47 protein-coding genes (2 of these 47 only partly in view) are annotated in these 57,315 nt (G+C 71.9%); 16 read left to right on the plus strand and 31 right to left on the minus strand.

The annotated features are described in order from the left end of the window. From pulA to R2B67_RS27420, 3 genes are all read left to right on the plus strand, one after another. Window positions 1–4,238 carry the 3' portion of a pullulanase-type alpha-1,6-glucosidase gene (gene pulA / locus R2B67_RS27410; RefSeq protein WP_317821785.1) on the plus strand. The gene continues 1,081 nt to the left of window position 1, outside the view, so the window shows 4,238 of its 5,319 coding nt (coding positions 1,082–5,319); its start codon lies beyond the left edge, outside the window; it ends in the stop codon at window positions 4,236–4,238. A 185-nt stretch (window positions 4,239–4,423) separates the two neighbouring features. Continuing rightward, on the plus strand, window positions 4,424–6,730 hold the full coding sequence (locus tag R2B67_RS27415) for an ATP-binding protein (RefSeq protein ID WP_317824968.1): 2,307 nt from the start codon (window positions 4,424–4,426) through the stop codon (window positions 6,728–6,730). Between the two features lie 127 nt (window positions 6,731–6,857). Then, a complete protein-coding gene (locus R2B67_RS27420; protein WP_237325490.1) occupies window positions 6,858–7,562 on the plus strand; it encodes a DUF2470 domain-containing protein in 705 nt (234 codons plus the stop codon). A 13-nt stretch (window positions 7,563–7,575) separates the two neighbouring features. On the opposite strand, the gene R2B67_RS27425 is transcribed toward R2B67_RS27420, so the two are convergent. From R2B67_RS27425 to R2B67_RS27435, 3 genes are read right to left on the minus strand one after another with little or no spacing between them, the layout of a single operon-like run. After that, entirely contained in the window at window positions 7,576–8,313 is a 738-nt protein-coding gene (locus R2B67_RS27425) for a TetR/AcrR family transcriptional regulator (protein ID WP_317821787.1), read from the minus strand. Window positions 8,314–8,348: 35 nt separating this feature from the next. Next, window positions 8,349–9,428 carry a PDR/VanB family oxidoreductase gene (locus R2B67_RS27430; protein ID WP_317821789.1) on the minus strand — a complete coding sequence of 360 codons (1,080 nt, stop codon included), beginning with the start codon at window positions 9,426–9,428 and terminating at the stop codon, window positions 8,349–8,351. A 3-nt stretch (window positions 9,429–9,431) separates the two neighbouring features. Next, window positions 9,432–10,337, minus strand: coding sequence for a metal-dependent hydrolase (locus R2B67_RS27435; RefSeq protein ID WP_317821790.1), 906 nt, complete (start codon window positions 10,335–10,337; stop codon window positions 9,432–9,434). Between the two features lie 95 nt (window positions 10,338–10,432). On the opposite strand from R2B67_RS27435, the gene R2B67_RS27440 reads away from it, so the two are divergent. After that, a complete protein-coding gene (locus tag R2B67_RS27440; protein ID WP_317821792.1) occupies window positions 10,433–11,203 on the plus strand; it encodes a class I SAM-dependent methyltransferase in 771 nt (256 codons plus the stop codon). Window positions 11,204–11,230: 27 nt separating this feature from the next. After that, window positions 11,231–11,728, plus strand: coding sequence for a hypothetical protein (locus tag R2B67_RS27445; protein WP_317821793.1), 498 nt, complete (start codon window positions 11,231–11,233; stop codon window positions 11,726–11,728). A 105-nt stretch (window positions 11,729–11,833) separates the two neighbouring features. Here R2B67_RS27445 and R2B67_RS27450 read toward each other — a convergent pair whose 3' ends face one another. Beyond that, on the minus strand, window positions 11,834–13,450 hold the full coding sequence (locus tag R2B67_RS27450) for a DUF1996 domain-containing protein (RefSeq protein WP_317821795.1): 1,617 nt from the start codon (window positions 13,448–13,450) through the stop codon (window positions 11,834–11,836). Window positions 13,451–13,571: 121 nt separating this feature from the next. Continuing rightward, window positions 13,572–14,114 carry a carboxymuconolactone decarboxylase family protein gene (locus R2B67_RS27455; RefSeq protein ID WP_317821797.1) on the minus strand — a complete coding sequence of 181 codons (543 nt, stop codon included), beginning with the start codon at window positions 14,112–14,114 and terminating at the stop codon, window positions 13,572–13,574. Window positions 14,115–14,146: 32 nt separating this feature from the next. Here R2B67_RS27455 and R2B67_RS27460 point away from each other — a divergent pair, with 32 nt between their 5' ends. After that, on the plus strand, window positions 14,147–14,641 hold the full coding sequence (locus tag R2B67_RS27460) for a MarR family winged helix-turn-helix transcriptional regulator (protein ID WP_026241457.1): 495 nt from the start codon (window positions 14,147–14,149) through the stop codon (window positions 14,639–14,641). A gap of 37 nt (window positions 14,642–14,678) precedes the next feature. On the opposite strand, the gene R2B67_RS27465 is transcribed toward R2B67_RS27460, so the two are convergent. Together R2B67_RS27465 and R2B67_RS27470 are read right to left on the minus strand one after the other, a co-directional pair. Then, entirely contained in the window at window positions 14,679–15,326 is a 648-nt protein-coding gene (locus R2B67_RS27465) for a LuxR C-terminal-related transcriptional regulator (protein ID WP_164237470.1), read from the minus strand. Beyond that, window positions 15,311–16,582, minus strand: a complete 1,272-nt coding sequence (locus tag R2B67_RS27470; protein WP_317821799.1) for a sensor histidine kinase — start codon at window positions 16,580–16,582, stop codon at window positions 15,311–15,313. Before R2B67_RS27470 ends, R2B67_RS27465 begins: the two co-directional genes overlap by 16 nt. A gap of 245 nt (window positions 16,583–16,827) precedes the next feature. Here R2B67_RS27470 and R2B67_RS27475 point away from each other — a divergent pair, with 245 nt between their 5' ends. After that, a complete protein-coding gene (locus R2B67_RS27475; RefSeq protein WP_317821800.1) occupies window positions 16,828–18,957 on the plus strand; it encodes an MMPL family transporter in 2,130 nt (709 codons plus the stop codon). A 69-nt stretch (window positions 18,958–19,026) separates the two neighbouring features. Here R2B67_RS27475 and R2B67_RS27480 read toward each other — a convergent pair whose 3' ends face one another. The 4 genes from R2B67_RS27480 to R2B67_RS27495 form a co-directional block, all read right to left on the minus strand. Beyond that, window positions 19,027–19,728 (minus strand): winged helix-turn-helix domain-containing protein, encoded by a 702-nt coding sequence (locus R2B67_RS27480; RefSeq protein ID WP_317821802.1) that lies wholly within the window; start codon window positions 19,726–19,728, stop codon window positions 19,027–19,029. Window positions 19,729–20,166: 438 nt separating this feature from the next. After that, entirely contained in the window at window positions 20,167–21,201 is a 1,035-nt protein-coding gene (gene glnII / locus R2B67_RS27485) for a glutamine synthetase (RefSeq protein ID WP_202590700.1), read from the minus strand. Window positions 21,202–21,357: 156 nt separating this feature from the next. Continuing rightward, window positions 21,358–22,500: an ARPP-2 domain-containing protein gene (locus tag R2B67_RS27490; protein WP_317821804.1), complete on the minus strand. Its 1,143-nt coding sequence runs from the start codon at window positions 22,498–22,500 to the stop codon at window positions 21,358–21,360. Further along, entirely contained in the window at window positions 22,497–23,996 is a 1,500-nt protein-coding gene (locus R2B67_RS27495) for a hypothetical protein (RefSeq protein ID WP_317821805.1), read from the minus strand. Before R2B67_RS27495 ends, R2B67_RS27490 begins: the two co-directional genes overlap by 4 nt. Before the next feature lie 201 nt (window positions 23,997–24,197). On the opposite strand from R2B67_RS27495, the gene R2B67_RS27500 reads away from it, so the two are divergent. Continuing rightward, window positions 24,198–25,124, plus strand: a complete 927-nt coding sequence (locus tag R2B67_RS27500; RefSeq protein ID WP_317821807.1) for a Gfo/Idh/MocA family protein — start codon at window positions 24,198–24,200, stop codon at window positions 25,122–25,124. A gap of 10 nt (window positions 25,125–25,134) precedes the next feature. Here R2B67_RS27500 and pdxR read toward each other — a convergent pair whose 3' ends face one another. Then, window positions 25,135–26,556 carry a MocR-like pyridoxine biosynthesis transcription factor PdxR gene (gene pdxR, locus R2B67_RS27505; protein ID WP_317821809.1) on the minus strand — a complete coding sequence of 474 codons (1,422 nt, stop codon included), beginning with the start codon at window positions 26,554–26,556 and terminating at the stop codon, window positions 25,135–25,137. A gap of 47 nt (window positions 26,557–26,603) precedes the next feature. Between pdxR and R2B67_RS27510 the strand changes: the two genes are divergently transcribed. After that, window positions 26,604–27,101: a carboxymuconolactone decarboxylase family protein gene (locus R2B67_RS27510; RefSeq protein WP_317821810.1), complete on the plus strand. Its 498-nt coding sequence runs from the start codon at window positions 26,604–26,606 to the stop codon at window positions 27,099–27,101. 17 nt (window positions 27,102–27,118) lie between these two features. Here the strand turns inward: R2B67_RS27510 and R2B67_RS27515 are convergent, their stop codons facing one another. Then, on the minus strand, window positions 27,119–27,481 hold the full coding sequence (locus R2B67_RS27515) for an arsenate reductase family protein (RefSeq protein WP_317821812.1): 363 nt from the start codon (window positions 27,479–27,481) through the stop codon (window positions 27,119–27,121). Between the two features lie 119 nt (window positions 27,482–27,600). Between R2B67_RS27515 and R2B67_RS27520 the strand changes: the two genes are divergently transcribed. The 3 genes from R2B67_RS27520 to R2B67_RS27530 all read left to right on the plus strand — a co-directional run bounded on the left by R2B67_RS27520 (window position 27,601) and on the right by R2B67_RS27530 (window position 29,182). Further along, window positions 27,601–27,906, plus strand: coding sequence for a hypothetical protein (locus R2B67_RS27520; protein ID WP_018511887.1), 306 nt, complete (start codon window positions 27,601–27,603; stop codon window positions 27,904–27,906). Between the two features lie 133 nt (window positions 27,907–28,039). Then, window positions 28,040–28,513, plus strand: coding sequence for a hypothetical protein (locus R2B67_RS27525; RefSeq protein ID WP_317821814.1), 474 nt, complete (start codon window positions 28,040–28,042; stop codon window positions 28,511–28,513). Between the two features lie 102 nt (window positions 28,514–28,615). After that, on the plus strand, window positions 28,616–29,182 hold the full coding sequence (locus R2B67_RS27530) for a GNAT family N-acetyltransferase (RefSeq protein ID WP_317821815.1): 567 nt from the start codon (window positions 28,616–28,618) through the stop codon (window positions 29,180–29,182). A gap of 71 nt (window positions 29,183–29,253) precedes the next feature. On the opposite strand, the gene R2B67_RS27535 is transcribed toward R2B67_RS27530, so the two are convergent. The 3 genes from R2B67_RS27535 to R2B67_RS27545 all read right to left on the minus strand — a co-directional run bounded on the left by R2B67_RS27535 (window position 29,254) and on the right by R2B67_RS27545 (window position 31,978). Continuing rightward, window positions 29,254–30,042, minus strand: a complete 789-nt coding sequence (locus R2B67_RS27535; RefSeq protein WP_317821816.1) for a hypothetical protein — start codon at window positions 30,040–30,042, stop codon at window positions 29,254–29,256. A 75-nt stretch (window positions 30,043–30,117) separates the two neighbouring features. Next, entirely contained in the window at window positions 30,118–31,668 is a 1,551-nt protein-coding gene (locus R2B67_RS27540) for a CATRA conflict system CASPASE/TPR repeat-associated protein (RefSeq protein WP_317821818.1), read from the minus strand. Next, entirely contained in the window at window positions 31,661–31,978 is a 318-nt protein-coding gene (locus tag R2B67_RS27545) for a CATRA system-associated protein (RefSeq protein WP_317821820.1), read from the minus strand. Before R2B67_RS27545 ends, R2B67_RS27540 begins: the two co-directional genes overlap by 8 nt. A gap of 167 nt (window positions 31,979–32,145) precedes the next feature. Here R2B67_RS27545 and R2B67_RS27550 point away from each other — a divergent pair, with 167 nt between their 5' ends. Further along, window positions 32,146–35,424: a CHAT domain-containing protein gene (locus R2B67_RS27550; RefSeq protein ID WP_317821822.1), complete on the plus strand. Its 3,279-nt coding sequence runs from the start codon at window positions 32,146–32,148 to the stop codon at window positions 35,422–35,424. 78 nt (window positions 35,425–35,502) lie between these two features. Here R2B67_RS27550 and glnA read toward each other — a convergent pair whose 3' ends face one another. Then, window positions 35,503–36,912 carry a type I glutamate--ammonia ligase gene (glnA, locus tag R2B67_RS27555; protein ID WP_018511893.1) on the minus strand — a complete coding sequence of 470 codons (1,410 nt, stop codon included), beginning with the start codon at window positions 36,910–36,912 and terminating at the stop codon, window positions 35,503–35,505. A 294-nt stretch (window positions 36,913–37,206) separates the two neighbouring features. Here glnA and R2B67_RS27560 point away from each other — a divergent pair, with 294 nt between their 5' ends. After that, entirely contained in the window at window positions 37,207–37,614 is a 408-nt protein-coding gene (locus tag R2B67_RS27560; RefSeq protein ID WP_018511894.1) for an RDD family protein, read from the plus strand. Window positions 37,615–37,717: 103 nt separating this feature from the next. Here the strand turns inward: R2B67_RS27560 and R2B67_RS27565 are convergent, their stop codons facing one another. The 4 genes from R2B67_RS27565 to lipB form a co-directional block, all read right to left on the minus strand. Further along, entirely contained in the window at window positions 37,718–38,425 is a 708-nt protein-coding gene (locus R2B67_RS27565; protein WP_018511895.1) for a DUF4191 domain-containing protein, read from the minus strand. A gap of 30 nt (window positions 38,426–38,455) precedes the next feature. Further along, entirely contained in the window at window positions 38,456–38,656 is a 201-nt protein-coding gene (locus R2B67_RS27570) for an SCO2195 family GlnR-regulated protein (protein ID WP_317821825.1), read from the minus strand. Window positions 38,657–38,936: 280 nt separating this feature from the next. Then, window positions 38,937–39,914: a lipoyl synthase gene (lipA, locus tag R2B67_RS27575; protein ID WP_030564321.1), complete on the minus strand. Its 978-nt coding sequence runs from the start codon at window positions 39,912–39,914 to the stop codon at window positions 38,937–38,939. Between the two features lie 197 nt (window positions 39,915–40,111). Continuing rightward, window positions 40,112–40,945 (minus strand): lipoyl(octanoyl) transferase LipB, encoded by an 834-nt coding sequence (gene lipB / locus R2B67_RS27580; RefSeq protein WP_317821828.1) that lies wholly within the window; start codon window positions 40,943–40,945, stop codon window positions 40,112–40,114. Window positions 40,946–41,270: 325 nt separating this feature from the next. On the opposite strand from lipB, the gene R2B67_RS27585 reads away from it, so the two are divergent. After that, complete coding sequence (locus R2B67_RS27585; RefSeq protein ID WP_317821829.1) at window positions 41,271–43,052, plus strand: NsdA family TPR-like regulatory protein; 1,782 nt, start codon at window positions 41,271–41,273, stop codon at window positions 43,050–43,052. A 49-nt stretch (window positions 43,053–43,101) separates the two neighbouring features. Here R2B67_RS27585 and R2B67_RS27590 read toward each other — a convergent pair whose 3' ends face one another. Both R2B67_RS27590 and R2B67_RS27595 read right to left on the minus strand, forming a co-directional pair. Next, the gene (locus tag R2B67_RS27590; protein ID WP_317821830.1) at window positions 43,102–44,493 is read right to left on the minus strand and encodes an FAD-dependent oxidoreductase; all 1,392 of its coding nucleotides are present in this window, start codon (window positions 44,491–44,493) and stop codon (window positions 43,102–43,104) included. A gap of 172 nt (window positions 44,494–44,665) precedes the next feature. Beyond that, window positions 44,666–45,565 (minus strand): TIGR01777 family oxidoreductase, encoded by a 900-nt coding sequence (locus R2B67_RS27595; RefSeq protein WP_317821832.1) that lies wholly within the window; start codon window positions 45,563–45,565, stop codon window positions 44,666–44,668. 194 nt (window positions 45,566–45,759) lie between these two features. On the opposite strand from R2B67_RS27595, the gene R2B67_RS27600 reads away from it, so the two are divergent. Continuing rightward, window positions 45,760–46,287: a GNAT family N-acetyltransferase gene (locus tag R2B67_RS27600; protein ID WP_317821834.1), complete on the plus strand. Its 528-nt coding sequence runs from the start codon at window positions 45,760–45,762 to the stop codon at window positions 46,285–46,287. 26 nt (window positions 46,288–46,313) lie between these two features. Here R2B67_RS27600 and R2B67_RS27605 read toward each other — a convergent pair whose 3' ends face one another. The 8 genes from R2B67_RS27605 to R2B67_RS27640 form a co-directional block, all read right to left on the minus strand. Next, a complete protein-coding gene (locus tag R2B67_RS27605; protein WP_317821836.1) occupies window positions 46,314–46,835 on the minus strand; it encodes a DUF4240 domain-containing protein in 522 nt (173 codons plus the stop codon). 62 nt (window positions 46,836–46,897) lie between these two features. After that, the gene (locus tag R2B67_RS27610) at window positions 46,898–47,887 is read right to left on the minus strand and encodes a helix-turn-helix transcriptional regulator (RefSeq protein ID WP_317821838.1); all 990 of its coding nucleotides are present in this window, start codon (window positions 47,885–47,887) and stop codon (window positions 46,898–46,900) included. Between the two features lie 133 nt (window positions 47,888–48,020). Continuing rightward, window positions 48,021–50,693 carry a pyruvate dehydrogenase (acetyl-transferring), homodimeric type gene (gene aceE / locus R2B67_RS27615; protein ID WP_317821840.1) on the minus strand — a complete coding sequence of 891 codons (2,673 nt, stop codon included), beginning with the start codon at window positions 50,691–50,693 and terminating at the stop codon, window positions 48,021–48,023. 267 nt (window positions 50,694–50,960) lie between these two features. Continuing rightward, window positions 50,961–51,584 carry a GntR family transcriptional regulator gene (locus tag R2B67_RS27620; RefSeq protein ID WP_018511906.1) on the minus strand — a complete coding sequence of 208 codons (624 nt, stop codon included), beginning with the start codon at window positions 51,582–51,584 and terminating at the stop codon, window positions 50,961–50,963. A gap of 148 nt (window positions 51,585–51,732) precedes the next feature. Then, the gene (gene sucB, locus R2B67_RS27625; RefSeq protein WP_317821842.1) at window positions 51,733–53,538 is read right to left on the minus strand and encodes a 2-oxoglutarate dehydrogenase, E2 component, dihydrolipoamide succinyltransferase; all 1,806 of its coding nucleotides are present in this window, start codon (window positions 53,536–53,538) and stop codon (window positions 51,733–51,735) included. Between the two features lie 62 nt (window positions 53,539–53,600). Continuing rightward, window positions 53,601–54,989: a dihydrolipoyl dehydrogenase gene (lpdA, locus tag R2B67_RS27630; protein ID WP_109977402.1), complete on the minus strand. Its 1,389-nt coding sequence runs from the start codon at window positions 54,987–54,989 to the stop codon at window positions 53,601–53,603. 352 nt (window positions 54,990–55,341) lie between these two features. Next, window positions 55,342–56,901 carry a leucyl aminopeptidase gene (locus R2B67_RS27635; RefSeq protein ID WP_317821844.1) on the minus strand — a complete coding sequence of 520 codons (1,560 nt, stop codon included), beginning with the start codon at window positions 56,899–56,901 and terminating at the stop codon, window positions 55,342–55,344. Between the two features lie 231 nt (window positions 56,902–57,132). After that, window positions 57,133–57,315 carry the end of an adenosylcobinamide-GDP ribazoletransferase gene (locus tag R2B67_RS27640; protein ID WP_317821846.1) on the minus strand. The gene runs 603 nt beyond the window's last position, so only the last 183 of its 786 coding nucleotides appear in the window; the start codon falls outside the window, past its right edge — the gene reads right to left on this strand; its stop codon occupies window positions 57,133–57,135.

Raw genomic sequence — 57,315 nt, forward strand, 5'->3', positions numbered from 1 at the left:
TCCCCTTCCAGGAGGCCGCCCGCCAGTTCGCCTCCCAGGGCGCCCCGGCGGACCGGCTCGCCTCGGTGTACGGCAACGACTACCGCTACACCACGGACAAGGCCAACGCCTACGAGCAGGTCACCTTCCTCGGCAACCACGACATGGGCCGCATCGGGACCTTCCTCAGGCAGGACAACCCGCAGGCCGATGACGCGGAGCTGCTGAAGCGGGCTCGGCTCGCCAACGAGCTGATGTTCCTCGGCCGGGGCAACCCGGTGATCTACTACGGCGACGAGCAGGGCTTCACCGGCGCGGGCGGCGACAAGGACTCCCGCCAGACCCTCTTCGCCTCGCAGACCGCCGACTACCTGGACGACGACCAGCTCGGCACCGACCGCACGCACGCCTCGGACGCGTACGACACCAAGCACCCGATCTACCGCTCCATCGCCGGGCTCGCCAAGCTCACCAAGGAGCACCCGGCGCTGCGGGACGGGGTGCAGAGCGAGCGGTACGCCGCTGGTTCGGTCTACGCCACCTCGCGCATCGAGGCCAAGCGGCCGTACGAGTACCTCGTCGCCTCCAACAACGCGACGACGCCGAAGAAGGTCGAGCTCTCCACCGAGTCGGCGGGTATCAACTTCCGGACGATCTACGGTGGTTCCGGCGCGGTCCATAGCGGTGCGGACAAGAATGTCACCGTCACCGTGCCCGCCCTCTCCAGCATCGTGCTGCGCGCGGACAAGCCCCTCGGCGTTCCCGCCGCCAAGCCCGCGATCGCCCTGAAGGCCCCGGCCGCCGGCGCCACCGGCACCGTCGAGATCACCGCCGACGTGGACGGCGGCCAGCTCAACCGGGTCGTCTTCGCCGCCCAGGTGGGCAACGGGAAGTGGCAGACGCTCGGTTCGGCCGACCACGCCCCGTACAAGGTCACGCAGTATCTCGACGAGACCGTCAAGGCGGGAACGCCTTTGCGCTACAAGGCCGTTGTCGTCGAACGGGCGGGCCGCACCTCCAGCGCTCTCGCCACGACCACCGCCGGCCAGACCCCGCCGGCGCCGAAGCCCGTCGCGATCGAGCGGGACCGGGCCGTCGTCCACTACCAGCGTGCGGATGGCGACTACGAGGGCTGGCAGCTCAAGTCCGGTGAGAAGACGGCCGAGTTCATCGGGCGGGACGCGTACGGTGCGTTCGCCTGGATCGACCTGGAGAAGGGCACGGACTCCGTCCCGTACACCGTCGAGAAGAACGGCACGGCGGACGGGCCGCGGCGGACCATCGACCTCGGGGTGACCGGGCAGGTCTGGATCGAGCAGGGCAAGGACGAGCAGGCGGTCGAAGCGCCCGAGGCGCCGCCGCAGGACACCACGAAGGCCGTCCTCAACTACCAGCGCGCCGACGGCAATTACGACGGCTGGGGCATCCACACCTGGACCGGCGCCAAGGAGCCCACCGACTGGGCCAGGCCGCTGATGCCGGTGAAGAAGGACGCGTACGGGGTCACCTTCGAGGTGCCGCTCACCGACGGGGCCACCTCGCTCAGCTACATCCTGCACAAGGGTGACGAGAAGGACCTCCCCAGCGACCAGTCCCTCGACCTCGCGACGTACGGCCACGAGGTCTGGATGCTCGGCGGAAAGCCCGGCTACCTCCTCCCGCAGGTCGGCGGGGGCGCGGCCCCCGACCTGACCAAGGCCGAGGCGCAGTGGATCGACGCCAACACTGTCGTCTGGAAGGTGAAGGCGACCGACGCCACCAGCCAGCAGCTCGTGTACGCGAAGAAGGGCGGCATCTCCGTCGTCGGCGGGGCGCTCTCGGACGAGGGCCAGTGGCTGCGGCTGACCTCAGCCGCGCTCAGTGACGCGCAGAAGGCCAAGTTCCCGCACCTGAAGGACTATCCGGCCTTCACCGTCGACCCGCGCGACCGGGACCGCGTCCGCGAGTCCCTGCGCGGCCAGCTCATCGCCACCCAGCGCGCGGCCAACGGCGCCCTGCTCGCCGCCACCGGCGTACAGACGGCGGGCATCCTGGACGACCTGTACGGGAAGAAGGCGGCCTCTGCCGAACTCGGCCCGGTCTTCCGCAAGTCGGTGCCCACCCTCTCCGTGTGGGCCCCGACCGCCCAGGCCGTCGCCCTCGAACTCGACGGCCGTACGCACAAGATGAAGCGCGACGACCGCACCGGCGTCTGGTCGGTCACCGGCAAGAAGGACTGGCGCGGCAAGCCCTACCGGTACGCCGTCACCGTCTGGGCGCCCACCGTCCAGAAGCTCGTCACCAACAAGGTCACCGACCCCTACTCCACCGCCCTGACCGCCGACTCCGCCCGCAGCCTCGTCGTCGACCTCACCGACCCGAAGCTGGCGCCGCGCGGCTGGTCCGGCCTGAAGAAGCCCGCCGCCACCCCGCTGCGGGACGCCCAGATCCAGGAGCTGCACGTCCGGGACTTCTCGATCACGGACCGCACGGCGACCCACCCGGGTGAGTACCTGGCCTTCACCGACACCCGCTCCAAGGGCATGCGGCACCTGAAGAAGCTCGCGGACTCCGGCACCAGCTACGTCCACCTGCTGCCCGTCTTCGACATCGGGACCATCCCGGAGAAGAAGAAGGACCAGGCCACGCCCGCCTGCGACCTGCACGTCTACGCCCCCGACTCCGAGGAGCAGCAGGCCTGCGTGTCCAAGGCCGCCGCCAAGGACGGGTTCAACTGGGGCTACGACCCCTTCCACTACACCGTCCCCGAAGGCTCGTACGCCTCCGACCCCGACGGCACCAAGCGCACCGTCGAGTTCCGGCAGATGGTCCAGGGCCTCAACCAGGCCGGGCTGCGCACGGTCATGGACGTCGTCTACAACCACACCGTCGCCTCCGGCCAGGACGACAAGTCGGTGCTGGACCGGATCGTGCCGGGCTACTACCAGCGGCTCCTGGAGGACGGCAGCGTCGCCACCTCCACCTGCTGTGCCAACACCGCGCCCGAGAACACCATGATGGGCAAGCTCGTCGTGGACTCGATCGTCACCTGGGCCAAGGAGTACAAGGTCGACGGCTTCCGCTTCGACCTGATGGGCCACCACCCCAAGGACAACATCCTGGAGGTCCGCAAGGCGCTGGACCGGCTCACGCTCGCCAAGGACGGCGTGGACGGGAAGAAGATCATCCTGTACGGCGAAGGCTGGAACTTCGGCGAGATCGCGGACGATGCCCGGTTCGTCCAGGCCACCCAGAAGAACATGGCCGGCACCGGCATCGCGACCTTCTCCGACCGGGCCCGTGACGCCGTGCGCGGCGGCGGCCCCTTCGACGAGGACCCCGGCGTCCAGGGCTTCGCCTCCGGCCTCTACACCGACCCCAACTCCTCGCCCGCCAACGGCACCCGCGCCGAGCAGAAGGCCCGGCTGCTGCACTACCAGGACCTGATCAAGGTCGGTCTCTCCGGCAACCTCGCCGACTACACCTTCACCGACACCTCCGGCCGTACGGTCAAGGGCTCGGACGTCGACTACAACGGGGCGCCCGCCGGTTACGCGGCCGTCCCCGGTGACGCGCTGGCCTACTCCGACGCCCACGACAACGAGACGCTCTTCGACACCCTCGCCTTCAAGCTCCCGGCGGGGACGTCGGCCGCCGAGCGGGCCAGGGCCCAGGTGGTGGCCATGGCCGCCTCCGTCCTCTCGCAGGGCCCCTCGCTCTCCCAGGCGGGCACCGACCTGCTGCGCTCCAAGTCGCTGGACCGCAACTCCTACGACAGCGGCGACTGGTTCAACGCCCTGCACTGGGACTGCCGGGACGGCAACGGCTTCGGCCGGGGGCTGCCGCCCGCCGCCGACAACCAGGACAAGTGGTCGTACGCGAAGCCGCTGCTGACGGCCTCCGCCACGATCGCCCCCCGGTGCGCCCAGATCGACGGCGCCTCGGCCGCCTATCGCGACCTGCTCACCATCCGTACGACCGAGAAGGAGTTCTCGCTCTCCACCACCGGGCAGGTGCAGTCCGCCCTGTCCTTCCCGCTCTCCGGCCCGGACGAGACCCCCGGTGTGATCACCATGCGCCTGGGCAAGCTGGCCGTCGTCCTCAACGCCACCCCGGACACCGCGACCCAGCGGCTCGCCGCACCGGCCGGGAAGACGTACGCCCTGCACCCGGTCCAGGCCAAGGGGGCGGATCTTACGGTCAAACGAGCCAGGTACGACGGGAAATCAGCCAGTTTCACCGTACCGGGACGCACGGCGGCGGTCTTCGTCCTGCGCTGACACCCACCGGCACTACGGTGACGGCAGACGTCGGCGATGGAGCCGCGACAGCCGTCCTGGTCCACCACCGGGCCGGTCCCGCCTCCCCGGCAGAGGGAGGCGGGACCGGCCCGGCCCGTGCGGCAGGCGCCCCGCCCGGGGCGGCCGGCTCACCGGCGCCCTCTGCCCCAGCGTGCCGGACGGTGATGATGACCAAGGTGGGATTCCTTCCCGAGGAGACGAGCAGCTTCGTCGGGAGGCGGGCCGAACTGGCCCGGCTGGAAACCGCGTTGGCCGAGCGGCGGATGACCACCCTGATCGGGCCCGGCGGTGTCGGCAAGACCCGGCTCGCGCTCCGGGCCGCCCGCGCCGCCGCCGACCGCTACCCGGACGGCGCCTGGTGGGCCGACCTCTCCCCGCTCTACGACGACGCGCTCCTGCTCCCCACCGTCTCCGACGCGGTCGGGCTGGCGGACCACACCCTGCGGATGCCCGTCGAGGCGCTCTGCGAATGGCTCAGCGACAAGCGCCTCCTCCTCGTCCTGGACTCCGCCGAACACCTGCGGGCCCCCTGCTCCCACCTGCTGGCCGAGCTGCTGACCACCTCGCCCGGCCTGACCGTCCTGGTCACCAGCAGGCAACCGCTGGGCACCCGGGGCGAGCACACCGTGCGCATCCAGCCGCTTCCGGTGGACGGCGCCCCCGACGCGCTCCAGCTCTTCGAGGACCGGCTGCGGGCGTCCGACCCGCACGCGGGCCTGGACGCGCCCGGGGACCGGGCGGCCGCCGCCGACATCTGCCGCCGTCTCGAAGGCATCCCGCTCGCCATCGAACTCGCCGCCGCGGGCATCGGCCGCCACACCGTGGCCCAGCTCGCCACCCGCATCGGGACCCGCTTCGACGCCCCGGTCGACGCCGAGGACCTCACCGCCTCCCGCCTCGACCTCCTCGCCGACGACTCCCTCTGGCCCCGCCGCCACCGCACCCTGCGCACGACGATCGGGTGGAGCCACGAGCTCTGCACCCCGCTGGAGCGGCTCCTGTGGGCCCGCCTCACCCTCCTGCGTACGGACTTCGACGCGGAGACCGCCCGCGAGGTGTGCACCGGGGGGCCGCTCACCCCCCAGGAGGTGGACCGGGCGCTGCAAGGGCTCGTCGCCCAGTCCGTCGTCCAGCGCGACGGCCCCCGCTACCGGATGCTCGACACCCTGCGTGAGTACGGCCGCATGTGGCTCGCCGAACTCGGCGAGGAGCGGGCCGCCGCCGACCGGCACGCGAGGAGCTTCCTCGGCCTGGCCCGCCGCGCCCACGAAGGCTGGACCGGCCCCGACCAGATCACCTGGTACCACACGATCGCCGACACCCACCTGGACCTGTGCGCCGCCCTGGACCACCTGCTCGCCCACGATGTGGCGGCCGCCCAGGAGATGGCGGGCCGGGTCGGCTTCTTCTGGGCCTGCTGCGGCCATCTGTCGGAGGCCCGCGGCTACGCCCAACGGGCCCTGGAATCAGGCCCGGTGGAGGGACCGCACCGGACCCGGTTGCAGTGGGTGCTGGGCGTCGCGGCGCTGCTCCAGGGGGACTTCGCGACCGCCGAGAAGTACGGGGCGCTCTGCACGGCCATCGCGCTGTACGACCACGACGACGAGGGCATGCTCGGCGCCACCTACCTCTCCGGCCTCACCCAGCTGATGAACGGCGAGCCCGCGGCGGCGCTGGAGGCGGCGGAACGGGTGCTGCGGATGACGGAGACGGCCCCTCCGGACGGGGGTCCCGACGGACGGCGGGCCACCGCGACCGACTGCGCGACGGACACCACATCCGAGCCCGGCGCCTGTGAGCCCACCACGTCCGAGCCCGGCGCCTCCGGTCCCGCTGCCTCCGGTCCCGGCGCCTGCGAGCCCACCGCGTCCGAGCCCACCGCGTCCGAGTCCGGCGCCCGCGAGCCAGGCGCCTCCGAGCCCGGCGGGGACTCCGCGCCCCTGGAGTCCGCCCACCGGCTGCGCTGCCGCCTCATCACCGTCTTCGCGCTCACCGCGCTCGGCCGGCTCACCGAGTCCGGGCGGGCCGCCGCCGCGCTGCGCCGGGCCTGCGAGCGGGGCGGCGAATACTGGACCCGCTCCTACGCCGACTACCAGCTCGCCCTGATCGCCCTGCTCCAGGGCCGCCCGGAGGCCTCCGCCGTCCACGCCCGGGCCATGCTCGCGGGCAAGCACCGGCTCCGCGACAGCTTCGGCATCGCGCTGGGCCTGGACATCCTGGCCGCCGCCATCGCCGCCCAGGGCGCGGGCGCCCAGGCCGCCAGGGTCTACGGCACCGGACACGCGTACTGGCGGATGGTCGGCCACCCCCAGCGCGGTACGCCGGAGCTGGGGCCGGTCCGCGAGACCTGCGAGCTCCAGGCCCGGGCGGCGGTGGGCGACGAGGCGTACCAGCGGGCCTTCGAGCGCGGCCAGGCGGACAACGCGGAGGTCGGCCTCGCGGCGGCGCTGCACAGCGATCTCCAGCTCTGAGGGGCCCCGCAGGAGTGACGCGGGGGACCGATCCGTGCAGCGGACTACCCCGACCCGCGCATCGTGGGTTAGGTTAGGCATACCTAAGTGACCGCTTGGGTTTCCTGACCGCCTCTGGAGAACTCGGATGCGTCCTTTCAGCGCCCGTGCCACGCAGCCGACCCGCGCCGAGCGCGTCCGGTCGATCCTCGTCGTCGCCCACTCGATGACGGTGGTGAGCGACGGGGTGCAGACCGAAGTCCGCCGCCTGGACGGCACGGGGGCGATGGGCCACATCCACCTGCACGCCCCCACCGAGGGCGGTCACGCCCCGGCCGGCGAGCGGGTCCCGGCCCGCCTGGAGTTCACGGACATCGCCCCCACCCCCGTACGCGAGCGGCTGCGGGCCCGGGTCACGGTGACCGGCCTGCTGGCCGCCCCGTACAGCACGGACACCGAGAGCTCCACCTGCATGGAGTTCGGCCAGGCGGTCCTGGAGGACGCCGAGGGCCGCACCTTCATCACCCTCGAAGAGCTGGAGCAGACCGAGACCGACCCGGTCGCCGCCTGCGAGGCGGGCATGCTGACGCACCTGGTCGACGACCACAGCGAGCTCGTGCCCCTGCTGCTGCGCCTCGTCCGCCCCCTCCCGGAGCGGGGGATGGTGCGGGCGGTGCCGCTGGCGATGGACCGGTACGGCGTGACGCTGCGCCTCGAATACCCGCGCAGCCACCGCGACGTACGGCTGCCGTTCCCCAGGCCCGTGACCGACATCGACCAGGCGGGCCCGCAGATCCACGCCCTGCTGGCCGCCGCCCGCCGCGTCTCGCACCGCAACGGCCTTCCAGCGTAGGGGTGTTGTCGGCTCAGGCGCTTTCGTCGCGGGGCAACCGCTGTGCCGGTACGGCCGGTACGGCGGGGGCGAGGGCCGAGAGCCGGCTCAGCAGGTCCCCGAACGGGCCTTCCGCCGGCTCCTGGGAGAGCACCCGCAACACGATGCCCGCCATCTCCTGGTCATAGGCGGCGCTGACGGCGGCCAGCGCGGCGAAGTCGTGCACGAGCTGGATCTCCAGCTCCTCGCGCGGGATGCGCCGCCCGTCCAGCCAGATCAGTGCGGTCGACTCGGCGAGCGAGACCCAGGAGCGGACCACCAACTCCATCCGGGCGGGCGGGTCTTCCACCCCCAGGTGGGTGATGATCTGCTCGTACGCGGCCTGCCGCACCCCGTCGATCATGGCGTTGGCCGTGGACGAGCCGACGGCCGGGCCGCCGCGCATCAGCGCCGAGAAGCCCGGGCCGTGCTCGTCGACGAAGTCGAAGAACCGCCCCATCACCCGCAACAGCCGTGCGCCCAGAGGCCCTTCGAGGGGCTCCAGGAAGCGGGCGGCCAACTCGTCGGCCGCCCGCCGCAGCGCCGCCTCGTAGAGGCTCTGCTTGCCCGGGAAGTAGTGGTAGACCAGCGGCCGTGAGATGCCCGCGGCGGCGGCGATCTCGTCGATCGACACATCCTCGGGGGAGCGCCGGCTGAACAAGTCCAGCGCCACGCCGATCAGTTGCTGCCTGCGCTCGTCGACGCCCATCCTGCGCCGTACCCCGGTCGTCATCCGGACAGCCTAACCGGGGCGCGGCCGCGTGGCTTCTACAGGTCCAGCACCAGCCGCCCGCCCCGGCAGCGCGAGACGCAGATCAGCATCGAGTCGCCGCGCTCGTCGTCGGTCAGCAGCTCGTCCCGGTGGTCGATCTCGCCTTCCAGGACGCGCTGTTGGCAGGTCCCGCAGAAGCCCTGCTCGCAGGAGTACGAGACATGGGGCAGCTCCTCGCGAACCGCTGCCAGCACCGACTGTCCGGCGGCGACCTGTACGGTCCGCCCGCTGCGGTGCAACTCCACCTCGAAGGCGCCGGAGTTCGCCGAACCTGCCGTGGCCGCGGCGGAGAACCGCTCCAGGTGCAGAGTGCAGCCCTCGGGGAGCGCGGCGGTGACGGCGGCCATCAGGGGCTCGGGTCCGCAGCAGTAGACGGCCGTGCCGGGCGCGATGTCCGCCAGCGCGGCGACGGCGTCCGGATGCCCGGCCTCGTCCTGCGCGACCACGGTCACCCGCCCGCCCTCGGCGCCGAGCTTCTCGATCTCGTCCAGGAACGGCATCGATCCCCGCGACCGGCCCCCGTACACCAGCCGCCAGTCGGCCCCTCGCGCGGCCAGCGCACGCAGCATCGGCAGGACCGGCGTGATCCCGATCCCGCCCGCCACGAAGACGTACGCCTCCGCCTCCACCAGCGGGAACCGGTTGCGCGGCCCGCGCACCTCGATCTCCGCGCCCTCGTGGAGCTGCTCGTGCACCTCACGGGACCCGCCCCGCCCGTCCTCCACCAGCCGGGTCGCGACCGTGTACGTACCCGGGTCGTCCGGATCACCGCAGAGTGAGTACTGCCGCACGAGCCCCGAGGGCAGGACGAGGTCGAGGTGGGCACCCGGCTGCCAGCGCGGCAACGCGGCACCCTCCAGCCGGAGTTGTACGACCCCCTCGGCGACGGACACCCGCTCCGTGATGAGCAGCCGCCGAATGCTGGTGGCCCGCCGCGGCGAGTGACCGGAGACCGGCTCCGGCAGCGCGGGCATCGGCCACAGCGGGGACCGGGCGATCCGTCGGCGGAGCGCCCGCCGGGTGAGCAGGGCGGTACCGGCGACGAGGGCGACGGTGCGCAGACGGGGCAGGGCCATGGGTCAGGACGTTCCCGTCGTACGGGCCTCGGCGGCGAGCGCCGCGGGCGAGTGGGCGAGGTAGTCGACGGCCTGGGCCGTGCTGCCCTCCTGGGAGGGGTGGTACGAGCGGCTGAGGTAGCTCGGTATGGACAGCAGGATCGAGCCCGTGCTGGGCAGGGTCCCTTCCTTCCCGCTGGCGTGAAACGCCTTGAACGAAGCCTTCCCGTCCAGCAGGCTCGGGTCGTTCTCCATGAAGAACCGGATACCGCGCTGCCAGAGGAAGACCAGCGCCGAGAAGGCCGCCGCCCAGGTCCGCACCCGCCTGCGGTAGCCGCCGTCGACATGCATGAACACCTCGAACGCCACCGACCGGTGCTCCACCTCCTCCGCCCCGTGCCAGCGCAGCAGGTCCAGCATGGTCGGATCGGCGCCCTTGCGGTCCAGCGCCTCGGCGTTGAGGATCCAGTCGCCGAGGAAGGCGGTGTAGTGCTCGATGGCCGCGATCATCGCCACCCGCTCCATCAGCCACCACTGCGAGGGCCGCCCCGGCGGCAGCGTCCGGTCCCCGAGCAGCTTCTCGAAGAACCAGTCGACCTGCGCGGTGTACGGCGTCGGGTCGAGCCCCAACTCCCGCATGTGCGGCAGCACATCGTCATGCGCCTGCGAGTGCACCGCCTCCTGCCCGATGAACCCGATGACGTCCTCGCGGAGTTGCTCGTCATGGATGTACGGGAGGATCTGCCGGTACACATGGATGAACCAGCGCTCCCCGGCCGGGAGGAGCAGGTGGAGCACGTTGATGGTGTGCGTGGTGAACGGGTCGCCCGGCACCCAGTGCAGGGGGGTCTTCTCCCAGGCGAAGGAGACCTTGCGGGCCTTGAGCGGCGTCCGCTCCGACGCGACCGCCGCTGGCTGCGTGTTAGACATGGTGTCAATGTACTGACGGGTACCCGAGGGGGCCAGGGGTGTGCACGGATTTCCCCGCGGTCCCGCGCGGGAAGGGTCCGGGCCATGATGAAGGCATGACGACGACGAACTCGGCCCGTGCCCGCTCGTTCGACGCGGTGGCCGCCTCCTACGCCGCCAGCCGCCCCTCCTACCCGCCCGCCCTGCTGGACGCGCTCGAGGAGCTGTCCGGCCGCCCGCTGGCCGGAGCCCGGGTCGCGGACGTCGGGGCGGGCACCGGAATCTCCACCGCCCTGCTGGACGGCCGGGGCGCCAGGGCGGTGGCGGTGGAGCCGGGCGACGGGATGGCCGCGCAGCTCCGCCGGGGGCTGCCGCACGTGCCCGTGGTCCGGGGTGACGGCAACCGGCTGCCGCTGCGGACCGGGTCGCTGGACCTGGTCACGTACGCCCAGTCATGGCACTGGACCGACCCCGCCCGCTCGGTCCCCGAGGCGCGCCGCGTCCTGCGGCCCGGCGGGGCGCTCGCCCTGTGGTGGAACGACTCCGACCCGCGCGTGGCGTGGATCGGCGAGCAGCGGCGGCGGGTGCTGGACGCCTTCGGTGAGGGCCAGGAGGACCAGCACGTGGCGGCGTACGATCCCGACGCGCGGCTCCGGGCGGAGCTCCCCGCCGGGGTCGGCTTCCGCACCCGGCAGGTGGAGTGGAGCCGTGAGGTGACGCTCGACGTCCACCTCGCCAACCTCGCCAGCCACTCCGTCTTCCTGGTCGCGGACCGGGCGGTGGCGGAGCCTGTGCTGGAGCGCGAACGCGCCCTGCTGGCTGCCGTGTTCCCCGGCGGCACGGTCCGGGAGGCCTATGTGACGAGCCTGGCCGTCACCCGTACCTGAGACCGGTTTTGGGTGCAGGATGGGCCGATGGTGACAGAACCGGAATGGCGATGCGGAGCCGGCCCCCGGGCCGCGGGCACCCTCCTGGCAGCGCTGCTGCTCCTGAGCGGGTGCAGCGCGGACGGCAAACAGAACGCGGCCGACGGCGCCGGGAGTGACCGTCCCTCGGCGCCGCCGACCGCGACGGGAACCCTGGAGCAGCTGGCCGAGAAGGCCGGCTGCGAACCCAACGTACAGACCGACGCCCAGGAGCTCCGGCAGGCCAACTGCAAGACCCCGACCGGGCGTTACGTGCTGACCACCTTCGCGACCGACCGCGGCCACCGCGAGTGGATCAACGAGGCCAAGGACTACGGCGGTTCGTACCTCGTCGGCCGGCGCTGGGTCGCCGTCGGTGACGCGAAGGTGGTCGCGGCGCTGCGCGGCCGGCTCGGGGGGACGGTGGAGACCGCCTCGCCGCACCACTCGGGGGAGAGCGGGGATGGGGGGAGCGAGGAAGGGCACTCCGGTCACCACGGGAGCTGACCGCGCAGGTTCAGGGGGACAAGCCCTGGGGGCCGGTGCCGGTGCCGAATCACCGGCACCGGCCCCCTCGGTGTCTCAGGTGTCTCAGGTGTCTCAGGCGCCGTATCAGCGGCACCTGCGCCCGTCGTTGATGCACCGCACCATCTTCTTCATCAGCCTCTGGTCGAAGACGTTGATGAAGTCACCGTGGTCGGTGATCGGCTTGTGCAGCTGCTCGGGGAAGGAGTCGACGGCGAAGCCCGGCCCCGGCGGCACGTCGTACACGATCCGCTGGACGAGCTGCGGAACCGCCCGGAACCCGTTCGGGCACCGCCCGTTCGGCTGCGCGAACGCCACATGGGTGCGGTGGTTGGCGCTGTCGGTGTTCTGCCCGTCCCAGCAGTTCTGGAAGGCGAACGTACGCACCACCTGACTGCCCTCGGGGCAGATCGGGTACTTGTCCTTCAGCTGCCGGTCCTCGAAGCCGGTGCAGCTCCATGAGGCGTTGGCGTTGGCGTCGCCGTTGGTGAACGCCTTCGCGTCCCCGGTGATGATCCGCAGGAAGCGCGGCATGGCCGTGACCCTGCCGACGGGGGAGCCGACGAACTTCAGGGTCACCTGGGACGGCGTCTGGATCTCGCCGACGTTCTGGTCCTTGCCGCCGCCGTCGGCGTTGACGTCGGCCTCGTCCTGCCCGTTCTGCAGACGCAGCACGGGCCAGTAGTAGGTCGACCGGTCGCCCTGGTTGCGGCAGGTGGTGGCGCCGTTCGCCAGATCGTCGTCGCTGGCGAAGGCGTCGTTGGCCTGGTTGCCGATGTAATCGTGCATGTGGTGCGCGCCGTTGCTCACGCCGGGCGCGACGATGACGTTGTCCGGGTTGAACTTGCCGTTCTCGTTACGGCCGCAGTCGGTGGTGAAGGTGCCGCGGGAGGCGCCGCGGCGCTGCCGGGGGCGCTGGACATTGGGCTGGACAGACTGGATGTCGACAAAATCGGACGGCTCGGGCCCGTTGCCGCCCTGACCGCCCTGGCCCTGACCCTGCCCCTGTCCAGGGTCCTGGCCGTTGCCTTGGTTGTCACCCTGGCCTTGGTTGTCACCTTGGCCCTGGTCATCGCCCTGGCCTTGATTCTGGCCCTGGTCCTGCCCCTGGCCGTCGTCCTGGCCGCCATCGCCGTTGCCGCCGTCACCGCCGTTGCTGCCGTCACCCGTATCTCCGCCGGGGTTACCGCCAGGGTTGCCGGAGGCGCTGTCGTCGGCGCGCAGGCTGCACCCGGCGAGGCCTTCGATCCCCGCGGGCCGCTCTCCGACGCGTCCGATCGCGATGCCGATGCGGTCGAGGCTCGCCGTCCGCTTGTTCCGCAACGGGCCGAGCACGGCGTTCTCGGCGAGCCCCGGGTCCTGGGATATCTGCTCCTTCCGGTCGGCGAACTGCCGGTAGGCGTCGGTGATCTGGGTATCCATCGCGGCGAGCTCGCGGTCGACCTCGGGGCGTGCCTGCTCGGGCACGTCGGGCAGTTCGTTACCGGCATCGGGACAGTCGATGGTGGACATCTGGCGGCCCGTGTTCTGGGCCCGGGTGGTGGGCGGCGATCCGGACGGCCCTTCCCCCGCGGAGGCGTAGACATTGACCGCCACCAGCCCGCCCCCGCCCAGGATCAGGGCGGCGGAGGCGGCTATGGCCCGGTTAGCCAGGCTTGAGCGTTTTTTGCGGGACGTACGGGGTGTACGTGCTGTGCGTCGCATGGGACTCCTCTGCTTCGAGGGAGAAGCGTGACGTCCCATACGCGCGGCCCTGGCGCCCTGTTCAGCCCCGCGGCCGATTCGTGCGAAGCTCCAGCTGGAAAGCGGTCCGAATGCCCAACTCTCAGGCGAAGGCGGCCAATGGGGCGTCCACCGGTGCTCCGGTGAGCCGGTTGGCGAGCGTGGACAGCGTGTAGGCGCCGATGCCCAGGACCACTTCCAGGGCGTTCTGTTCGGTGTAGCCATTCGACAGGAAGTCCCGCAACGCCTCGTCGTCGACCGCCCCCGCCGAGACGAGCACCTCCAGCGTGAACCGGCGTACGGCTTCCAGGCGTTCGTCGGGAAGCGGGGGGTTCGTGCGGTCGCGGAGGGCGGCGAGGAGTGCCGGGTCTGCGCCCATGCGGGTCAGCTTCGCCGTGTGCATGGCCACGCAGACGTGGCAGTCGTTACGGGTGGCCATCGTCATGATCAGGACCTCGCGGGAGAGCGGGTCCAGGGTGCAGGACTCGAAGATCGCGCTGATCTTGAGGAAGCCGTCCAGGGTGTGCGGCGAGGTGGCGAGCCGGGCGACGGCGGCGGGTCGGTAGCCCAGGCGCTCCGTCACCGACTCCAGCGCTCGCCGTGCGGCGGGCGGGGCGGTGTCGGGAGTGTGGTCGGGGAAGGGCATGGCGAACCTCTCGCAGCGCTAGGGTGGACAACATGGTTGACGAAAAAAAGGTAAACCAGGTTGTCGAGTCCCGCAACGGCTTTGAGCTGCCGCTGCTCCTCTTCGCCGGCTTCCGCTCGATCATCGACACCCTGCACCGGGACCTCGCCGAGCACGGACACCCCGAGACCCGGCCCGCGTACGGCTTCGCCCTCCAGGCGGTGGGGCGCGACGGCGCGGCCATCAGTGACATCGGGCGGCGCCTCGGGGTCTCCAAACAGGCGGCCGGGAAGACCGTCGAGAAGCTGGAGACCCTCGGTTACGTGGAGCGCGCCCCGGACCCCGCCGACGGCCGGCGCACCCTGATCCGCCTCACCTCGCACGGCGTCGACCTGCTGGCCCGGTCCGCCGAGGGCTTCGACCGGCTGCGGGCCGAGTGGGCCCGGGAGCTGGGGGAGGAACGGCTGGCCGCCCTGGAGCAGGACCTCCGCGCGATGGCCCCGGGCGGCGCGTTCCGGCTGGACGCGGCGGGCTGGTTCACGGGCTGAGCACCGCTCCGCGCACCCCGGTCGCGCGTACCGGCGCTCAGCCGCGGTCCAGATAGGCCAGCACCGCCAGCACACGGCGGTTGTCGTCGTCCGAGGGCGGCAGGCCGAGCTTCCCGAAGATGTTCGACGTGTGCTTGGCGATCGCCCGCTCCGTGATCACCAGCTGGGCGGCGATCGCCGTGTTGGACCGGCCCTGCGCCACCAGCTCCATCACCTCCCGCTCGCGCGGGGTGAGCCCGCCCATCGGCTCGTCCCGCGAACGGCGGGAGAGCAGCTGGGAGATGACCTGCGGGTCCATCGCCGTGCCGCCCGCCGCCACCCGCCGTACGGCGTCGATGAACTGGTCCGCGTCGAAGACCCGGTCCTTCAGCAGATAGCCGATGCCCCCGTTGCCGTCGGCCAGCAACTCCCGGGCGTACAACTGCTCCACGTGCTGGGAGAGCACCAGCACGGGCAGCCCCGGCCGGGCCCGCCGGGCAGCCAGGGCGCACTGCAGCCCCTCGTCCGTGTGGGACGGCGGGAGCCGGACGTCGACGACCGCGACGTCCGGCTCCAACTCGGCCAGGGCCTTGCTCAGTTCGGGCCCGGTCTCCACGGCTGCGGCGATCTCGAACCCGTACGCCTCCAGCATGCGCACCAGTCCGTCGCGCAGCAGGAAGAGGTCTTCGGCTAGGACAACACGCAAGGCAGCTCCATGGTGACCATGGTGGGGCCGCCCGCGGGGCTGCTGACGGCCAGGACGCCGTCGAATGTACCGAGTCGCCGTTCGATTCCGCTCAGCCCGGAGCCCGACCCGATCCGCGCACCGCCCCCGCCGTTGTCCGTCACGGAGATCCGGAGCATGCCCTCGCCGTGGTGCAGGTCCACCCAGATCCGGTCGCCGCCGGCGTGCTTCACCGCATTGGTCAGGGCCTCGCTCACCGCGAAGTACGCCGCCGACTCCACCGACGCCTCCGCCCGCCCCGGCAGCTCCACCGTCACCTCCGTGGCCACCGGCAGCCGCAGGACCAGCGCCTTGACCGCGTCGCCGAGGCCCCGTTCGGCGAGGACCGGCGGGTGGATGCCCCGGACCAGGTCACGCAGCTCGGTCAGGGCCTCCGCCGACGACTCCCGGGCCGTCGCCAGCAACTTCTTCGCCTGCGCGGGGTCCTTCTCGATGAGCGCCTCGATCGTGCCCAGGTTCATCCCCATCGCGACCAGCCGCGCCTGCGCCCCGTCGTGCAGGTCCCGCTCGATGCGCCGCAGCTCGGAGGCGGCGGTGTCCACCGCCTCGTGCCGCGTCTCGGTGAGCCGGTCCACCCGCTGCGCGAGCGCCTGCTCGGGCGTCGGCGCCAGCAGCGGGCGGGCGATCACGAAGTGCAGCCGCAGCAGCGGCGCCGCGGCCCGGAGGCCGACGGCGAAGATCACCGCCCCGAGCGCCAGCGCGGCCAGCCCCGTCGCCTGGCTGTCCACCGGCACGAACCCGTACCAGTACGGGCTGCCGTCCTGGAACACGCGCCACAGCCCCGCCGCCAGGACCAGCCCCTCGACCGGGTAGATCATCAGGGCGGCGGCCAGTATCGCCACGACCGGGCCGACCGTCATGTCGGCCAGCAGCCACTGGAGGTCCCGCCAGGTCGCCGGGTCCTTCAGCAGCAGCGTGGTCCGTTCCACCTGCCCGGTCACGCCTTTCCGCAGATCCTGCGGGAACGGGCGGTACGGCACCGGTATCCGTACGCCGGACCAGTCGGCCGCCCACAGCCGCCGCTGGTTCGCGTGCCGGCGCACCCCCTCCAGCACCAGCGGGGTCGTGAACACCCCGATGCCCAGCAGGATGAAGGCGATCGAGAGCACCGCGAGGACGAACAGGACGATGGAGACCGCCAGCCCGTAGACCGACAGGACGAGCCCTCGTCCCGCCGCCAGCATCGGCGGCCGTATCCGTGTCGCGAGTGCGTTCATCGTGATCCCTCTCCCCTCACGGGACCCGAGCCGGCCCCCGTCGTGCTGCAAGTCTCGCCCGCGCCCACCCCACGGCGGCAGCCGGTACGCCACCCACCCGGGGGTGTAGCCAGCACCACCCCGGGACCTCGTGCCGGCCCCTCGCGATGGGGGGCTCCGACGGCTGGGGCGGGCGGGCCGCCGTTCCTAGATTCGATGCGTTCCGACGTACGGACCTTTCCGAAGCCTGTCCCTGGGGGAACCGCATGAAGCGCAACCGCGCGAGGCACAACCTCGCCGCACGCATCGGCGTGTGGAGCACACACCACCGCAAGACCGCCGTTCTCGGCTGGCTGCTCTTCGTCGTGCTCGCCGCGGGCATCGGCGGGGCCATTGGCATGGTCGAGATGTCCGACGCGGAGAACGGGGCCGGCGACTCCGCCCGCGCCGAGCAGATCCTCCAGGACGCGGGGCTCGCCAAGCCCGCCGGCGAACTGGTCATGGTCTCGGCCCCCGCCGCCGGGGAGTGGGAAGCGGCCGCCGCGGCCCTGGCCGACGCCGTACGTGACACCGGCGCGGTACGGGACCTGGCCGCACCTCTCCCCTCCGAGGACGGCAAGGACGCCCTGATCACCTTCGCGATGCGCGGCGACGCACGGACCGCCCCGGACCGGGTCCAGCCCGTGCTGGACGCCGTCGCCGCCGTGGCGAAGGCCCACCCGGACGTCGATATCCACCAGTTCGGCGAGGCCAGTGCGGGCAAGTGGCTCGGCGACCTGCTGGCCGACGACTTCCGGCGGGCCGAGTTCACCGCCGTACCGCTCGCCCTCGGCATCCTCCTCGTCGCCTTCGGCGCCGTCGTCGCCGCCCTGCTCCCGGTCGGCCTCGCCCTCACCGCGTGCCTGGCCGCCTTCGGCCTGCTCTCCCTCGCCAGCCACCAGCTGCACCTGTTCCAGACGACGTACTCGGTGATGTTCCTGATGGGCTTCGCCGTCGGCGTCGACTACTGCCTCTTCTACCTGCGCCGCGAGCGCGACGAGCGGGCGGCGGGCCGGGACGCCGAGACCGCCCTGCGGATCGCCGCCGCCACCAGCGGCCGGGCGGTGCTCGTCTCCGGGCTGACCGTGATGGTCGCGATGGGCGGCATGTTCCTCTCCGGGCTCCTGCTGTTCAAGGGGTTCGCCCTCGCCACGATCATCGTCGTGTTCATCGCCATGCTCGGCTCGGTGACCGTCCTGCCCGCGCTGCTCTCCTGGCTCGGCGACCGCGTCGACGCAGGACGGATCCCGTTCCTCAACCGCCGCGCCAGGCAGGGAGGCCACATCAGCGGCCGGGTCCTCGGCCCCGTACTCGCCCGCCCCCGCCTCTTCGCCGTCGCCGCCACCGTCCTCCTCCTCGGCCTGGCCGCCCCCGCGCTCGGCATGAAGACCGAAACCCTGGGCCTGGAGAAGCAGTTCGGCTCCGACTCGCAGCTCTCCGTCGCCCACCGCACGATCACCGAGAGCTTCCCCGGCGGCCCCGCCCCCGCCCTGGTCGTCGTCCGGGCACCCGACATCACCGCCCCGGACGTCGGCAAGGCCCTCGCGGGCTTCGACAACGTCACCGTCCACCGCGACCGGAACATCGCCGAGATCGAGGCCCCCCTCCCCGGCGGCACCACCGGCCTCACCGAACTCCGCGAGCAGCGGCTGCCCGCCGCCTTCGACGGGACGGGAGCGGAAACGTACGTCACCGGGGAGACCGCCTCCTCCGTCGACTTCAACGACCAGCTGCGGCGCGGCATCGTCCCGGTCTTCGCGTTCATCACCGCGGTGACGTTCCTGCTGATGCTGTTCTGCTTCCGGTCGTACGTCATCGCCATCACCTCCATCGTCCTCAACCTGCTCTCCGTGGCCGCCGCCTACGGGGTGATGACCGCCGTCTTCCAGCACGGCTGGGGCGCCTCGCTCATCGGTTCGGAGGGGGTCGGCGCCATCGAGGCGTGGATGCCGCTCTTCGTCCTGGTGGTGCTGTTCGGCCTCTCCATGGACTACCACGTGTTCGTGGTCTCCCGGATCCGCGAGGCCCGCGGCGCCGGCCAGGACAACCGGGCGGCGATCGAGACCGGCATCCGCCGCACGGCCGGGGCGGTGACCGGCGCGGCCGCGATCATGGTGGCGGTCTTCGCGGTGTTCGGCACGCTCTCCATGCAGGACATGCAGCAGATGGGCGTCGGCCTCGCCGTGGCGGTGCTCCTCGACGCCACCGTCGTACGGATGGTGCTCCTGCCCTCCGTGATGCTGCTGCTCGGCGAGCGCAACTGGCGTACACCGAGGGGCCTTTCGCGGCTGCCGAGCCTGGAGGGCGACGAGCCGGACCTGCGGGCGGAGGCCACCCCCGTAACCGCGAAGGTGTGACACACGGGGACGGCCCCGGACCACGGTACGAGACCGTGGCCCGGGGCCGCCGCATGTGCAACAGACAGCTCAGGGCGTGTACTTGTACCCCACCCGGCGGACCGTCTGGATCGAACGCCGGTGCTCCGCACCGAGCTTGCGGCGCAGCCGGGCGACATGGACGTCGACGGTGCGCCCGTCGCCCACGTGCCCGTACCCCCACACCGTCGTCACCAGCTGGTCCCGGGTGTGCACCCGGTGCGGGTGCGCCACCAGGTGGGCCAGCAGCTCGAACTCCAGGTACGTCAGGTCGAGGGTGACGCCGTCCACGGAGGCCGTACGCCGGGTCGCGTCGATCCGGACCGGCCCGGGCGGCGCCGCCTCCTCGGCCGGCTCCGGCGCCGGCTGCTGGGCGAAGGGCCCGCGGCCCTGACGGTCGCCCGGCCGGTCGGTCTGCCGGTCGCCCTGGCGGTCGAGCTGCCGGGCGTGCTGGGAGGCGGCGACCGCACCGGCGAGCGCCGGCTGCTGGTCGGCCGGCACGAGCACCAGGTAACCGATCATCGGCGGCTGGCCCGGCAGGGCGGGAAGCGTGTGCTGGGGGGCCGGCAGCCAGGTCGCGCCCGGCGGCAGGAAGTCGGCCACGTCGGAGAGCCGGGCGACCTCGTCACGGTCGACGGCGCGCAGACGGTGCCGGTTGGGGGAGAGGGAGCGGGCGGTGGGGTTGGCCGCAGCGGGCGCCGGGGAGGCTGCGGTGGCAGCGGAAGCGGCGGAGAAAGTACGGGTGTTCGCCATGGAGGGTCAGCTCTTTCGCGCGAGGAGTCGTCGAGGACGGACTTACGTCGTGCGCGCGGACCGAAGGCCGGGGTGAGCGGCTTTAGAGGGCCTGCGCGTTCCACGCGCGGCAACACACCCGGTCGAAATCATGGTGCTGACGGGAAGGCCAGAACGGCTCAAGGTCGCTGCGACCCGACGCGATGTACTGGAAGCTGGCCATGGCTCCATTGAAGCAGACATTGCGGCAATGCATCAGACTCCTCTCACCCGTCGATACGGCCTCTTGGCGTTACCTTCCTCACGCTGCGCTTTTTCTTGCTCACTTTTCCTTCCCCCGGTCTCGAACGAGCGGGGAAACACACGAGGAAGGGGCCCGCCGGTGTGAACCGGCGGGCCCCTGGGACATCCGATGAGACATCCGTTGGGATGCCCGTCGGGGCATCCGTGGCGTCGGGATCAGACCTGGTCGGCCTTCTCCAGCGCGGTGCAGCAGGTGTCCACGATGAGCCGCGTGACGACGTACGGGTCGACGTTGGCGTTGGGACGGCGGTCCTCGATGTACCCCTTCTGGTCCTGCTCGACCTGCCAGGGGATACGGACCGAGGCGCCGCGGTTGGAGACGCCGTAGCTGTACTCGTTCCACGGGGCGGTCTCGTGCAGACCGGTGAGCCGGTCGTCGATGCCCGCGCCGTAGTTCTTCACGTGGTCCAGCGGCTTGGAACCCTCACCCAGCGACTCGCATGCGGTGATGATCGCCTCGTACCCCTCGCGCATCGCCTTGGTGGAGAAGTTGGTGTGCGCGCCCGCGCCGTTCCAGTCGCCCTTGACCGGCTTCGGGTCCAGCGTCGCGGAGACGTCGAAGTCCTCGGCGGTGCGGTAGAGCAGCCAACGGGCCACCCACAGCTGGTCGGAGACCTCCAGCGGGGAGAGCGGGCCCACCTGGAACTCCCACTGGCCCGGCATGACCTCGGCGTTGATGCCGGAGATCCCGAGCCCGGCGGCCAGGCAGTTGTCGAGGTGCTTCTCCACGATCTCGCGGCCGAAGATCTCGTCCGCGCCGACGCCGCAGTAGTAGCCGCCCTGCGCGGCCGGGAAGCCGCCCTCGGGGAAGCCGAGCGGCCGGTGGCCGTCGAAGAAGGTGTACTCCTGCTCGATGCCGAAGATCGGGGCCTGGCCCGCGAACTGCTCGGCGACCGGGCGGAGCACGGCCCGGGTGTTGGACTCGTGCGGCGTCATGTCGATGTTGAAGACCTCGCACAGCACGAGGACGTCGTCACCGCCGCGGATCGGGTCCGGACAGGTGAAGACGGGCTTCAGCACCCGGTCGGAGGCGTGGCCCTCGGCCTGGTTGGTGCTCGAACCGTCGAATCCCCAGATCGGGAGATCCGCCACGTCGCCCGACGGCGTGCCGTCCATGATCTTCGTCTTGGAGCGAAGCTTGGCGGTCGGCTCGGTGCCGTCTATCCAGATGTACTCAGCCTTGAACGTCACGGACGCCATCCTTTGCGGGTGCAGCGGTCTATGCCGCGCAGCTTGGCAAGACGCGATTTCCCGTCCGTTGCCCGAGTGTGAACCCCGTGTTACCGAGGTTTCCTGCGATAAAAGGACACCTTGTAGGGACTCGTCATATGTTGCCCCTGAGGAGCTTCATACGTTGCCCTTGAGCAGCTGGGCGAACCCGGCGGCACGGATCCGCCGCACCAGCTCCTCTCGGCTCGACCCCAGCGTGGCGGCCGCCCGGGACAGCTCCCAGTCCGCGCCCGCGAGGACGTGCAGCAGATAGCCGCGCCGGATCTGGGCGTCGGAGAGCCGGAACGTCTTGAGGTAGGCGACCCGCCCCTTGTGGTCGGTGACCGTCTCGCCGATGTGCTGCCCGCTGCCGTCCCGGACGAACGGCGGCAGGAACCGCCACAGCGTGAACGACCCCATGCGGTAGACCCGGTCGAAGCCGTACGAGGAGTCCAGCAGCTCCCGCGCGAACAGGCTCTCGTGCGCCTCCTCCCACACCTGCTGCTGCCCCCGCGCGGCCGCCCGCAGTTCGGCGAGCGTACGGATGTGCGCCCCGTCCCCGAGCCGCGCCCCGAACTCCGGCACCGGCGCCCCGTACAGCGCGTACTGGTGCACCAGCTCCCCGTACAGGTCCTCCACCAGCGAGGCGTGCAGCAGCCGGTAGTCCTCCGGGTGCGGCACCACGAAGGCGGCGGCGAGCGCGTCGGAGACGTACACCATGACCCCGCACTGGTCCGGGTGGATCTCGAAGATCCGCAGTGCGTCCCCGAGCCCGCGCACCGACCACCCGAGGTACGCGTCCTCCGCGCGCGGTGACAGCCCGTCGCGCAGCGCCCGGCGCGACCACTCCTCCCAGGCGGTGGACGGGCCGCCGAAGTGCAGCGCGAGGTACCCCTCCAGGGCCAGATGGAGCGGCAGGAACCGCAGCCGGTCGCCGGGGCGGCGCTTGGCCATGCGGTGGAGGGGCGGCCGGGGCAGCCGGAGGGTACGGGGCACGTCCCGCCCGCCGCCGAGCTGGGTCCCGTACGCGGCCGACTGCCCGCCGCCTCGCGGCACTTCGGGATCCCCGGTGGACCAGTCGGCGACCAGCCCGTGGGGGATGTACGAGACGTAGTGGTCACGGGGCCCGAGCTCGACGATCCCCGCGCCGAGCCGCTCGTACACCTCCCGGTGCAGCCGCAGCCCCTCCACCGGCGCCTCACGCACCAGCGGTACGAGCCGGACGCCGCCCCACACCTGCGCGGGCCGGGTGGTGAGCCCGGTGAGCTCCAGCCGGTTCACGACATGGTCCCCTTCTCTGTCTCGTTCTCCGTCCCCTTCTCTGTGTCCCTCTCTCCCAGGAACAGCGCCACCCGCCGGTCCAGATACGCGTGCAGCTCCGCCGCCCCGGTCCGGCCCTCCGCGAACCGGGCGATCTCCACCAGCGCGGGCAGATCCTCCGCATCCCGGATCCCGGCCGTCGGAACCCCTGCCGCGAGCCGCCGTACGTCGAAACCGTCCGCGTCGTATACGGGGTTGACGTGCACCACCGCCGTCCGCCGCCCCGGATCCAGCCGCGCACGCCACACCCGCAGCACCTCGCCAGCCAGACCCGCCGGGGCGTTGTCCCAGCCGTCCGACACGATCACCAGCCGGTCCGGGGCCGCGCCGCCCGGTCCGGGCTCCAGCGCGTCCAGGACCCGCATCCCGAGCGGGGTCGGCCCCCACGGACGTACGAGCAGGGCGTCACCCCGCCCCGAGGTCCACAGCCCCCGGTACGCGCCCGGCGCCGCGAGCACCTCCAGCAGGTGGTGGCAGGCCAGAGCCACCGCGAGCGGCCGCCGCCGCTTCTGCCCCGACCCGGACGACGAGAAGCTGTCGTCGAGCACCGCGTGGACCCGGCCCCAGCTCCCGGCGTGCTTCCCCGCCGCCCGGCGCGCGGCCGTCCGCAGGGCACCGGTCAGCTCGGCGCGGCGGGCGGCACGCTGCTCGAAGGGGAGCGCGAGGACGTACAGCGCCAGCCGGGTCAGCGGCATCGCCGCCAGATCGACGTCCGGCCGCTGCGCCACGGCGTGCGTACGCAGCCGCTCCAGCCGGGTCATCCGGGGCGCGGCCCGCTTCAGGAACACCTCGCGCTTCATCCCGTGCCGGGCCGCGAACCCCTCCGCGACGGTGAACGGCAGCTCGGCCACGGCCCCCTGCTCGTAGTGCGCGCGCCGCCAGGCGTCCAGCAGCGGGTGCTCGTAGCGCGGCAGCTTCCCCGGCCGGAACAGGAATGCCCCGACCTCGGCGAGCGGCTCCGCCCCCTGCGGGCACCGCAGATGAACATGGCGGGCGGCCGTCTTCACCCCGCTCCGGTACTTCACCGCGTCGTGCCCCAGATCGGGCCGGGCCGCCAGCCAGTCGCGCATGATCGCCCGGGTACGCCGGTTGTTGATCCCGGCCCGGCGCACCTGGCCGAAGAGACGGTAGACCCGCTGCGGAGGCAGTCGCGCCAGCCGGGCGGCGATCAGCCGCCCCTCGGTGCGCCGCTCCTCGGCGCCCGCCTCGCCCGCGGTCTCCAGGAGGCCGAGCACGATGCGGGCGGCGTTGTGGTCGTTGATGTCGAGGGCGAGGCAAGCGGCGTACACACGGCGGTAATTGACCCGCACGTAGGTGTGCAGGAAGTCCAGCGACAGTTGCTGGTCGAGCGCGCCCGAACGGAACTCGCGCTGTCCGGTCGCGGTGATCGCCGCATTCGCGAAGAGCAGGACATCTTCGGCGGCGATGAGATCGGCGGAGTTCTCGGGCGTACGCATGGTCTTCCCCCGGTGCGGACTGCGGATGCCGGCCGGGGAATGGAGGCGCGAACAACGAAATCATCGCTTCACAGGCAAGTCCCGGTAGTCGCAGCCGAAGTCCCGCGGCCGGCCCAGGAAACGTAACCTTGCCCGCCTGTTCCCCGCCACCGCATTCGCGTGGCACCCCACCGTTGCGGCACACCGGGCACACTGGCCCCCATGACGACACCCGCCGACACCACCACCCCCACCACCCCCCTCCGTATCGGCCTCCTCGGCACGGGCCCCTGGGCGCGCAACACCCAGGCCCCCGCGCTCGCCGCTCACCCCGGCGTCGAACTGAGCGGGGTGTGGGGCCGCCGCGCCGAGGCGGCCGAGGCCCTGGCCGCCGCCCACGGGACCCGGGCGTACACGGGGGAGGCGGGGATCGACGCGCTGCTGGAGGCGAGCGACGCGGTGGCGTTCGCGCTGCCGCCGGACATCCAGGCGCCGCTCGCGGTCCGGGCGGCGGAGGCGGGCTGCCACCTCCTGATGGACAAGCCGGTCGCGACGACGGTGGACGGGGCCCGCGCGGTCGCGGAGGCGGCGGAGAAGGCCGGGGTCGCCTCGGTGGTCTTCTGCACGCTCCGCTTCGCGCCGGAGACCACCGCGTGGATCGCCGAACAGACGGCGGTGGGCGGCTGGTTCACCGCCCGCGCGCAGTGGCTCGGCTCGCTCTACGCGGAGGGCTCGGCCAGCGAGTACGCCGACTCGCCGTGGCGGCGCGAGAAGGGGGGCCTGTGGGACGTCGGCCCGCACGCGCTCTCGGTGCTGATCCCGGTCCTGGGTGAGGTCGAGCAGCTGACCGCCGCCCGAGGCCCCGCCGACACCACCCACCTCATCCTGCGCCACACCTCCGGCGCCTCCAGCACGGTGACCCTCGGCCTGAGCGCCCCGCCGGCCGCGGCGGGCATGGACATCGAGGTGCGGGGCGAGCACGGTACGGCCGCGGTCCCGGACTGGGATGGGGCGGAGGCGGCGTTCCGGGGAGCGGTGGACGCGCTGGCCGAAGCGGTACGTACGGGGGTGCCGCACGCCTGCGACGCCCGCTTCGGCCTCCGGCTGACGGAGCTGCTGGCGGAGGCGGAGACCCAGGCGGGCCGGTAACCGGATCGGCTCACCCCGGTGGCGGAAGGGCCCGGCACAGGGCCTCCAACGCCTCCGGGTAGGCGTGTTCGGCAGGCGTGGCGTACCCCACGACGAGCCCGTCCCGCGCACCGTCCGCCTGCGCTGCCTGCTCCGCCCCCGGGTGCCGGTAGTCGGCGAGCCCCTCCACCGCGAGCCCCTGCCAGGCCGCCGCCCGTACCACCGACCGCTCGGTGCCGGGCGGCAGCTCCACCACCGCGTGCAGTCCGGCCGCGATCCCGGTGACCCGGACGTGGGGCGCGCGCTGCTCCAGGGCCGCCACCAGCTGGTCCCGGCGCCGCCGGTGGCGCTGCCGCATCCGGCGTACATGACGGTCGTACGCGCCCGAGTCCACGAAATCCGCCAGCGTCAGCTGATCGGTGGCGCTGGAGAACTGCTCGCGCTCGCCCTTCGCCGCGACGACGGGCGCCACCAGCCGCTCGGGCAGCACCATCCAGCCGATCCGCAGGGCGGGGGAGAGGCTCTTGCTCACCGACCCCAGCAGCACCACATGCTCGGGATCGAGCCCTTGGACGGCGCCCACGGGCTGCCGGTCGTAGCGGAACTCCCCGTCGTAGTCGTCCTCCACGACGAGCCCGCCCGTGGACCGCGCCCAGTCGACGACCGCCGCCCGGCGCGCCGGGTGCAGGGGTCCGCCGGTCGGGAACTGATGGGCGGGCGTGAGGAGGACGGCCCGGTCGCGGCGGGTCAGTTCGCCGACCCGGGCCCCGTCCCGGTCGACGCCCACGGGCCGGGTGCCGACGCCGTGCGAGGCGAGCAGCCCGCGGTGGAACGGCAGCCCGTACGCCTCCGCCGCCCACGGGCCGCCCACCACCTCCGCCAGCAGCCGCAGCCCGTGCGCGGCGCCCGAGCAGAGGACGATGCGCTCCGGGGAGGCGCGCACCCCGCGTACCCGGGCCAGGTAGCCGGCCAGCGCCCGCCGCAGCTCGGGCCGCCCGTGCGGATCACCGGGCCCGAACGCGTCGTTGGGGGCGGTGGCGAGCGCCCGCCGCGCGGAGGCCAGCCAGGCGGCGCGCGGGAAGGCGGCGGGGTCCGGCTGCCCCTGGACCAGGTCGTGGACGGGGCGGGAGGGGCGTTCCGGGGTGCGGGGGCGGTGGGCCGGGGTGACGGGCGCGGCCCGCTCGGCGACCCGGGTGCCCGAGCCCTGGCGGGCGGCGAGCCAGCCCTCCGCGACGAGCTCCGCGTAGGCGTCGGCGACGGTGTTACGGGCGAGGCCGAGGTCGGCGGCGAGGGAACGGTACGGCGGCAGCCGCGTACCCGGAGCGAGCCGCCCGCTGCGGACGGCCTCGCGGAGGGCGCCCATCAGGACGGCCCGGCGATTGCCCGTACCGGAGAGCTCCAACGGCAGGTCACTGCCCAGGATCTCCGCCGAATTGACCCACGATTCAGCCATCGGAATGCACCCCACAACCGGTCATCTGTCCCCCTAGATTCGTACCCATGACGACGACGGAGATCAAGCCGAACGACCGCACCGCCACCCCCGCCCCCACCGCCCGGCTCAATTTCGCGAAGGCCGCACCGAGGGTCTTCCGGGCGGTGATCGGCCTGGACGCGGCGGCCCGCGAGGGCCTGGACCCCACCCTGGTCGAGCTGGTCCAGATCCGCTCCTCGCACCTGAACCACTGCGCGTACTGCCTCCACATGCACACCACGGACGCGCGGAAGGCGGGGGAGAGCGAGGAGCGGCTGCACATGGTGGCGGTCTGGCAGGAGGCGCCGCACTTCTTCACGGAGCGGGAACAGGCGGCCCTGGCCCTGACCGACGCGGTCACGCGGGTCGCGGACGCGGGAGTCCCGGACGAGGCCTACGCGAGGGCAGCGGCCCACTTCGCGGAGGAGGAGCTGGCCGGGCTGCTGGCCATGATCCTCACGATCAACACCTGGAACCGCATAGCCCTCGCCACGGCGAAGCGAGCGGGCACGGACGAACGCTGAGCGAGTGCCCCTGCCGGCTACCGGCGCCCCAACGCATCCCGCACGGCTTCCTCACTCCGCGCCACAACAGCCGTGCCGTCCTCGGCGGTGATGATGGGCCGCTGGATCAGCTTGGGGTGCTCGAACAGGGCGGTGACCCACCGCTCCCGCGAACCGGCGTCCCGAGGCCACTCCTTGAGCCCGAGCTCCTTGGCCGCCGCTTCCTGCGTCCGCGTGATGTCCCAAGGCTCCAGGCCGAGCCGATCCAGAACGTCCTGGATCTCCTCTGCCGAGGGCACGTCCTCCAGGTAGCGCCGGACGGTGTAGTCGGCCCCTTCGGCGTCGAGCAGACTCACCGCGCCACGGCACTTGGAACAGGCCGGATTGATCCAGATCTCCATGGGGCCAAGGTTACGCGAGGGACTGCCGAAAACGCCTCTGGCCAGGGGCGATTGTCAGTGGGGGGCAGTAAAATGGAGGGAGTTCGTGAGGGTTCCACCACCCTGCCAGGAGGATGCCGATGGCCGTTGCCGCAGCCACGACCGAGCCGCTCGACCGACAGCTCCCGATGCCCTTCCACCCGCCGCTGCCCACCCCGCCGACGAAGAAGCGCCTGCCCGCCGGCCGCCCCCGCGAGTGGTACGTCTCGCACAACCGCCGCCTCAAGGCCATGCGCCTGGCGATCGCCCTGCTGGACAGCGGGGTCTACCAGCCCTCCAGCGCCGGAAACCACCGGATACGGACCACCGCCGAGCGCCTGGGCATGCACCCGCCGTCCGACACCACGTGCCGCATGGTCCGCGCCCTGATCCGCTACGGCCGCTGACACGCCACCCACCGACCCGCCGACAGCCCTGTGCCCCCGGTCCGAGCACGGCCCGGGGGCACACGGCTGCCCCGACCGCCCATGCGGGACCATTGCCCCCGACCGCACAGGGAAACGGGCGAAGGGCATCACCGTGGCCGCAGATCTATGGACGTCCGTCGTCTCGCTCGCCGGCGTCGCGCTGGGTGGCGGCCTGACGGCACTCGCCCAGCGCGCCACCCAGCGCTCGGCGGAACGGGTCGAGGAACGCCGCCAGGCGTTGGCCACCACGGAGAGCCGCCGTGCCGAACAGATCGAGGTGCTCAAGGAGTTCGTCGCCTGCGCCCAGGCCGCCGAACGGGCTGCCTACCGCAGGCCCGAGCCGTGGGGCGACGATGAGGACGGCTGGATGACGCAGACGGGCCCAGTCATGACCGCACTGTGGACTGCGTCCGGGAATGTCACGCTCCTGTGCGACGAGGCCCTGCGCGAGCCCGTGACGACGTACGGCCACGCCCTCAACGCCGCGGTGTGGCGCGACATCGGGGACGTCGAGGTCAACGAGCACCTGGAGGCATCCAAGTCTGCGTTCATGACCGCGGCACGGACGAGTCTCGCGCGCTCTTGACGCCCGAAAACGCATCGAACGCGGTGCCGGTTGCCTCTACTGTGACCGGATGACGACCGAGGCGATCAAGCCGAAGAACGGACCCGGTCCCGGGGGAGCACGATGAGCGACCTGTGGACCGGCGAGCGGGTACGCCTCCGAGGCATCGAACCGACGGACTGGGAGGGCTTCCGGGCCCTGGCCCTGCACACCGTGGACGCCCGCAACGCCGACGTGGTCGACCCCCCGCGCTCGGACGAGAGCTTCCGCACCTGGGCCGCCGACCGCGCCGACCGCACCCCGGACCCGGCCGCGTACCAACTGGTCATCGAGACCCGCTTCGAGCACGCCTTCGTCGGCGCGGTATCGGTCGGCGAGACGGACGCCCGCGCCGGCCGCTTCCGTACGGGCATCGAGGTCACCCGCGAACACCGCCGCCAGGGCTACGCGGCCGAGGCCACCGAACTGGTCCTCACCTACATGTTCGCCGAACAGCGCAGCCACAAGTGCGAGGTCGAGGTCTACGCCTTCAACGACGCCTCCCTCGCCCTCTACCGCAAACTCGGCTTCGTGGAGGAAGGCCGCCTGCGCCAGCACGAGTTCTTCGCCGGCGCCTACCACGACGTGGTCCTGCTGGGCATCACGGCGGACGAGTACTGGGCGGGCCGGGCACGCCCGTCGCTGCGCTGAGGGACGAGTCGGCTTCCGGCCGCCCGGCGCCTGGAAGCAGCCGAAACGCGCGGGGCGGCGGTCGCCGGGGTTCAGCTCCTCTCAAGCTTCTCCCAGATGCTGCCCTGGTTGCCGACCGCCTCCAGCAGGATGCTCTGGGGGCGCAGCGGAATGTCCTGGATGAACGGCAGGGTATCGGTGTTCCAGGCCGCCAGATCGTCCACAACCATCTGGATGGGTTCCACGAGCGTGGTGCACTCCTCGGCCCGCTGCCGCCAGTCGGCGCTCCACCTGCGCCCGGCCGCCTCCGACTCCAGGTGGTTGATGAACTGGAAGCCGCTGGTGACGGTCATGGTGAACAGCTGGTCGGCGAGCACGGCGAGGTTCTCCGGCGTGTGCGGGAAACCGGCCGTGGTCAGGGTGTCCTCGACGAGGGTGCGGGGGACGGCGGGGGCGGTCAGGGCGACCGATCTCTCCGGGAAGGTGCCCACGGAACTCAGCGATCCGTCGCGCATCTTGAGATTCCCGATGAGCGGCATCTGGAGCCGCTCGTGCCCGGAGCCCAGCGGGAAGACGCCCAGCAGCGTGCCCCCGCCGGTACGGCCGAAAGTGAGGAGGAGGAAGTCGCCTGCCTGGTCCTGGCTCGCGTACACGGTCGCGGGTGCCTCCTCCGCCGGGCCGTGCCAGGTGTGACCTGCGGGTACGAGGTGGGGGAGGTGCGGGTAGGCGCGGTCGCGGTAGCTGTCCATCAGGTCTTCCACGCACTGCACGGCGGCGCCGAGAGGCAGCGAGCTGGTCAGTTTCCGGCCGGAGCCGAGCATGGCCGTCGGAGCTGTGCGGCCTGCCCGGGACGGCTTGCCGCGTCGGTTGAAGAGACCCATCATGAGATCCTTCCGTAGGTGTTCCGCTGGTCCGTCCGTCCGTCCGTCCGTCCGCACCGTCACCGGCGCGGCGCCTCACTTTCTGAAGCGGGCCCAACCCGACAGCACCGCCGCCGACGAGCCGACGGCCGCGGCCGCCAGTGACCACGGCACGGGCGCGGCGTGCCGGTCGTGCACGTAGAACGCGACGGTCGTCAGCAGCCAGCCGAGCACCCCACCGAGCAGCGCCAGCCCCGCGAGATCGAAGAGGACGGGTGTCGTCCGCTGCTCGCCTCCCCGCAGCATCCGCACCCCGCCTGTGGGCAGCACCACGGCGAGCAGGGCGGACAGCAGGATGACCGGGGCATCGAACCAGCCGGGCAAGTGGACCTCGTACTCCAGCGACTGGACGGCCGCGAGGAGGGCGAGCAGCCCGGCGACCAGGGCGCCCTGCCGGAGGGTCGCGTGCTGGCGCTGCGCCTGGGCCTGCTCCGCCACGAACGTGCCGCCGAGTGCGATGACGGATTCGGCACGCTCCATCGTGGCGTTGAGGTGCTCTGCCGCGTCGTCCGCCTGCTCGGCCAGCCGGTCCGCGGTGTCGCGGTCCGCCACGAGAGGCGTGCCCGGGACGTCGTGGGTGTCCGGCGGAACCGCCTGCCGCATGTTGGCGGCCAGGCCCTGCGCGGTCCGGCACAGGGAGCGCAGGTCGGCCCGGCGGGCGGCGAGGTCGTGGGCGCCGACCCGCAGGCGTTCCAACTGGGTCTCGGCGTCCAGCGCCGCACCGGCGAACAGCGGGCGCGGATCGTCCACCCCGCTCGCGTGCAACCGTCCGAGGGCGTCGGCGTTCTCGGTCACCTCTCGGTCACGGCTCCGGATGGCCTCATGGGCCCGGGCGAGCACACCGGCCTGATGCCGTACGAGTCCGGCGTGCAGGAGATGCCGGGTGAGCGGGGCCGGTTCGGCCGTCCCCGTCTGCCACAGCCAGGCGTCCAGCGCTGCCTCGTCGTCCCTGCCGAGCACCACGAGGGTGCGCAGCCCTGGGTCCGCCGGCATCCGGTGGACCTCCCAGAGCAGCCGGCCCGGGGCCACCGGTGTCCAGGCGCCCGGCTCGCCCGAGAACGGTCCGAGGCAGCGGGAGAGGCGCCGGGCCAGGACATCCGCGCGGCCCGGCCGCTGCGGGAGCTGCCGGGGCACCGGACCGAGGGCCCGGGCCACGAGCGTCACGCCGAGGACCTCCTCGGGCACCGGCCCGACGGGAGTCTTCGCGGCCCAGTCCGCGGCGGCGGACTCCCAGGTGGCCACCGTGCCGGGCCGGTGGGCCAGCGCGAGCGACAGGCCCGTGACCTCGCCGCGCGCCCAGAGAACCGCTTGGTCGTCCGACTCACCGGGACCCGAGGCGCGGGCCGCGAGGATCGTCGCCGCGGCGCGGTACGGAACATCGTCGGGCAGGTCTCCGGGTCCCGCGAGGTACGGGTAGGGACCGACGGCCTCCGCCATGCCGAGGTCACGGCACGCGGACCACAGCTGCCGGAGGTAGCCGCGGGCGCCGGTGGTGCCCGGCGCCACGGGGCGCGAGGTGGAGAGGGTCGGTGACCGGAAGAAGGCGTGCACGACCAGGGCGGGCCTCCGTAAGCCGCGGTCAGCCACGGGACGGGGGCGTGATCCGGCCGACCTTCTCCACGGTCTTGGGGATCCGCTCGAGGACGGTCGTCGGCGGAGGCTGGGGAGGCTGTTCACCGATCCGGGTCGGGCTGTGGTACGCGCCGGTGAGGTCGGTGATGTCCCGGGTGGCGGTGATCAGCCCGGGCGCGTCCCGGTGGTCGATCGCCAATTCCACGGCCGTGGCCAGGATGCGCTCCACCTGCGCCCATTCCTGGGCGGTCGCCTCCATGTCCGGCATCAGCTCAAGAAGGGCCAGCAGCCCTTCGGCGGCCCGGCCCAGCGCTTCGTCGTTCACACGGTCCCCCTCCGTGCAGCGGTGCGCGGTCTTCGGGCATGCCTCGGCAGGGGCGAATCCGCCGATGCGGGGCGATGCGCACCGAAGCCGCAAGTCCGTACAACTGGATGTCGAGTGGCGTAACCCTAGCGTATGGTCACCCAACACGCAGGAGAGTGGGGGAAGTTGTGTCTGAAGGCAAGCGGTGGGTGCCCGAGGGGATCAAGGTGATCCGCGCGCGGCTCGTGGAGTTACCGCAGTGGGATCAGCAACGCCCCGTACTGCTGGATGAGTTGGGGAGCGCTCTGCGCATGTACTACCGCTCGCACCACGATCCGGCCCTGCTGCGCGAAGCCGTCGAGAGCCATCGCCTCGCCTACCGACAGGCCCCCACCGTTCCCTTCCTGGTGAACTTGACCAACGCCCTCCTCGACGCGTACGAGGCCCGCCCGGACGACCCGGAGCCCCTGGAGGACGCGTACAGGACGCTCACCCGGGCGCTGGAGCCCGGCCCGAACAGCCGGGCCGACGATCCGGACGTCCTTGCCTCCCTGGCCGGAGTCCTGGACCAGAAATGGGACCGGTACGGCCAGGAGAAGGACCTCCTGGCCTACGTCGACCACCACCGGCGGGCCGCGAGGAGCGCCGAGAAGCAGAGCAATCCGCGCACTGCCCGATTCTGTGTCCACCTGTGCGACGCCCTGCTGGATCTCCACACCCGTTCACCCGAACCGGCGCATCTCGACGAGGCGGCCGAGGCCATCGACCGAGCCCTGACCGTGGCGCCTCCGGGCCACTCCGACCGGCCCACCTCTCTGGACAGCGCCTGCCGAGTGGAGCAGCGGCGGTTCGAGCAGGACCGTGACGTCGAGCGCCTGCGGCGAGCGGAGGCGCTCGCCGAGGAGGCGTGCTCCGCACCGCGCGAGGATCACGGCACCGACCGGGGCAGCTACTTCGACACCTGGGGAAACGTCCTGCGCACCTGGCACGGCGTGACCGGCGAGCCGCAGCTGCTGGACCGGGCGATCACCGTCCAGCGGGAGGCGGTCGAGTCGACACCGCCACGGCACCCGAACCGGGCGGGGATCCTCGCCAACATGGCGACGACGTACCGGCTTCACGCCCACGCGACCGGTGACCGCGCTCCGCTGCCGGAGGCGTACGACCTCTACCGGAAGGCCGTCTCTCGGACCGTCGGCGAGCGTGGGGCCGCGCTGCACCAGTACAACCTCGCCTCGATGCTCGGCGAGTTCGGCGAAGTGTTCACGTCGGCGCTGTGGATGTCCGAGGCGGAGGTGCTCGACCTCGCCGTCGAGGAGGCGCAGCGCGCCGTAGATGCCTTGCCCGTGGAGGACGCGCAGCGCCGTAGGTACATCCTCGGCCTGGCGGCCCAGCTGGTCAGCCGGTACAAGCGGGAGCACCGCCCGGAGGACTTCGCGAGGGCCGTGGGGCTCCTGGAGGAGAATGTGGCGGCCGGGAAGGCGGCCATGACGGAGACCGATGAGGCTCGGTGCCGCCTCGGCATCGCCGAGCTCTGGCAGACGCGCGCCTTCCACACGTTCGACCCGTCCCACTTCAGCGTCGCGGAGAGGGTGCACCGCCAGGCCCTGGAGGCCCATGGGGGAGACTCCTCGCAGCTGGAGGTGCACCTCAAGTACGGCCTGGCCACGGTGCTCAGGCTCTCCGCCGAGAGCTGGATTGTGGGCAGACGCCCGTTCACGGACGCCTTCGTCACCCGGGTCCGGGAGGCGACAGAGCTGTTCCGGTGGTGCGCGCTGCACCCCGAAGGCCTCGTTCGGGACCGCATCCGCCGCGCCGACGCCTGGGGGCAGGCGGCGGCCCGTCTGAAGAACTGGCCAGAGGCGCTCGAGGCCTACCGGCTCGCCTTCTCCTTCGTCCCGCTGCTCGCCCCCCAGCACCTGGCGAGGGCGGACCGCGAAGAGCTGCTCACGACCCTGGACGGAGTGGCCGCCGACGCCGCGGCTTGCGCGGTCTCCATGGGCGACCGGTACACCGCACTGGAGTTCCTGGAGAGCGGCAGAGGCCTGTTCCTCACCGAGTCGCTCGGGCTCAGGGAGGAGTTGGCGAAACTCGACACACACGCACCACGGCGGGGAGGCCGGTTCCTGCAGTTGCGGGCCGAGGTGGCCGCGGCCGGAGGCGGGTCGGGGTGGAACCGTGACGATCCGGAAGCAGCGGTCGAGCAGGGCTTCATGGCACCCGAGCTGTCGGCGCACCGCGCGCGGGCGGCCGAGCTCCAGGAGGTGCTGGCCACCCTGCGGAAGGTTCCGGGACTGACCCGTTTCCTGATGCCGCCGGACGTCCGAAGCCTGGTCGAGGCAACGGGGGACGCGACCGGCCCCGTGGTCGTGGTCAACGTCTCCGCGGTGCGCTGCGACGCGCTCATCGTCCGGGACGGCACGGTCCGGGTGCTGCCCCTGCCCGATCTGACCTGGTACGAGGCTCTGCGGCGGGCGGAGGCTTTGCGACGGTCCACCTGGCAGGCCTCGGATCGCGGTCGGTCGCTGGAGGAGCGGGCCTCGGCCGAGCAGGAGCTCTCGGTCGTCCTCGACTGGCTCTGGCGCACCGTCGCCCGCCCGGTGCTGGACGACCTCGACCGGCCACGGCCGGCCTCCCGCCGCCGCCCGGCGCTGCCTGGTGCGGGACACCTGCGACCACGTGTCTGGTGGTGCGCGACGGGACCGCTGAGCGGCATGCCTCTCCACGCGGCCGCACCGCTCCCGGACCCCGAGCGACCGGCGGACACGAGCACCGCCACGGACTCCGTCATCGACCGCGTGGTGTCGTCCTACACTCCGACGCTGAGCACGCTGGCGTACTCCCGGGACACCGTCCTCGGCAACGCCCCCAAGGTGCTCGCCGTCGGGCTCAAGAACACCCCGGGACAGCCGAAGCTCGCCGGTGCCCACCTGGAGGTGGAGGCCGTGTGCCGCTGGGCGCCGCACGCCACGCGGCTCCGGGACGAGGAGGCGAGCCGGGCGGCGGTACTCGCCGGGCTGCGGACGCACGACTGGGTCCACTTCGCGGGCCACGCCGAACAGGTCCCGTCGGCCGACGACAACGGTCACCTGGTGTGCCACGACCACGCGACCGAGGGCCCGTTGACCACCGCCGACATCGCGGACGTCCAGTCGGCGTCCCGGTCGTTCCTCGCCTACCTTGCCGCCTGCGACACCGCCCGGGGCCGCGCCAACCTCATCGACCAGGCGATGCACCTCGCGGGCGGCGTGCAGTCGGTGGGCTTCGCCCATGTCGTCGCGTCGTTCTGGCCCTTGCAGAGCACGACATCCCTGGACATGACCAGGAACTTCTACAGGTACTTGGAGGGACGCCCCGTCTCGCACGACACCGTCGCCCGAGCCGCCGACCACGCGGCCCGCACTGCCCGCGAGAAAGCCCTCGGACGCCCTTCGTGGTGGTCCTCCTTCCACCACATGGGCCCTTGAGGCCCGCACAGCACGACCGAGGGCCGCCACCTCCCGGAAGGAAGTGGCGGCCCTCACGCGTCTTCAGGCACCCAAGGCCTAGATGTCGAAGTACAGCTCGAACTCGTGCGGGTGCGGGCGCAGCTGGATCGGGGCGATCTCGTGCGTGCGCTTGTAGTCGATCCACGTCTCGATCAGGTCCGACGTGAAGACGCCGCCCGCCTGGAGGTACTCGTTGTCCGCCTCCAGGGCGTCGAGCACGGCCGGGAGGGACGTCGGGACCTGCTGGACGTTGGCGTGCTCCTCGGGAGCCAGCTCGTAGAGGTCCTTGTCGATCGGCTCGGCCGGCTCGATCTTGTTCTTGACGCCGTCCAGGCCCGCCATCAGCAGCGCGGAGAACGCGAGGTACGGGTTGGAGGACGGGTCCGGGGCGCGGAACTCGACGCGCTTGGCCTTCGGGTTCGAGCCGGTGATCGGGATGCGCATCGCGGCGGAACGGTTCCGCTGCGAGTACACCATGTTGACCGGGGCCTCGAAGCCGGGGACCAGGCGGTGGTACGAGTTCACCGTCGGGTTGGTGAACGCCAGCAGCGACGGGGCGTGCTTCAGGATGCCGCCGATGTAGTAGCGCGCCATGTCCGACAGGCCGGCGTAACCCTGCTCGTCGTAGAAGAGCGGCGAGCCGCCCTGCCACAGCGACTGGTGCACGTGCATGCCCGAGCCGTTGTCGCCGAAGATCGGCTTCGGCATGAAGGTCGCGGTCTTGCCGTTGCGCCAGGCGACGTTCTTCACGATGTACTTGAAGAGCATCAGGTCGTCGGCCGCGGCGAGCAGCGTGTTGAACTTGTAGTTGATCTCGGCCTGGCCGGCGGTGCCGACCTCGTGGTGCTGGCGCTCGACCTGGAGGCCGTTCTTGTCCAGCTCCAGGGAGATCTCGGCCCGCAGGTCGGCGAAGTGGTCCACCGGCGGAACCGGGAAGTAGCCGCCCTTGTAGCGGACCTTGTAGCCGCGGTTGTTCTCCTCCGACCCGGTGTTCCAGGCGCCGGCCTCGGAGTCGATGTGGTAGAAGCTCTCGTTCGCCGACGTCTGGAAGCGGACGTTGTCGAAGACGTAGAACTCGGCCTCCGGGCCGAAGTACGCGGTGTCCGCGAAGCCGGTCGAGGCGAGGTACGCCTCGGCCTTCTTGGCGATGTTCCGCGGGTCACGGCTGTACTGCTCACCCGTGATCGGGTCGTGGATGAAGAAGTTGATGTTGACGGTCTTGTCACGGCGGAAGGGGTCCACCCGAGCCGTCGACAGGTCCGCGCGCAGCGCCATGTCGGACTCGTGGATCGCCTGGAAACCGCGGATCGACGAGCCGTCGAAAGCGAGTTCCTCGGCCGGGTCGAAGGTCGCTGCCGGGATCGTGAAGTGCTGCATCACCCCGGGCAGGTCGCAGAACCGGACATCGATGAACTTGACGTCGTTGTCCGCTACGTACTTCTGCACTTCGTCGGCGTTCTGGAACATCCAACTCCTCCTACTCCCGGCCCGGGCGGGACGGGGTTGTAGCTCGTGGTGCGGCCAGTGCGGTGGCACACGCTGGACCCGACCTTAGGCAGGCGTGATTTCTCAAGCATGACCCATTTGTTTCGCCCAAGTTAACCGGGGCGAGGGTGAGCGGCATCTCAGCGGCTGTCTCCGCGCGGCTCTTTCCGTGCCCCGCCCTGCCTGGCCCAAACCTGGGCGCAGTACCGTGGACGGGTGGACAACAGGCAAGCAATCGGATCGTGGCTCTCAGGGCCCCGCGCGGCCGCCGAAGACATGGGTGCCGATTTCGGCTACCGAGGCAAGCGGCTCGGGCTGCCCGAGGAGGGGCCGGGGGCCGTCGCCTCGTTCGGTCGCCGTCTCGGGGCCGTCTTCATCGACTGGTCGATCTGCATGGTGATCGCATACGGGCTGCTCGCTCGCGGTGACCAGCAGGCGGCGGGGAACTGGGCGCTCGGCGTCTTCCTCCTCATGAGCGCCCTCACCGTCGGCACCATCGGCTGCACCCCCGGCAAGCGCCTCCTGGGGCTGCGCGTGGTCTCCGAGGACGGCGGACGCCTCGGCTTCGGGCGGGTTCTCGTACGTACCGTCCTGCTTCTGCTCGTCATTCCCGCCCTCGTCTGGGACCGCGACGGGCGCGGCCTCCACGACCGGCTCGGCCGCGCCGTACAGGTCCGGATGTAGCCCCTCCCGTACAGATGCAGAACGCGTACACCCGTAGAACGCAGCGGCCCCGGACCGATTCCTCGGTCCGGGGCCGTGCTGTGTATGTCGCGTACGTCCGCGCTCAGCGCATCTTTCCGCCGCGCGGCATCCGCATGCCCTTGGGCATCGGGCCCTTCGGCAGCGGCATGTTGCTCATCAGGTCGCCCATCGCGCGCAGCCGGTCGTTGGTGGTGGTCACCTGCGGGCCGGTCAGGACGCGGGGAAGCTTCAGCATCTTGGTGCGGACCTTCTTCAGGGGCACCTGGCCCTCGCCGTTGCCCACGATGATGTCGTGGACCGGGACGTCCACCACGATGCGGGCCATCTTCTTCTTCTCGGCCGCCAGGAGGCCCTTCACCCGGTTCGGGTTGCCCTCGGCGACCAGGACGATGCCGGCCTTGCCGACGGACCGGTGCACGACGTCCTGGCTGCGGTTCATCGCCACAGCGGGGGTCGTGGTCCAGCCGCGTCCGATGCGGTCCAGGACGGCGGCCGCCGCACCGGGCTGGCCCTCCATCTGCCCGAAGGCCGCACGCTCGGCCCGTCGTCCGAAGACGATCGCCATCGCGAGGACGGCCAGGACGAAGCCCAGGATGCCCAGGTAGACCGGGTGACCGATCAAGAAGCCGATGCCGAGGAGGACACCGAACGTGGCGATTCCCACGCCCGCGACGATGAACCCGATCTTGCTGTCGGACCGCTTGGTCATCTTGTAGGTCAGGGCGATCTGCTTGAGCCGCCCTGCGTTCTCGGCGCTGTCCGCGCCTTCGGTTTTTGCCTTCCTCGCCATGTACCGAAGTTTACGTGGCGTGGAAGCGACCTAGGAACGGTGGTCGGCCACCGCGTCCGGTACGTACAGCGACTCCACCCGGTCCTTGGCCCGGCGGCGGTCCTCCAGGACGGCCGTCCAGGCGTTGCGGCGGGCGGTGCGCTGGCCGCTGCTCAGCAGCAGCGACTCGACGGCGCGCAGGGCGGTGGTGACGGACGGAATGGCGTGGGTGCGGACCGGTGCGGCCTGCATGATGTTTCCCCTCGGAGTAGATGCGCCACCCGGGGCGCGGACGGAGTACGGGAAGCAGTGACGGCGACGGCCGTGGGAGCGGCCGCTGCACGTGTACCTAGGGTCACTGCTCGGTGTTACCAGTGCGTGACCGGGCGGTCAAACACCAATGAACCCTTCATTCCGGCGCCCCGCACGCCGAGGCGGCCCGTACGCGTCCCTCACCTGCGGGGAGCGCACAGGCCGCCTCGGCCATGCGGTTACTGCTCGGTAGCGCGGGTGAGCGGACTCACACGGTTGCTCACACGGCCTGGGCCGTCGGCACGCTTCCGGTGGCCGCGCCGCGGGCCTCCATCGCCTGCTGGAACAGCCGGCCCGCGCGGTACGAGGAACGCACCAGCGGCCCCGACATCACACCGGAGTAGCCGATCGCGTCGGCCTCGTCCTTCAGCTCCACGAACTCCATCGGCTTCACCCAGCGCTCCACCGGGTGGTGGCGCACGGTGGGCCGCAGGTACTGCGTAATCGTGATGAGCTCGCAACCCGCGTCGTACAGGTCCTGGAGCGCCTCGCTGACTTCCTCGCGGGTCTCGCCCATGCCGAGGATCAGGTTGGACTTGGTCACCAGGCCGGCCTCGCGGGCCCGCGTGATGACTTCCAGGGACCGCTCGTAGCGGAAGCCGGGGCGGATGCGCTTGAAGATGCGCGGCACCGTCTCCACGTTGTGCGCGAGCACCTCGGGGCGCGAGGAGAAGACCTCGGCGAGCTGCTCGGGCTCGGCGTTGAAGTCGGGGATCAGCAGCTCGACCTTGGTCGCGCCCGCCTCCCGCTCCGCCGTCAGCGTGTGGATCTGGCGGACGGTCTCGGCGTACAGCCAGGACCCGCCGTCCTCCAGGTCGTCGCGGGCGACGCCGGTGATGGTGGCGTAGTTCAGGTCCATCTTGACGACGGACTCGCCGACCCGGCGGGGCTCGTCACGGTCCAGCGCCTGCGGCTTGCCCGTGTCGATCTGGCAGAAGTCGCAGCGCCGCGTGCACTGGTCGCCGCCGATGAGGAAGGTGGCCTCGCGGTCCTCCCAGCACTCGAAGATGTTGGGGCAGCCCGCCTCCTGGCAGACCGTGTGCAGCCCCTCGCCCTTCACGAGATTCTGCAGCTGCTTGTACTCGGGGCCCATCTTCGCCCGCGTTTTGATCCACTCGGGCTTGCGCTCGATGGGGGTCTGGCTGTTTCGGACCTCCAGGCGCAGCATCTTGCGCCCGTCGGGTGCGACAGCGGACACTCCGGCTCCCCTTTGCTTTCTGCTGCGTGGTTTTCGCATGGGATTCTTCGGCGAACACCAGGGTACGCCCGTAAATCAAACGGCCTTACGCCTGGCCAACCTGTGGCCGACGGGGCCTATTCCCCGGCGCTTCCCCGGCCGGTGGCGGCGGTCGGGGCTACTGACCGGTACTACCAGCCGGTACGACTAGCCGGTCGCTACGCCGGGGCCGCGGCCTTCGGCCGGCCCGCCGACCGCTCGGCCGGCTGCTCGATCACGCGGGGCGCGAGCTCCGCGTTCTCCAGGATGTCCCGCAGGTGCTTCTCGGCGACCGGCAGCACCTCCTCGATGGTGATCTCCCGGCCCAGCTCGTTCGAGAGGGACGTCACTCCCGCGTCACGGATACCGCACGGCACGATCCGGTCGAACCAGGTGTTGTCCGGGTTCACGTTGAGCGCGAAGCCGTGCATCGTGACGCCTTTGGCGACCCGGATCCCGATCGCGGCCAGCTTGCGGTCCTCGCGGCGCTGGCCCGCGTTGGACGGGGCGTACTCCGGGCCGTTCAGCCGCGGGTCGAACTCCTCGTCCTGGAGCCTGGGGTCGAAGTCCAGGGAGAGGCCGCCGAGCGCCTGCCGCTGCTCGACCGGGTCGCCGAGCACCCAGACACCGCTGCGGCCCTCGACCCGCGAGGTCTCCACCCCGAAGTCGGCGGCCGTACGGATCAGCGCGTCCTCCAGGCGGCGGACGTGCGCGACGACGTCGACCGGGCGCGGCAGCTTCTGGATCGGGTAGCCGACGAGCTGCCCCGGGCCGTGCCAGGTGATCTTCCCGCCCCGGTCCACGTCGATGACCGGGGTACCGTCCAGCGGACGCTCGTTCTCGGCGGTCCGGCGGCCCGCCGTGTAGACGGGCGGGTGTTCCAGGAGCAGACAGGTGTCCGGCACCAGGTCCTCGAACCGGGCCGCGTGCACCTCGCGCTGCTTCTGCCAGGCCTCCGTGTACTCGACGGCCTCGTCACCGAAGCCCAGACGGACGAACCGCAGCTCGCTCACGACAGATGCCTCCCTACGTCGGGCGCCGTGTGCCCGAAGGGGTGTCCCCGGGATGACGGCACCCTGCACTGATCGCGCCCGCATCCACTGTACGACCGTCACCCGGCCGGCCCACCGGCAGGTGGAGGAGGTGCCTCCTGGCCGTGTATTCCGGCGTGTTCCGACCTGAGGGTGGTCCGGTCCCTTCTGTCAGCTCTGTCCGCAATCCTCACACGATCGGATGAACGTGGAGCAAAGGGTGTCTCCGACCGCCCCGGCGGACGCTAAATTCGCGCCGTTCCCCAGGGGCTGCCCGGGCCCCCGAAGGCAGGAGACCGTACAGCTGATGTCGGAACGACCCCCGCAGCGCACGCCCAACCGCCGCCTAGCCTCGCTCATCGCGGAAGCCGGGTTCTCCCACGCGGGCCTCGCCCGCCGGGTCGATCAGCTCGGCCTCGAACACGGACTGGACCTGCGGTACGACAAAACCTCGGTCACCCGCTGGCTGCGGGGACAGCAGCCGCGCGGCACGACCCCCGCCCTGATCGCCGAGGTCTTCACCCGGCGGCTCGGGCGGCGGCTCTCCGCGCAGGACCTCGGCCTGGACGCCTGCGCGCCCGTCTACGCGGGGCTGGAGTTCGCGGCCACCCCCACCGAGGCCGTCGACATCGTCAGCGGCCTGTGGCGCAAGGACTCGGGGACGCACACCGAGCTGCGCAAGATCGCCTTCACCCCCGCCGGTCTCGTCGTCCCCAGCCGCGACTGGCTGATCGGCCGCGCCGACGAGTGGGTGGCCCGCGACGGCGGGGCGGCCCAGCCGCCCGCCCCGCACCGCAGGGCGGGTGCCGGGGTGGCCGGTGGAGCCACGGCAGCCGGCGGCCGTACGGAGGCGCAGGCGCCGGGCCGTACGGACGGGGGCCTGCGCACCGACCTCCGCGGCGCGCCCCGCCCCGGCGGATCCGTACGCCCTGCGGGCCGGCCCGCCACCGGCCACCCCGTTCCGGCCGGTGGCCAGCCGTCGGCGGACCCGTCCGGAAGGGCCCGGCCAGGTCTGGCGGGGACGGGCGCGCTGCCCGGCGGACTGCCCGGCTCCGGAGCCTCTTCCGGCACGTCCGGAGTCTCTCCCGGCACGTCCGGGGCCTCCTCGGGTACGTCCGGAGCCTCTTCCGGTACGGAGGTGCTCCCCGTGGTCCCGCGCCAGCGGCAGACCGAGCGCGGGCCCGGCCTGCGGGTCGGCAACGGCGACGTCGCGGCGCTGCGCTCGGTCGGCGAGCTCTTCCGCACCCTCGACCACACCTACGGCGGCGGCCACGCCCGCCAGGCCCTCGTGCGATACCTGGAGCACGAGGCCGAGCCGATGCTCCGCGGGAGCTACGGCGAAGCCACCGGGCGCCGCCTCTTCGCCGCGGTCGCCGACCTGACCCGGCTGGCCGGCTGGACCTCCTTCGACATCGCCGCCCACGGCCTGGCCCAGCGGTACTTCGTCCAGGCCCTGCGGCTCGCCCAGGCCGCCGGGGACCGCGGTTACGGGGCGTACGTCCTGATCACCATGAGCCGTCAGGCCGTCTACCTCGGCCACGGCAGGGAGGCCGTGCAGCTCGCCCGCGTCGCCCAGCAGGGCATCGGCTCCGCCGCCCCGCCCCTCGTCCAGGCCCTGCTGCACTCGGTCGAGGCGCGCGGCCACGGGATCCTCGGCGAGGCGCGGGCCTGCACCGCCGCGCTGACCCGGGCCGAGCACGCCCTGGAGACCGCGCGCCCCGGGGACGAGGCGCCGGCCTGGGCCCGCCCCTTCGACGAGGCCCAGCTCGCCCACGAGCTCGGCCACTGCCACCGCGACCTCCAGCAGTACCGGGCCGCCGCCCAGCACGCGGAGCGCTCACTCCAGCTGCGCGCCCCGGCGTACGCCCGTAGCCGGCTGTTCTGCCGGGTGGTCCTCGCCTCCGCCCGGCTGGGCCTCGGCGAGCTGGAGCAGGCCTGCCGGCTGGGGGCCGAGGCCGCCCAGCAGGCCTCCGAGATGCGCTCGGTCCGGGCCGCCGAGTACGTACGCGCCTTCGAGCGCAGCCTGGAGCCGTACCGGGACGCCGCCCCCGTCCGTGGCTACCGCGACCGGGTGGCGGCGCTGGGCTGAGACCGAAAGCAGCCCCCGGGCGGGCGTCAGCGCAAAAGAGCGCCCGCCCCTACGCCGCCTCCGGCAGCCGGGCGCCCCCCTGACGCTCCCGAGCCACCCCCAGGTCCGTCAGGATCGCCTCCGCCGCCCGGCGCCCCGAGTGCAGCGCCCCCTGGACCGAGCTGGTGTCCCGGTGGTCGCCGCACACGTACAGCCCCGCCAGCACCCGCACCGGCCGGCGCGGGTCGTGCGGGGCCTCCATCGCGGGCACGGCCTCCGGGTCGTGGTGGGCGGCCAGCAGCTCCCAGTCGCCCGTCGGCGTCCCGTACAGCGCCGCCAGCTGCGCCCGTACGGAACGGTCCAGGTCCGGCGGAGGCGTCCCGAGCACGGTCGAGGTGATCAGCGTCCGGCCCTCCGGCGCGCGCGAGGGGTCGACCTCGCTCATCACCGCCGTGTACGCCACCGGACCCGACCGGTCCCCGTCCAGCACCAGCGACCTGCCGGTCGGCGGCGGCGCGGGCGCGGTGTGGTGAAGGACCGTCACCGGGCGGAAGGCCGGCACCCGCAGCCCGGGCAGCAGCTCGGCCGCGGCCCCCGCCCCGGTGGCCAGCAACAGGGAACGGCACCCCAGTTCACCGTGCTCCTTGGTGCGTACGGTGGTGATGTCGGCGGCCGTGACATGCACCCCGGTCCGGACCGTGCCGGGAGGCAGCGCTGCCGCCAGCAGATCCGGCAGCGTTCCCGAACCGCCCGCCGGTACACACAGTCCGCCCCGCGCATAGTCGCGCAGCGCCAGGTCCGCGTACCGGCTGGATGTGGTGAGGCCGGGGTCGCCGAGCAGCGCGGTCAGCAGCGGACGCAGGACGCCGTCCACCGTACGGGCCGGCATCTGACCCGCCCTCAGGGCGGCGAGCGCCGTCCGCTCGGGGCGGGCCAGGAGCCGGGCCGTCGGGGTGGCGGCCAGCCGGGAGAGCGCCGCGCCGAGCCGGGCCCGGTCGATCGCCTCGGACACGGTGGCGCTGCTCCGCAGGCCCGAGGTCTTCGCGCCCAGGCCGCTCCGGGACGCGATCCGCAGCTGGCCCCCGTAGCCGCCCGGCGAGGCCTGGGGGGCGCTCGATCGGGCGCGTACGGCTCTGAGTGCGCCCCTCGCGCTCCGTATGTCACCGGTGCGGTGGCGGCGGCCCTCGCTGTGCACCAGCACCCCGGACGCGAACTTCCGCAGCTCCGGGGTGCCGAGCCCCGGGGTGGAGGTCAGCTCCGGCCAGGAGGTGCAGAGCAGAGGGCCGAACTGGTCGAGGCGGAAGCCGTCCACCTCATGGGTGGCCAGCCGGCCGCCCACGGTGGAGGCCGCCTCCAGGACACTGACGCCGACTCCGGCGCCGGTCAGCAGATGGGCCGCTGAGAGGCCGGCGATCCCGGCCCCGATGATGATCACGTCCGCGTGGTGTGCCGTGCTGCGCACAAGGCCCTCCCCGAGTCGGTGCGACTGGTGGGGGCTTCTTGCCCCCAACAGGTCCCCGGAATGCCGGAGTTCGCACCGAGGTTAGGAGGATGGCTGATAGTGCATCAGACGCGCGTGGCCGGGAGCACCGGGGCACGGGGTCGCACACTGTGCCGCCCCCTGAGCACGGAGCTCAGCGCAGCGCCGCGCGGATCGCCGCGTCGATGCCGGGGAACGCGAACGAGAAGCCGGAGTCCAGCAGCTGCCCGGGGATCACCCGCTGACTGCCCAGCACATCGCCGGCGAACTCCCCGAGCGCGACCCGCAGCGCGGGCGCCGGGGCCGTGAACAGGGTCGGGCGGCGCAGCACCCGGCCCATCGCGGCGGTCACCTCGGCATTGGTGACGGGGTCGGGACCGGTCAGGTTCACCGGGCCGGACAACGACTCGGTGTCCAGGATGTGGCGGAGGGCGGCGACATGGTCGTGCAGCGCGATGTAGCTCCAGTACTGGCGGCCGTTGCCCAGCCGCCCGCCGAGCCCCGCCTTGAACAGGGGGAACAGCCGCCCCCACGCCCCGCCCTCGCGGGCCACCACCAGTCCGGTGCGGGCGTGCACCGTGCGGATGTTCCGCTCCTCGGCGGCGGCCGTCGCGGCCTCCCACTCCTCGCAGACGGAGGGCAGGAAGCCGTCCCCGGGCGGCGCGCTCTCGTCCACGGCGCGGTCTCCCGTATCGCCGTAGTAGCCGATGGCCGACCCGGAGAGCAGCACGCGCGGCGGGGTGTCCAGCGAGGCGACGGCCTCGGCGATCGCGGCCGTGCCCAGCACCCGGCTGTCGCGGATCTCCCGCTTGTAGTCGTCGGTCCAGCGGTGGTCGCCGACCCCGGCGCCGGCGAGGTGGACGACCGCGTCGCAGCCCACCAGCCCGGCCACGTCCACGTAACCGCGCTTGGGGTCCCACTCCACCTCGTCACCGGACCTGGCGGGCCGTCGCACCAGGCGGGCCACCTCGTGCCCGTCGGCGCGCAGCGAGCGCACGAGCGCCGCTCCGATGAGTCCGGAGGAACCAGTGACGGCGATACGGGAGGTCGGCATGGTGCCATCCTGCCCCACGGATCACGGGAAACACGGCAGTGGCGACTACGGGAAACCCGGCAGTGGCGACTACGGGAAACCCGGCAGTGGCGACAACGGGAAACCCCCGGCAGTGGAGACTACGGGAAACCCGGCAGTGGATACGGGGGAAAACACTATGGAGTGCCAAGAACCCGGCATGGGACAGTGGCGCCATGTCCGCAACCACCACCCTCCACTCCGTCTCCGTCCGCCCCGCCCTGCCGGCCGACGGGGAGACCCTCGGTGAGCTCGACCGGTCCACCTGGTCGACGCTGCACGCGGTCCTGCCGCGGCCCCAGCCGCCGTACGAGCCCTTCTTCGACGAGCGGCACCGGCCCGAGGACTTCCTGGTGGCCGAGGCCGCGACCGACGTGGACGGGAAGCGCATCGCCGGGTACATACGCCTGGTCCAGCCCACCTCGCTCGCCTGCCACGCCCATGTGCGGCAGATACAGGGCCTGGCCGTGGCGGTCTGGGCGCGCGGGGCCGGGGTCGGGCGGACCCTGCTGCGGGCCGCGAGCGCCGAGGCGCGGCGTCAGGGGGCCAACCGGATCACGCTGCGGGTGCTCGGGCACAACACCCCCGCCCGGGCGCTCTACGCCTCCGAGGGGTTCGCCGTGGAAGGGGTGCTGAGCGGGGAGCTCTTCCTGGACGGCAGCTATGTCGACGACGTCCTGATGGGCCGCTCGCTGGCGCCCTGAGCGGCGGGGTTCAGCAGCTCGGTGACTCAGCGGGGTGCGAAGCGGTCCCAGAGCTCCGGGTAGCGGGCCGCCAGCGCCGTCTCGTCCTCGAAGTCGACCGGGGAGCCCAGCGGCTCGGTGGGCTGCGGCGGCAGGCCCAGGTCGGGCGCGACCACGCCCGTGAGCTGCTCGTACGCCTCGTCGGCCGCGTAGCCCAGCTCCTCGCCGTCCCCGTCGATCTCCTCGTCGAAGTCGTCCAGCAGCTCCGCCAGATCGTCCGGGTCGTGCAGCGCGCCCTCGAAGACCTCCCGGCCCTGGCCGATCAGCCAGCACCGGAAGTAGTCGAAGGCGTCGTCGCTGGCCCCGCCGAGCAGCACGGCGGCCGCGCCCCACAGATCCCAGCGGTAGGCGCGGTTGTAGCGGGCCTCGAAGTGCCGGGCGAAGTCCAGCACGGAATCGGGGTCGAGCTGCACCAGCCGTTCCACGAGCAGGTCGGCCTGCTCCTCGGGGTCGCCCTCGGCTCCCTCGCGGCTGCTGTCGATGAGCTCCCAGAATTCCGTCTCGTCCATCACGGGTCCAGCATCCAGCCTGCCGGGACCCCCCGCACGCCCAGACGGCGAAAAGAAGCCTTTCAGCGATACAGCTCGCGCAGGCGTTCGGCCGCCTCGGCGAACCGGCCCCGCAGCTCCTCGGGGGCCACGACCTCCAACTCGGGACCCAGCGAAAGGAGCTGGCTGTACGCCACGTCCAGTGACTCCACGGGAAGGACGACCGTGCGCCACCCGTCCGGGCCGGCGGGAGGGGCCTCGGAGAGGGCCGTGGCGGCGGCCGCCCGGTCACCGGTGAACGCGAGCCGCCGGGCACCGCTCTCGGACACCCGTACGGTTACCTCGGTACGGAGGAGGGACCGGGCGAACTCGGCGGCCCGGGCGTCCCAGAACGCGGGCAGGTCGAAGGTCTCGTCCCGCTCGAAGCGCTCGTCGGCCGGCTCCACCGAGGTGAACCGGTCGATCCGGTAGACCCGGAAGTCGTCCCCCGCCTTGGCGCAGAGGTACCAGACCCCGGCCTTGAGGACGAGCCCGTACGGAGCGAGCTCCCGCGCCACCTCCGTACCGTTCCGCCCGTGTCCGCGGCCGCCGCCCTTGCGGTAGCGGGCGCGCAGCAGGCGGTCGTCCCAGACGGCGTCGGCGACGGCGGGCAGGGCGTCGGGGGGCTCCGGTTCGTGGTACCAGGACGGGGCGTCCAGGTGGAAGCGCTGGGCGGCGGAGGCCGAGGCGTCGCGTACGGAGGGCAGCAGGGCGGCCGACACCTTGAGCCGGGCCGCCGATGCCGCGTCCTCCAGGCCCATCTCGCGGAGCGCCGAGGGCAGGCCGGAGAGGAAGAGGGCCTCCGCCTCGTTGCGGGCGAGGCCGGTCAGCCGGGTGCGGTAGCCGCCGATGAGCCGGTAGCCGCCCGCCCGGCCGCGCTCGGCGTAGACCGGGACGCCCGCCTCGGAGAGGGCCTGGGCGTCGCGGGTGACCGTGCGCTCCGACACCTCCAGCTCCGCCGCCAGTTCGGCGGCGGACATGACGGGGCGGGACTGGAGGAGCAGCACCATCTTGATCAGCCGGGCAGCGCGCATGGGCCCATTGTGGCGGCAGCGGGGCACAGGGGCTTGCCCCCGTCCGTCCACGCCGAAACCCCCGGCCGCCGGGGCGGACGCGTTGTCGGACGCGCTCGCCCCGGTGACCGGGGGGTCAGGTCGGGCCGGTGGCTCAGAGACCGTACCGCTCCCGGGCCTCCTTGACCGCCGAGGCCGGGACCTCGCCGCGCTTGGCGAGCTGGGCCAGCGACGCCACCACGATCGACTGGGCGTCGACGCCGAAGTGGCGGCGGGCCGCCGCGCGGGTGTCGGAGAGGCCGAAGCCGTCCGTGCCGAGCGAGGACCAGTCCTGCTCCACCCACTGGCTGATCTGGTCCGGGACCTGGCGCATCCAGTCGCTGACCGCGAGCACCGGACCCGGCGCACCGGAGAGCGCCTGCGTCACGTACGGCACCTGCACCTCACCGCGGAGGAGTGCCTCGTCGGCCTCCAGCGCGTCGCGGCGCAGCTCGCCCCACGAGGTGGCGGACCAGACGTCGGCCGTGACACCCCAGTCGGCGGCCAGCAGCTCCTGGGCCTCCAGGGCCCAGTGGATCGCCGTACCGGAGGCCAGCAGCTGGAGGCGCGGCGCGTCCGCCTTCGCGGGCGTGCCCTCCTTGAAGCGGTACAGGCCCTTGACGATGCCCTCCTCGACGCCCTCGGGCATCGCGGGCTGGGGCTTCGGCTCGTTGTAGACCGTCAGGTAGTAGAAGACGTCCTCGGCATCGGGGCCGTACATCCGGCGCAGACCGTCCTTGACGATCACCGCGACCTCGTACGCGAACGCCGGGTCGTAGTTGAGCGAGGCCGGGTTGGTGGCCGCGATCAGGTGAGAGTGGCCGTCCGCGTGCTGGAGGCCCTCACCCGTCAGGGTCGTACGGCCCGCCGTGGCGCCGACGATGAAGCCCTTGCCGAGCTGGTCGGCGAGCTGCCACATCTGGTCGCCGGTCCGCTGCCAGCCGAACATCGAGTAGAAGATGTAGAACGGGATCATCGTCTCGCCGTGCGTCGCGTACGACGTGGCGGCGGCGATGAAGTCGGCCATGGCGCCGGCCTCGGTGATCCCCTCGTTGAGGATCTGGCCGTCCTTGGCCTCCTTGTAGTACATCAGCTGGTCACGGTCGACCGGGTCGTACGTCTGCCCCAGCGGCGAGTAGATGCCGGCCGACGGGAACAGCGACTCCATACCGAAGGTACGGGCCTCGTCCGGGACGATCGGCACCCAGCGTTTGCCGGTCTCCTTGTCCCGCATCAGGTCTTTCACCAGGCGGACGAACGCCATGGTGGTGGCCATCTCCTGCTTGCCGGACCCCTTGTACAGGGCCTTGAACGCGCGCTCCTCGGGCTGCGGCAGCGGCGCCGAGGCGTGCATCCGGCGGGCGGGGGCGGGGCCGCCGAGGGCCGCGCGGCGCTCCTGGAGGTAGCGGACCTCGGGGGAGTCGGCGCCCGGGTGGCCGTAGGGGACCAGACCGTCCTCGAAGGCGCTGTCGGGGATCGGGAGGCCGAGCAGCTCGCGCATGCCCTTGAACTCGTCGATCGACAGCTTCTTCATCTGGTGGTTGGCGTTCTTGGACTCGAAGCCCTTGCCGAGCGTGTAGCCCTTGACCGTCTGGGCCAGGATCACGGTCGGCGCGCCCTTGTGCTCCACGGCCGCCTTGTACGCCGCGTACACCTTGCGGGCCTCGTGGCCGCCGCGCGAGGTGTAGAAACACTCGGCGATCTTCGCGTCGGTGAGCAGCTTCGCCAGCTCGGCGAGGGCGGGCTCGGCGCCGAAGAAGTGGTCGCGGATGTAGGCGACATCGCGGGTGGCGTACGTCTGGAACTGGGCGTCCGGGACCTCGCGCAGGCGGCGCAGCAGCGCGCCCGTGGCGTCCAGCTGGAACAGCTCGTCCCAGGCGTTGCCCCAGAGCGTCTTGACGACGTTCCAGCCGGCGCCCCGGAACTGCGCCTCCAGCTCCTGGACCACGCGGAAGTTGGCGCGGACCGGACCGTCGAGGCGCTGCAGGTTGCAGTTGATGACGAAGGTCAGGTTGTCGAGCTGCTCACGCGCGGCCAGCGCGAGGGCGGCGGTCGACTCCGGCTCGTCCATCTCGCCGTCGCCCAGGAAGGCCCAGACGTGCGAGTTGGAGGTGTCCTTGATGGAGCGGTTGGTCAGATAGCGGTTGAAGCGCGCCTGGTAGATGGCCGAGAGCGGGCCGAGGCCCATCGACACGGTGGGGAACTCCCACAGCCAGGGCAGCCGCCGCGGGTGCGGGTAGGAGGGCAGGCCCTCGCCACCGGACTCCTGGCGGAAGTGGTCGAGCTGCTGCTCGCTGATCCGGCCGTCGAGGAAGGCGCGGGCGTAGATGCCGGGGGAGGCGTGGCCCTGGATGTAGAGCTGGTCGCCGGAGCCGTCCCCCTCCTTGCCGCGGAAGAAGTGGTTGAAGCCGGTCTCGTAGAGCCAGGCCGCCGAGGCGAAGGTGGCGATGTGGCCGCCCACCCCGTACCGGGCGCCACGGGTCACCATCGCGGCCGCGTTCCAGCGGTTCCACGCGGTGATCTTCGACTCCATCTCCAGGTCGCCGTCGAACGCGGGCTCGGCGGCGGTCGGGATGGAGTTGACGTAATCGGTCTCCAGCAGCTTGGGCAGCGCGAGACCGGCGCCCTCGGCGTGCTGGAGCGAGCGGCGCATCAGGTACGCGGCGCGGTGCGGGCCGGCGGCCTGGGTGACGGCGTCCAGGGAGGCCGCCCATTCGGCGGTCTCCTCGGGGTCACGGTCCGGGAGCTGGTCGAGCTCGCTCGGAAGCTTTCCTACGGGGTCGGTCATGATCGCCGCCTTCCGGAGAGGAGGGGGGTGGAGAAGGCTCTATCTGGCAGGACAGAGCGGTGGGGCCGGTGGGCCCGCGAAGTGAACTGTAAGGCGCTGATCGATGATCGATCAAAGGATTGAAGGCAAAACTTCTCGATACGAAGAAAAGTGGCATGGGGTGCCTCGAAAGGGGGCACGGAGTGACGCGAAATAGCGTGCAAATAGGGCGCTGACCTGCACGGAAGAGCAGGTCGCACGCCAGATGATCGGAGCCTGCCGGTCAGGTCAGGCGCGCGGCGCGCAGCCCAGTACGTGCGCCTTCACCAGGGCGCCGATCTGCGGGTCCCCGGCGAGGAACGCGTCGATGAGGGCCTGGTGCTCCTCCGCGTACGACTTCTGCACTGTGCCCAGCCAGCGGATGGAGAGGGCGGTGAACACCTCGATGCCGAGCCCCTCCCAGGTGTGCAGCAGCACCGCGTTCCCGGCGGCCCGGACCATCTCCCGGTGGAAGCCGACCGTGTGCCGCACCTGGGCCTCGCCGTCGGCCAGCCGGTCCGCCTCGTACAGCGCGGCCACGTGCGGCTCCAGCGCCGAGCAGTCCTGGCCGAGCAGCGGGGCGGCCAGCTCGGCGGCGATCTGCTCCAGGCCGGCCCGTACCGGGTAGCTCTCCTCCAGGTCGGCCGCGGTGAGGTTGCGGACCCGGACGCCCTTGTTGGGGGCCGACTCGATCAGCCGGAGCGTCTCCAGCTCGCGCAGCGCCTCCCGTACGGGCGTCTGGCTGACCTCCAGCTCGGTGGCGATGCGGCGCTCCACGATCCGCTCACCCGGCTTCCAGCGCCCGCTGACGATCCCCTCCACGATGTGCTCGCGGATCTGTTCGCGCAGCGAGTGGACGACGGGCGGGGTCATGTGGTGCTCCTTCAGGGCAGACCGGTGCTGCCTACATCATCACGGTGGCGGTGGGCCTCCCGGGCTGTTTAGACAATACGGCGGCGCCCCCGCCCGGAAGAGTTCCGGACGGGGGCGCCGCTGGTGAGGCTGGTTACAGCCGGAGCGTTCAGAGGCCGAGCTCGACCTCGAACTCACCGGCCTCCAGGATCGCCTTGACCGACGTCAGGTAACGGGCGGCGTCCGCGCCGTCCACCAGGCGGTGGTCGTAGGAGAGCGCGAGGTACGTCATGTCGCGCACCGCGATGGTCTCGCCGAGGTCCGGGTGGTCGATGACCACCGGGCGGCGGACCGTGGCGCCGATGCCCAGGATGGCTGCCTGGTTCGGCGGCACGATGACGGTGTCGAACAGCGCACCGCGCGAACCGGTGTTGCTGATGGTGAAGGTGGCACCGGACATGTCGTCCGGGGTCAGGCCGCCACCGCGGGCCTTGCCGGCCAGCTCGGCGGTCTTCTTCGAGATACCGGCGATGTTCAGGTCGCCCGCACCCTTGATGACCGGGGTCATCAGGCCCTTCTCCGCGTCCACGGCGATGCCGATGTTCTCCGCGTCGAAGTACGTGATGGTGCCCTCGTCCTCGTTGATCCGGGCGTTGATGACCGGGTGGGCCTTCAGCGCCTGGGCCGCCGCCTTCACGAAGAACGGCATCGGGGACAGCTTGACGCCCTCACGGGCGGCGAACGCGGCCTTCGCCTGGTTGCGCAGCTTCATCAGCTTCGTGATGTCGACCTCGACGACCGAGGTCAGCTGGGCCTGCGAGTGCAGCGCCTTCATCATGTTGTCGCCGATGACCTTGCGCATGCGGGTCATCTTGACCGTCTGACCGCGCAGCGGGGAGGCCTCCAGCTTCGGCGCGGCCTTGGCGGCGGCCGGAGCGGCGGGTGCCGGGGCAGCGGCGGCGGCCTTGGCGGCCTCCGCGGCGGCGACGACGTCCTGCTTGCGGATACGGCCACCGACGCCGGTGCCCTTGACCGAGCTCAGGTCCACGTTGTTCTCGGACGCGAGCTTGCGGACCAGCGGCGTGACGTACGCGCCGTCGTCGCCGGAGGGCGCGGCGGCCGGGGTGGCTGCCGGTGCCGGGGCAGCGGGGGCGGGCGCGGCGGCGGGCGCCGGAGCCGGAGCCGCGGGGGCCTCCTGCTTCGGGGCCTCAGCCTTCGGCGCCTCGGCCTTGGGGGCCTCAGCCTTCGGAGCCTCCTGCTTCGGAGCCTCCTCCTGCTTGGGCGCCTCGGCCTTCGGGGCCTCCTGCTTGGGTGCTTCCTGCTTCGGGGCCGCGCCCGGAGCACCGATGACGGCGAGCTTGGCGCCGACCTCGGCGGTCTCGTCCTCGCCGACCACGATCTCCAGCAGCACACCGGCGACCGGGGCGGGGATCTCGGTGTCGACCTTGTCCGTGGAGACCTCGAGAAGGGGCTCGTCCTCCGCGACCTCCTCGCCGACCTCCTTCAGCCAGCGGGTGACGGTGCCCTCGGTGACGCTCTCGCCGAGCGCCGGGAGGGTGACGTCGGTGCCCTCGGCGGACGAACCGCCGGTGGCGGCCTCGGCGGTCGGGGCCTCGGCCGGAGCCTCGGTCTCGGTCGACGGGGCGGTGGGCGCCTCTTCGGCGGCCGGGGCCGGGGTGGCGGCCGGCTCGGTGGACTCGGCCTGGGCCGGAGCCGCCTCCTCGGCCGGTGCGCCGGAGCCGTCGTCGATGACGGCCAGCTCGGCGCCGACCTCGACGGTCTCGTCCTCGGCGACCTTGATGGACGACAGGACGCCGGACGCGGGGGCCGGGATCTCGGTGTCGACCTTGTCGGTCGAGACCTCGAGCAACGGCTCGTCGGCCTCGACGCGCTCGCCCTCGGCCTTCAGCCAACGGGTGACAGTGCCCTCGGTGACGCTCTCGCCGAGCGCCGGAAGGGTTACGGAAACCGACATGGTTTCAGTTGCTCCTTACGAAAATGCGGAAGTGGTCGGTCGTCGCGCCCGGGACCGGGGGATCAGTCGTGCGAGTGGAGGGGCTTGCCGGCCAGCGCCAGGTGAGCCTCGCCCATCGCCTCGTTCTGCGTCGGGTGGGCGTGGATGAGCTGGGCGACCTCGGACGGCAGCGCCTCCCAGTTGTAGATCAGCTGGGCTTCGCCGACCTGCTCGCCCATGCGGTCGCCCACCATGTGGACGCCGACCACGGCACCGTCCTTGACCTGGACGAGCTTGATCTCGCCCGCGGTCTTCAGGATCTTGCTCTTGCCGTTGCCCGCGAGGTTGTACTTGAGGGCGACGACCTTGTCCGCGCCGTAGATCTCCTTGGCCTTGGCCTCGGTGATACCCACGGAGGCGACCTCGGGGTGGCAGTACGTCACCTTCGGCACGCCGTCGTAGTCGATCGGGACGGTCTTGAGACCGGCGAGACGCTCCGCCACCAGGATGCCCTCGGCGAAGCCGACGTGGGCGAGCTGGAGGGTCGGGACGAGGTCGCCCACGGCCGAGATCGTCGGGACGTTGGTCTGCATGTACTCGTCGACCAGGACATAGCCGCGGTCCATCGCGACGCCCTGCTCCTCGTAGCCCAGGCCCTGCGAGACCGGGCCGCGGCCGATCGCGACGAGGAGGATCTCCGCCTCGAAGGTCTTGCCGTCGGCGAGGGTGACGCGGACGCCGTCCTGCGTGTACTCGGCCTTCTCGAAGAACGTACCGAGGTTGAACTTGATGCCGCGCTTGCGGAACGCGCGCTCAAGAAGCTTCGAGCTGTTCTCGTCCTCGACCGGGACGAGGTGCTTCAGGCCCTCGACGATGGTGATCTCGGTGCCGAAGGACTTCCACGCCGAGGCGAACTCGACGCCGATGACGCCGCCGCCCAGCACGATCGCCGACTTCGGGACCCGGTCCATCTTCAGCGCGTGGTCCGAGGAGATGATCCGGTTGCCGTCGATCTCCAGGCCCGGCAGCGACTTCGGCACGGAGCCGGTCGCCAGCAGCACGTGGCGGCCCTGGATGCGCTGGCCGTTCACGTCCACGGAGGTGGGGGAGGAGAGCTTGCCCTCACCCTCGATGTAGTGGACCTTGCGCGAGGCGATGAGACCCTGGAGACCCTTGTACAGGCCCGAGATCACCTCGTCCTTGTACTTGTTGACGGCCTCCATGTCGATGCCCTCGAAGGTCGCCTTCACGCCGAACTGGGCCGACTCACGGGCCTGGTCCGCGATCTCGCCCGCGTGCAGCAGCGCCTTCGTGGGGATGCAGCCGTTGTGCAGGCAGGTGCCGCCGACCTTGCCCTTCTCGATCAGGGCGACGTCCAGGCCCAGCTGCGCTCCGCGCAGGGCCGCGGCGTAACCGCCACTGCCACCGCCGAGGATCACTAGGTCGAAAACGGTGCTGGCGTCGTTCGCCACGTCACGTCCTCCATGCATGTGCGCCGTACGCCGGGCCCCGTCGCTGGGGTGTGACCGGCCGGTCGGCTGGTGTTCGGCCGCTTTGTCTTCGGCCCTGTGGTGGGGGCCCTGTCCTGCCGAGAACCCATCTTCGCACTTGTCGACGGCGGGCGGGACGCGGGGCCCGGGTCCGAGACGGATGATCGTCCGTTCCGGAGGGTTACTGCTGCGTAGATACCTACGTATTCGGCCGGTGTTCGTCGACAGCGAAACCCTGTCTCCGTCTCGCCGGTTCCGCTCTCCTTCTCACCGGTTCCGCCCGGACAACACGTACGGCCCCGGACCTATGCCCGGGGCCGCACACGTCGCTCACTCAGCCCAGGTCGCCGTCGGCGGTACGCTCGGCGAGCCGCACCAGGGTGCGGACCGCGGAGCCGGTGCCGCCCTTGGGCGTGTAGCCGTACGGGGCGCCCTCGTGGAAGGCCGGGCCCGCGATGTCCAGGTGCGCCCAGGCGATGCCCTCGCCCACGAACTCCTTCAGGAACAGGCCGGCCACCAGGCCGCCGCCCATGCGCTCGCCCATGTTGGCGATGTCGGCGGTGGGGGAGTCCATGCCCTTGCGCAGGTCGGCGGGGAGCGGCATCGGCCAGGAGGCCTCGCCGACCTCCTCGGCGATCTCGTGGATCGACGTACGGAAGGCGTCGTCGTTGGCCATGATCCCGAAGGTGCGGTTGCCGAGCGCCAGCACCATCGCACCGGTCAGGGTCGCCACGTCGACGATCGAGTCGGGCTTCTCCTCCGAGGCGCGGGTCAGCGCGTCACCCAGGACGAGCCGGCCCTCGGCGTCGGTGTTGAGGACCTCGACGGTCTTGCCGCTGTACATGCGCAGCACGTCACCGGGGCGGGTGGCGGTGCCGGACGGCATGTTCTCGGCGAGTGCCAGCCAGCCGGTCACGTTGACCTTGAGGCCGAGGCGGGCGGCCGTGACGACGGCGGCGAACACGGCGGCGGCGCCGCTCATGTCGCACTTCATCGTCTCGTTGTGGCCGGCCGGCTTGAGCGAGATGCCGCCCGAGTCGTAGGTGATGCCCTTGCCGACGAGGGCCAGGGTCTTCTCCGCCTTCGGGTGGGTGTAGGCGAGCTTCACCAGGCGCGGGCCGTTGGCCGAGCCCTGGCCGACGCCGAGGATGCCGCCGAAGCCACCCTTGACCAGGGCCTTCTCGTCGAGCACCTGGACCTTGATGCCGTGCTCCTTGCCGGCGGCGGTGGCCACGGCGGCGAAGGACTCGGGGTAGAGGTCGTTGGGCGGGGTGTTGATCAGGTCGCGGGCGCGGTTGATCTCCTCGGCCAGCGCGAGGGCGCGCTCGACGGCCGCCTTGTACGCCTTGTCGCGCGGCTTGGCGCCGACCAGGGTGATCTCGGCGAGTGGGAGCTTCGGGCCGCTGTCCTTGGCCTTGGCGTCCTTGGGGGCGAGCTTGTTCTCGCCGCCCTGGTAGGCGGTGAAGGCGTAGGCGCCGAGCAGGGCGCCCTCGGCGACGGCGGCGGCGTCCTCGACGGAGCCGGCGGGCAGCGCGAAGCCGGCCTTCTTGAAGCCGGACAGCGCACGGGCGGCGGTACCGGCGGCACGGCGCAGCGCCTCCGCGTCGTACGCGTCCTCCTTGTCCGGGACCGGACCGAGGCCGACCGCGATGACGACCGGGACCTTGAGGCCGGACGGCGCGGGCAGCTTGGTCAGTTCGCCCTCGGCACCCACGGCCCCCAGGGTCGCGAGAACGGTGGCGAGCTTTCCGTCGAACGCCTTGTCCACGGCCTCGGCGCCCGGCGCGAGGACCAGGGTCCCCGACTTGGATGCGGCGCCCTTCGCGACGCCGACGACGAGTGCGTCGGCGCGCAGCGTCGCCGCACCGGCAGTGCTGAGAGTGAGAGCAGTCACGGTGGTGAAATCTCGCTTCCGTTGAGTTCCAGTTCGGTCGAGGGGTGGGCCGACCGTGCCCGGCGCATCGTAGACCCCTCCGCAATGTGCCGGGTTCGAGCCTACGCGCGCCGTTCGCCGGGGGTTACGGCGGCGGGCCGTTCCCGACCGGTAAGGCGGTCGGTTCCGGCCGTACGCGGGCCGGTCGCCCAGCCGGTCGTACGGTGATCAGGGCCTCAGCGCGTACGCAGGTCAGGGGCCGAGCGCCAGCACCACCAGGGCCGCCGTCGCCGCCGTCTCCGCCGCCCCGCCGAACACGTCCCCGGTCACCCCGCCGAACCGCCGCACGCAGTGGCGCAGCAGGAGTTCGGCGGCGGCCAGGGCGCCCAGCACCGCGAGCGCGTGGTGCAGTGCCCCGTACGGTCCGAAGGCCGC

It is taken from the genome of Streptomyces cyaneofuscatus (genome assembly GCF_033109485.1).
Classification (GTDB): Bacteria; Actinomycetota; Actinomycetes; order Streptomycetales; family Streptomycetaceae; genus Streptomyces; species Streptomyces cyaneofuscatus.

What these genes read in the sequence shown, in the direction of transcription:
- R2B67_RS27415 (WP_317824968.1), top strand. Translation starts at nt 4,424, where the DNA reads ATGATGACCAAGGTGGGATTCCTTCCCGAGGAGACGAGCAGCTTCGTC.
- R2B67_RS27420 (WP_237325490.1), top strand. Translation starts at nt 6,858, where the DNA reads ATGCGTCCTTTCAGCGCCCGTGCCACGCAGCCGACCCGCGCCGAGCGC.
- R2B67_RS27425 (WP_317821787.1), bottom strand. Translation starts at nt 8,313, where the DNA reads ATGACGACCGGGGTACGGCGCAGGATGGGCGTCGACGAGCGCAGGCAG.
- R2B67_RS27430 (WP_317821789.1), bottom strand. Translation starts at nt 9,428, where the DNA reads ATGGCCCTGCCCCGTCTGCGCACCGTCGCCCTCGTCGCCGGTACCGCC.
- R2B67_RS27435 (WP_317821790.1), bottom strand. Translation starts at nt 10,337, where the DNA reads ATGTCTAACACGCAGCCAGCGGCGGTCGCGTCGGAGCGGACGCCGCTC.
- R2B67_RS27440 (WP_317821792.1), top strand. Translation starts at nt 10,433, where the DNA reads ATGACGACGACGAACTCGGCCCGTGCCCGCTCGTTCGACGCGGTGGCC.
- R2B67_RS27445 (WP_317821793.1), top strand. Translation starts at nt 11,231, where the DNA reads ATGGTGACAGAACCGGAATGGCGATGCGGAGCCGGCCCCCGGGCCGCG.
- R2B67_RS27450 (WP_317821795.1), bottom strand. Translation starts at nt 13,450, where the DNA reads ATGCGACGCACAGCACGTACACCCCGTACGTCCCGCAAAAAACGCTCA.
- R2B67_RS27455 (WP_317821797.1), bottom strand. Translation starts at nt 14,114, where the DNA reads ATGCCCTTCCCCGACCACACTCCCGACACCGCCCCGCCCGCCGCACGG.
- R2B67_RS27460 (WP_026241457.1), top strand. Translation starts at nt 14,147, where the DNA reads ATGGTTGACGAAAAAAAGGTAAACCAGGTTGTCGAGTCCCGCAACGGC.
- R2B67_RS27470 (WP_317821799.1), bottom strand. Translation starts at nt 16,582, where the DNA reads ATGAACGCACTCGCGACACGGATACGGCCGCCGATGCTGGCGGCGGGA.
- R2B67_RS27475 (WP_317821800.1), top strand. Translation starts at nt 16,828, where the DNA reads ATGAAGCGCAACCGCGCGAGGCACAACCTCGCCGCACGCATCGGCGTG.
- R2B67_RS27480 (WP_317821802.1), bottom strand. Translation starts at nt 19,728, where the DNA reads ATGGCGAACACCCGTACTTTCTCCGCCGCTTCCGCTGCCACCGCAGCC.
- R2B67_RS27495 (WP_317821805.1), bottom strand. Translation starts at nt 23,996, where the DNA reads ATGCGTACGCCCGAGAACTCCGCCGATCTCATCGCCGCCGAAGATGTC.
- R2B67_RS27500 (WP_317821807.1), top strand. Translation starts at nt 24,198, where the DNA reads ATGACGACACCCGCCGACACCACCACCCCCACCACCCCCCTCCGTATC.
- pdxR (WP_317821809.1), bottom strand. Translation starts at nt 26,556, where the DNA reads ATGGCTGAATCGTGGGTCAATTCGGCGGAGATCCTGGGCAGTGACCTG.
- R2B67_RS27510 (WP_317821810.1), top strand. Translation starts at nt 26,604, where the DNA reads ATGACGACGACGGAGATCAAGCCGAACGACCGCACCGCCACCCCCGCC.
- R2B67_RS27515 (WP_317821812.1), bottom strand. Translation starts at nt 27,481, where the DNA reads ATGGAGATCTGGATCAATCCGGCCTGTTCCAAGTGCCGTGGCGCGGTG.
- R2B67_RS27520 (WP_018511887.1), top strand. Translation starts at nt 27,601, where the DNA reads ATGGCCGTTGCCGCAGCCACGACCGAGCCGCTCGACCGACAGCTCCCG.
- R2B67_RS27530 (WP_317821815.1), top strand. Translation starts at nt 28,616, where the DNA reads ATGAGCGACCTGTGGACCGGCGAGCGGGTACGCCTCCGAGGCATCGAA.
- R2B67_RS27535 (WP_317821816.1), bottom strand. Translation starts at nt 30,042, where the DNA reads ATGGGTCTCTTCAACCGACGCGGCAAGCCGTCCCGGGCAGGCCGCACA.
- glnA (WP_018511893.1), bottom strand. Translation starts at nt 36,912, where the DNA reads ATGTTCCAGAACGCCGACGAAGTGCAGAAGTACGTAGCGGACAACGAC.
- R2B67_RS27560 (WP_018511894.1), top strand. Translation starts at nt 37,207, where the DNA reads ATGGGTGCCGATTTCGGCTACCGAGGCAAGCGGCTCGGGCTGCCCGAG.
- R2B67_RS27565 (WP_018511895.1), bottom strand. Translation starts at nt 38,425, where the DNA reads ATGGCGAGGAAGGCAAAAACCGAAGGCGCGGACAGCGCCGAGAACGCA.
- R2B67_RS27570 (WP_317821825.1), bottom strand. Translation starts at nt 38,656, where the DNA reads ATGCAGGCCGCACCGGTCCGCACCCACGCCATTCCGTCCGTCACCACC.
- R2B67_RS27585 (WP_317821829.1), top strand. Translation starts at nt 41,271, where the DNA reads ATGTCGGAACGACCCCCGCAGCGCACGCCCAACCGCCGCCTAGCCTCG.
- R2B67_RS27595 (WP_317821832.1), bottom strand. Translation starts at nt 45,565, where the DNA reads ATGCCGACCTCCCGTATCGCCGTCACTGGTTCCTCCGGACTCATCGGA.
- R2B67_RS27600 (WP_317821834.1), top strand. Translation starts at nt 45,760, where the DNA reads ATGTCCGCAACCACCACCCTCCACTCCGTCTCCGTCCGCCCCGCCCTG.
- R2B67_RS27605 (WP_317821836.1), bottom strand. Translation starts at nt 46,835, where the DNA reads ATGGACGAGACGGAATTCTGGGAGCTCATCGACAGCAGCCGCGAGGGA.
- R2B67_RS27610 (WP_317821838.1), bottom strand. Translation starts at nt 47,887, where the DNA reads ATGCGCGCTGCCCGGCTGATCAAGATGGTGCTGCTCCTCCAGTCCCGC.
- aceE (WP_317821840.1), bottom strand. Translation starts at nt 50,693, where the DNA reads ATGACCGACCCCGTAGGAAAGCTTCCGAGCGAGCTCGACCAGCTCCCG.
- R2B67_RS27620 (WP_018511906.1), bottom strand. Translation starts at nt 51,584, where the DNA reads ATGACCCCGCCCGTCGTCCACTCGCTGCGCGAACAGATCCGCGAGCAC.
- sucB (WP_317821842.1), bottom strand. Translation starts at nt 53,538, where the DNA reads ATGTCGGTTTCCGTAACCCTTCCGGCGCTCGGCGAGAGCGTCACCGAG.